Source organism: Bacillus manliponensis (assembly GCF_000712595.1).
In the GTDB taxonomy this organism is placed as follows: domain Bacteria; phylum Bacillota; class Bacilli; order Bacillales; family Bacillaceae_G; genus Bacillus_A; species Bacillus_A manliponensis.
On sequence record NZ_JOTN01000010.1, the window covers coordinates 57,672 to 115,342 of the forward strand.

The 57,671-nt window shown below is 37.3% G+C and carries 57 protein-coding genes and 4 other annotated features (2 of these 61 cut by a window edge); of the genes, 45 read left to right on the forward strand and 12 right to left on the reverse strand.

The window, feature by feature from the left end; translation table 11 throughout:
- The 7 genes from ystJ to BAMA_RS13055 all read left to right on the forward strand — a co-directional run.
- Positions 1-115: the 3' portion of an NADP-dependent malic enzyme gene (ystJ, locus tag BAMA_RS13025; RefSeq protein ID WP_162176064.1), read on the forward strand. Its footprint begins 1,094 nt before the window's first position; 115 of the gene's 1,209 nt are visible here — the last part of the coding sequence; its start codon lies beyond the left edge, outside the window; its stop codon occupies positions 113-115.
- Between the two features lie 14 nt (positions 116-129).
- Complete coding sequence (locus BAMA_RS13030; RefSeq protein WP_034639705.1) at positions 130-774, forward strand: FadR/GntR family transcriptional regulator; 645 nt, start codon at positions 130-132, stop codon at positions 772-774.
- 186 nt (positions 775-960) lie between these two features.
- Positions 961-1,830 carry an acetyl-CoA carboxylase, carboxyltransferase subunit beta gene (gene accD / locus BAMA_RS13035; protein ID WP_034639707.1) on the forward strand — a complete coding sequence of 290 codons (870 nt, stop codon included), beginning with the start codon at positions 961-963 and terminating at the stop codon, positions 1,828-1,830.
- Positions 1,818-2,792: an acetyl-CoA carboxylase carboxyl transferase subunit alpha gene (gene accA / locus BAMA_RS13040; RefSeq protein ID WP_034639710.1), complete on the forward strand. Its 975-nt coding sequence runs from the start codon at positions 1,818-1,820 to the stop codon at positions 2,790-2,792. The genes accD and accA overlap by 13 nt, the downstream gene beginning before the upstream one ends.
- A gap of 128 nt (positions 2,793-2,920) precedes the next feature.
- Positions 2,921-3,880 carry a 6-phosphofructokinase gene (pfkA, locus tag BAMA_RS13045; RefSeq protein ID WP_034639714.1) on the forward strand — a complete coding sequence of 320 codons (960 nt, stop codon included), beginning with the start codon at positions 2,921-2,923 and terminating at the stop codon, positions 3,878-3,880.
- A gap of 53 nt (positions 3,881-3,933) precedes the next feature.
- On the forward strand, positions 3,934-5,691 hold the full coding sequence (gene pyk / locus BAMA_RS13050) for a pyruvate kinase (RefSeq protein WP_034639717.1): 1,758 nt from the start codon (positions 3,934-3,936) through the stop codon (positions 5,689-5,691).
- A gap of 82 nt (positions 5,692-5,773) precedes the next feature.
- Complete coding sequence (locus BAMA_RS13055; RefSeq protein ID WP_034639720.1) at positions 5,774-6,163, forward strand: FxsA family protein; 390 nt, start codon at positions 5,774-5,776, stop codon at positions 6,161-6,163.
- A 145-nt stretch (positions 6,164-6,308) separates the two neighbouring features.
- Here BAMA_RS13055 and ytvI read toward each other — a convergent pair whose 3' ends face one another.
- Positions 6,309-7,394 carry a sporulation integral membrane protein YtvI gene (gene ytvI, locus BAMA_RS13060; RefSeq protein ID WP_415782900.1) on the reverse strand — a complete coding sequence of 362 codons (1,086 nt, stop codon included), beginning with the start codon at positions 7,392-7,394 and terminating at the stop codon, positions 6,309-6,311.
- A 474-nt stretch (positions 7,395-7,868) separates the two neighbouring features.
- Here ytvI and BAMA_RS13065 point away from each other — a divergent pair, with 474 nt between their 5' ends.
- The 21 genes from BAMA_RS13065 (at position 7,869) to rplT (ending at position 31,398) form a co-directional block, all read left to right on the forward strand.
- Positions 7,869-8,330 carry a DUF441 domain-containing protein gene (locus tag BAMA_RS13065; RefSeq protein ID WP_034639726.1) on the forward strand — a complete coding sequence of 154 codons (462 nt, stop codon included), beginning with the start codon at positions 7,869-7,871 and terminating at the stop codon, positions 8,328-8,330.
- Between the two features lie 766 nt (positions 8,331-9,096).
- The gene (citZ, locus tag BAMA_RS13070; RefSeq protein WP_034639728.1) at positions 9,097-10,215 is read left to right on the forward strand and encodes a citrate synthase; all 1,119 of its coding nucleotides are present in this window, start codon (positions 9,097-9,099) and stop codon (positions 10,213-10,215) included.
- Positions 10,216-10,428: 213 nt separating this feature from the next.
- Positions 10,429-11,721 carry an NADP-dependent isocitrate dehydrogenase gene (icd, locus tag BAMA_RS13075; protein WP_034639731.1) on the forward strand — a complete coding sequence of 431 codons (1,293 nt, stop codon included), beginning with the start codon at positions 10,429-10,431 and terminating at the stop codon, positions 11,719-11,721.
- Between the two features lie 19 nt (positions 11,722-11,740).
- Complete coding sequence (gene mdh / locus BAMA_RS13080) at positions 11,741-12,679, forward strand: malate dehydrogenase (RefSeq protein WP_034639735.1); 939 nt, start codon at positions 11,741-11,743, stop codon at positions 12,677-12,679.
- Between the two features lie 188 nt (positions 12,680-12,867).
- The gene (locus BAMA_RS13085; protein ID WP_034639737.1) at positions 12,868-13,341 is read left to right on the forward strand and encodes a MaoC/PaaZ C-terminal domain-containing protein; all 474 of its coding nucleotides are present in this window, start codon (positions 12,868-12,870) and stop codon (positions 13,339-13,341) included.
- Between the two features lie 124 nt (positions 13,342-13,465).
- Positions 13,466-14,182: a response regulator transcription factor gene (locus BAMA_RS13090; RefSeq protein WP_034639739.1), complete on the forward strand. Its 717-nt coding sequence runs from the start codon at positions 13,466-13,468 to the stop codon at positions 14,180-14,182.
- Positions 14,175-15,929 carry a two-component system histidine kinase PnpS gene (pnpS, locus tag BAMA_RS13095; RefSeq protein ID WP_034639740.1) on the forward strand — a complete coding sequence of 585 codons (1,755 nt, stop codon included), beginning with the start codon at positions 14,175-14,177 and terminating at the stop codon, positions 15,927-15,929. Before BAMA_RS13090 ends, pnpS begins: the two co-directional genes overlap by 8 nt.
- Positions 15,930-16,383: 454 nt before the next feature.
- Complete coding sequence (gene polA / locus BAMA_RS13100) at positions 16,384-19,014, forward strand: DNA polymerase I (RefSeq protein ID WP_034639742.1); 2,631 nt, start codon at positions 16,384-16,386, stop codon at positions 19,012-19,014.
- A gap of 12 nt (positions 19,015-19,026) precedes the next feature.
- Positions 19,027-19,857: a DNA-formamidopyrimidine glycosylase gene (gene mutM, locus BAMA_RS13105; RefSeq protein ID WP_034639744.1), complete on the forward strand. Its 831-nt coding sequence runs from the start codon at positions 19,027-19,029 to the stop codon at positions 19,855-19,857.
- 78 nt (positions 19,858-19,935) lie between these two features.
- Positions 19,936-20,568: a sporulation membrane protein YtaF gene (ytaF, locus tag BAMA_RS13110; protein WP_034639746.1), complete on the forward strand. Its 633-nt coding sequence runs from the start codon at positions 19,936-19,938 to the stop codon at positions 20,566-20,568.
- Between the two features lie 53 nt (positions 20,569-20,621).
- Entirely contained in the window at positions 20,622-21,224 is a 603-nt protein-coding gene (coaE, locus tag BAMA_RS13115; protein WP_034639748.1) for a dephospho-CoA kinase, read from the forward strand.
- A 109-nt stretch (positions 21,225-21,333) separates the two neighbouring features.
- Positions 21,334-22,362, forward strand: a complete 1,029-nt coding sequence (locus tag BAMA_RS13120) for a glyceraldehyde-3-phosphate dehydrogenase (protein ID WP_034639750.1) — start codon at positions 21,334-21,336, stop codon at positions 22,360-22,362.
- A 559-nt stretch (positions 22,363-22,921) separates the two neighbouring features.
- A complete protein-coding gene (speD, locus tag BAMA_RS13130; protein WP_200874688.1) occupies positions 22,922-23,305 on the forward strand; it encodes an adenosylmethionine decarboxylase in 384 nt (127 codons plus the stop codon).
- Positions 23,306-23,585: 280 nt separating this feature from the next.
- On the forward strand, positions 23,586-24,047 hold the full coding sequence (gene nrdR / locus BAMA_RS13135) for a transcriptional regulator NrdR (protein ID WP_034639757.1): 462 nt from the start codon (positions 23,586-23,588) through the stop codon (positions 24,045-24,047).
- 178 nt (positions 24,048-24,225) lie between these two features.
- A complete protein-coding gene (locus BAMA_RS13140; protein WP_034639760.1) occupies positions 24,226-25,620 on the forward strand; it encodes a replication initiation and membrane attachment family protein in 1,395 nt (464 codons plus the stop codon).
- Between the two features lie 32 nt (positions 25,621-25,652).
- Positions 25,653-26,588 carry a primosomal protein DnaI gene (dnaI, locus tag BAMA_RS13145; protein ID WP_034639762.1) on the forward strand — a complete coding sequence of 312 codons (936 nt, stop codon included), beginning with the start codon at positions 25,653-25,655 and terminating at the stop codon, positions 26,586-26,588.
- Positions 26,589-26,778: 190 nt separating this feature from the next.
- The gene (ytxC, locus tag BAMA_RS13150; protein ID WP_034639765.1) at positions 26,779-27,660 is read left to right on the forward strand and encodes a putative sporulation protein YtxC; all 882 of its coding nucleotides are present in this window, start codon (positions 26,779-26,781) and stop codon (positions 27,658-27,660) included.
- 32 nt (positions 27,661-27,692) lie between these two features.
- Positions 27,693-27,921 (forward strand) — a binding site (T-box leader).
- Between the two features lie 52 nt (positions 27,922-27,973).
- The gene (gene thrS / locus BAMA_RS13155; RefSeq protein ID WP_034639767.1) at positions 27,974-29,905 is read left to right on the forward strand and encodes a threonine--tRNA ligase; all 1,932 of its coding nucleotides are present in this window, start codon (positions 27,974-27,976) and stop codon (positions 29,903-29,905) included.
- 187 nt (positions 29,906-30,092) lie between these two features.
- Positions 30,093-30,214: a sequence feature (ribosomal protein L20 leader region), on the forward strand.
- A gap of 63 nt (positions 30,215-30,277) precedes the next feature.
- Complete coding sequence (gene infC / locus BAMA_RS13160) at positions 30,278-30,781, forward strand: translation initiation factor IF-3 (protein ID WP_200874685.1); 504 nt, start codon at positions 30,278-30,280, stop codon at positions 30,779-30,781.
- A 21-nt stretch (positions 30,782-30,802) separates the two neighbouring features.
- A complete protein-coding gene (gene rpmI / locus BAMA_RS13165) occupies positions 30,803-31,003 on the forward strand; it encodes a 50S ribosomal protein L35 (RefSeq protein WP_001125945.1) in 201 nt (66 codons plus the stop codon).
- Positions 31,004-31,041: 38 nt separating this feature from the next.
- Positions 31,042-31,398: a 50S ribosomal protein L20 gene (rplT, locus tag BAMA_RS13170; RefSeq protein ID WP_034639773.1), complete on the forward strand. Its 357-nt coding sequence runs from the start codon at positions 31,042-31,044 to the stop codon at positions 31,396-31,398.
- 223 nt (positions 31,399-31,621) lie between these two features.
- On the opposite strand, the gene BAMA_RS13175 is transcribed toward rplT, so the two are convergent.
- The 3 genes from BAMA_RS13175 to BAMA_RS24920 form a co-directional block, all read right to left on the reverse strand.
- Positions 31,622-32,239, reverse strand: coding sequence for a TetR/AcrR family transcriptional regulator (locus BAMA_RS13175; RefSeq protein ID WP_034639775.1), 618 nt, complete (start codon positions 32,237-32,239; stop codon positions 31,622-31,624).
- Positions 32,240-32,251: 12 nt separating this feature from the next.
- A complete protein-coding gene (locus tag BAMA_RS13180; RefSeq protein ID WP_034639777.1) occupies positions 32,252-32,692 on the reverse strand; it encodes a hypothetical protein in 441 nt (146 codons plus the stop codon).
- Positions 32,693-32,809: 117 nt separating this feature from the next.
- Positions 32,810-32,971, reverse strand: a complete 162-nt coding sequence (locus BAMA_RS24920) for a hypothetical protein (RefSeq protein ID WP_200874686.1) — start codon at positions 32,969-32,971, stop codon at positions 32,810-32,812.
- 250 nt (positions 32,972-33,221) lie between these two features.
- Between BAMA_RS24920 and adhP the strand changes: the two genes are divergently transcribed.
- The 4 genes from adhP (at position 33,222) to BAMA_RS24055 (ending at position 39,140) form a co-directional block, all read left to right on the forward strand.
- Complete coding sequence (gene adhP, locus BAMA_RS13185) at positions 33,222-34,238, forward strand: alcohol dehydrogenase AdhP (protein ID WP_034639779.1); 1,017 nt, start codon at positions 33,222-33,224, stop codon at positions 34,236-34,238.
- A gap of 236 nt (positions 34,239-34,474) precedes the next feature.
- Positions 34,475-34,966 (forward strand): dUTP diphosphatase, encoded by a 492-nt coding sequence (locus BAMA_RS13190; protein WP_034639781.1) that lies wholly within the window; start codon positions 34,475-34,477, stop codon positions 34,964-34,966.
- Positions 34,967-35,031: 65 nt separating this feature from the next.
- Positions 35,032-36,117, forward strand: coding sequence for a M42 family metallopeptidase (locus tag BAMA_RS13195; protein WP_034639783.1), 1,086 nt, complete (start codon positions 35,032-35,034; stop codon positions 36,115-36,117).
- Positions 36,118-36,464: 347 nt separating this feature from the next.
- Positions 36,465-39,140, forward strand: a complete 2,676-nt coding sequence (locus tag BAMA_RS24055) for a leucine-rich repeat domain-containing protein (RefSeq protein ID WP_084157991.1) — start codon at positions 36,465-36,467, stop codon at positions 39,138-39,140.
- 140 nt (positions 39,141-39,280) lie between these two features.
- On the opposite strand, the gene BAMA_RS13205 is transcribed toward BAMA_RS24055, so the two are convergent.
- A complete protein-coding gene (locus tag BAMA_RS13205; RefSeq protein ID WP_051758946.1) occupies positions 39,281-39,643 on the reverse strand; it encodes a hypothetical protein in 363 nt (120 codons plus the stop codon).
- 144 nt (positions 39,644-39,787) lie between these two features.
- Between BAMA_RS13205 and BAMA_RS13210 the strand changes: the two genes are divergently transcribed.
- From BAMA_RS13210 to BAMA_RS13220, 3 genes are read left to right on the forward strand one after another with little or no spacing between them, the layout of a single operon-like run.
- Entirely contained in the window at positions 39,788-40,321 is a 534-nt protein-coding gene (locus tag BAMA_RS13210) for a sigma-70 family RNA polymerase sigma factor (protein WP_034639785.1), read from the forward strand.
- Positions 40,322-40,342: 21 nt separating this feature from the next.
- Positions 40,343-41,359, forward strand: coding sequence for a DUF4179 domain-containing protein (locus tag BAMA_RS13215; protein ID WP_034639787.1), 1,017 nt, complete (start codon positions 40,343-40,345; stop codon positions 41,357-41,359).
- 13 nt (positions 41,360-41,372) lie between these two features.
- On the forward strand, positions 41,373-42,299 hold the full coding sequence (locus tag BAMA_RS13220) for a tetratricopeptide repeat protein (protein WP_034639896.1): 927 nt from the start codon (positions 41,373-41,375) through the stop codon (positions 42,297-42,299).
- Between the two features lie 14 nt (positions 42,300-42,313).
- On the opposite strand, the gene BAMA_RS13225 is transcribed toward BAMA_RS13220, so the two are convergent.
- The 3 genes from BAMA_RS13225 to sspI all read right to left on the reverse strand — a co-directional run bounded on the left by BAMA_RS13225 (position 42,314) and on the right by sspI (position 44,120).
- Positions 42,314-43,030 (reverse strand): CPBP family intramembrane glutamic endopeptidase, encoded by a 717-nt coding sequence (locus BAMA_RS13225; protein WP_034639789.1) that lies wholly within the window; start codon positions 43,028-43,030, stop codon positions 42,314-42,316.
- A 55-nt stretch (positions 43,031-43,085) separates the two neighbouring features.
- Entirely contained in the window at positions 43,086-43,787 is a 702-nt protein-coding gene (locus BAMA_RS13230; RefSeq protein ID WP_034639791.1) for a CPBP family intramembrane glutamic endopeptidase, read from the reverse strand.
- 123 nt (positions 43,788-43,910) lie between these two features.
- Positions 43,911-44,120, reverse strand: a complete 210-nt coding sequence (gene sspI / locus BAMA_RS13235; protein WP_034639897.1) for a small acid-soluble spore protein SspI — start codon at positions 44,118-44,120, stop codon at positions 43,911-43,913.
- A 79-nt stretch (positions 44,121-44,199) separates the two neighbouring features.
- Between sspI and BAMA_RS13240 the strand changes: the two genes are divergently transcribed.
- The 3 genes from BAMA_RS13240 to pheT all read left to right on the forward strand — a co-directional run bounded on the left by BAMA_RS13240 (position 44,200) and on the right by pheT (position 48,775).
- Positions 44,200-44,997, forward strand: coding sequence for a TrmH family RNA methyltransferase (locus BAMA_RS13240; RefSeq protein ID WP_034639793.1), 798 nt, complete (start codon positions 44,200-44,202; stop codon positions 44,995-44,997).
- 31 nt (positions 44,998-45,028) lie between these two features.
- Positions 45,029-45,257: a binding site (T-box leader), on the forward strand.
- Between the two features lie 44 nt (positions 45,258-45,301).
- Entirely contained in the window at positions 45,302-46,336 is a 1,035-nt protein-coding gene (pheS, locus tag BAMA_RS13245; RefSeq protein WP_034639795.1) for a phenylalanine--tRNA ligase subunit alpha, read from the forward strand.
- An 18-nt stretch (positions 46,337-46,354) separates the two neighbouring features.
- A complete protein-coding gene (pheT, locus tag BAMA_RS13250) occupies positions 46,355-48,775 on the forward strand; it encodes a phenylalanine--tRNA ligase subunit beta (RefSeq protein ID WP_034639797.1) in 2,421 nt (806 codons plus the stop codon).
- 92 nt (positions 48,776-48,867) lie between these two features.
- Here the strand turns inward: pheT and BAMA_RS13255 are convergent, their stop codons facing one another.
- Positions 48,868-49,587 (reverse strand): hypothetical protein, encoded by a 720-nt coding sequence (locus BAMA_RS13255; RefSeq protein ID WP_034639799.1) that lies wholly within the window; start codon positions 49,585-49,587, stop codon positions 48,868-48,870.
- Positions 49,588-49,874: 287 nt separating this feature from the next.
- A complete protein-coding gene (locus BAMA_RS13260; protein WP_034639801.1) occupies positions 49,875-50,438 on the reverse strand; it encodes a hypothetical protein in 564 nt (187 codons plus the stop codon).
- Positions 50,439-50,666: 228 nt separating this feature from the next.
- Here BAMA_RS13260 and BAMA_RS13265 point away from each other — a divergent pair, with 228 nt between their 5' ends.
- From BAMA_RS13265 to BAMA_RS24060, 7 genes are all read left to right on the forward strand, one after another.
- Positions 50,667-51,098 carry a VOC family protein gene (locus BAMA_RS13265; protein WP_034639803.1) on the forward strand — a complete coding sequence of 144 codons (432 nt, stop codon included), beginning with the start codon at positions 50,667-50,669 and terminating at the stop codon, positions 51,096-51,098.
- A gap of 254 nt (positions 51,099-51,352) precedes the next feature.
- Positions 51,353-51,883 (forward strand): sigma-70 family RNA polymerase sigma factor, encoded by a 531-nt coding sequence (locus BAMA_RS13270; protein ID WP_034639805.1) that lies wholly within the window; start codon positions 51,353-51,355, stop codon positions 51,881-51,883.
- Entirely contained in the window at positions 51,873-52,916 is a 1,044-nt protein-coding gene (locus tag BAMA_RS13275; protein ID WP_034639807.1) for a DUF4179 domain-containing protein, read from the forward strand. The genes BAMA_RS13270 and BAMA_RS13275 overlap by 11 nt, the downstream gene beginning before the upstream one ends.
- A gap of 87 nt (positions 52,917-53,003) precedes the next feature.
- Complete coding sequence (locus BAMA_RS13280; protein WP_034639809.1) at positions 53,004-54,398, forward strand: YcdB/YcdC domain-containing protein; 1,395 nt, start codon at positions 53,004-53,006, stop codon at positions 54,396-54,398.
- A 112-nt stretch (positions 54,399-54,510) separates the two neighbouring features.
- Positions 54,511-54,798, forward strand: coding sequence for a hypothetical protein (locus tag BAMA_RS13285; RefSeq protein ID WP_157406002.1), 288 nt, complete (start codon positions 54,511-54,513; stop codon positions 54,796-54,798).
- Between the two features lie 64 nt (positions 54,799-54,862).
- Positions 54,863-55,113, forward strand: a binding site (T-box leader).
- A 50-nt stretch (positions 55,114-55,163) separates the two neighbouring features.
- Entirely contained in the window at positions 55,164-56,555 is a 1,392-nt protein-coding gene (gene asnS / locus BAMA_RS13290) for an asparagine--tRNA ligase (protein ID WP_034639811.1), read from the forward strand.
- An 88-nt stretch (positions 56,556-56,643) separates the two neighbouring features.
- Positions 56,644-56,778 carry a YuzL family protein gene (locus tag BAMA_RS24060; RefSeq protein WP_084157994.1) on the forward strand — a complete coding sequence of 45 codons (135 nt, stop codon included), beginning with the start codon at positions 56,644-56,646 and terminating at the stop codon, positions 56,776-56,778.
- A gap of 50 nt (positions 56,779-56,828) precedes the next feature.
- On the opposite strand, the gene BAMA_RS13295 is transcribed toward BAMA_RS24060, so the two are convergent.
- Positions 56,829-57,074: a hypothetical protein gene (locus BAMA_RS13295; RefSeq protein ID WP_034639813.1), complete on the reverse strand. Its 246-nt coding sequence runs from the start codon at positions 57,072-57,074 to the stop codon at positions 56,829-56,831.
- Between the two features lie 143 nt (positions 57,075-57,217).
- Positions 57,218-57,671 carry the end of a ribonuclease HIII gene (rnhC, locus tag BAMA_RS13300; protein ID WP_034639814.1) on the reverse strand. It continues 485 nt past the right edge of the window, so 454 of the gene's 939 nt are visible here — the last part of the coding sequence; the start codon falls outside the window, past its right edge — the gene reads right to left on this strand; the stop codon is at positions 57,218-57,220.

Here is a 57,671-nt window from a genome sequence, read left to right on the forward strand (position 1 = left end):
AGTAGCAGCATACGTAGCGAAAGCTGCGATGGAAACAGGGGTAGCTCGCCGCCAAGTGAATCCGAGTGAAGTTGCTGAAAAAACAAAGCAACTGGCGATTATTGGTAAAGAATAAGCGAGGAATGTCCATTGACATCATCACAACCGAAAGTATATTTAGAAATTGTTAAAAAAATTCGTTCTATCATAGAAGAAGACGGATTAGGAGCAGGTGATCGTCTGCCGTCTGAGCGAGAGTTAAGTGCTCGCCTAAATGTAGGACGTTCATCTGTTCGCGAAGCATTGCGCGCGTTAGAACTTGTAGGTTTGATTGAAACGCGGCGCGGTGAAGGTACATTTATTCGGAATTTTTATGAGAATGGTCTTGTGCAGTTAATTGCACCGTTCCTACTGCAAGATGAGAAAACAGTTCGTGATTTACTGCAAACAAAGCGCCTTCTTGAAAAAGATATGTTGCGAGTTGTTTGTAATATGGATGAGCAAACATTTTCTCAAGTGCTTGGAGCGTTAGAGCATGTATTAAAAGAACAAGAACAATCGATTATTGCATTTCATCAAACGTTTTTCAAAGTGCTTGTTGAACAAGCGGATAACTATTTATTATATCGCATCTGGATGATTGTAAATGATTACGTCGCAACGCTTTCTTCTGAGTGTTCAATTGAAACAACAGAAATGTATGAACAACTGTTTGTGGCATTAAAAAATAAGAAAGAAGACGAAGCATTACAGATTTATGATGCGTTAATACAAAAATTACAGTTTCACTCGTAGTGTTATAAAATTTGTCGAAATGACCATGACACGTTATGACAAACATTCTACCGCATAGCGGTTAAAGTTAAACGTAAAGAGAGAGGTTATTAGACAGATTAAGAAAACAGGCTAACATTCAACTTGAATGTTAGCCACGTTTTCTTCTAACCCTAACCTTAGCTCTCACCTAAAGGGGGTCAAATTGTGCTAAGAGATTTATTCTTAAAAAAGAAAAAGTATGCTGCAATTCCTTCAGAACAAGTACGAAAAGATGTGCCGGATGGCGTTATGACAAAATGTCCGAAATGTAAAAAGATTATGTATACGAAAGAGCTATTGAAAAATTTAAAAGTATGTGTAAACTGTGGATATCATCATCCGATGAACGCATGGGAGCGTCTTGATAGTCTGTTAGATGAAGGTTCGTTCCGTGAGTATGATCAGGAGATGGTTTCTTCTAATCCACTTCAGTTTCCGGGTTATGAGGACAAGTTAGAGAGTGATCGCGAGAAAACGGAATTAAACGAAGCTGTTGTGACAGGTGAAGGAACGATTGACGAAATGCTCGTAGTCGTTGCGGTTATGGATTCTCGATTTCGAATGGGAAGCATGGGCTCAGTTGTAGGTGAAAAAATTGCACGTGCGATTGCAAAAGCAACGGAACTGCAAGTGCCATTTCTTATTTTCACTGCATCGGGCGGTGCTCGTATGCAAGAAGGTATTTTAAGTTTAATGCAGATGGCAAAAACGAGCGTTGCTTTAAAGAGGCACAGCAATGCAGGTGGCTTAATTATTTCTATTATGACGCACCCAACAACAGGTGGTGTATCAGCGAGTTTCGCTTCGCTTGGTGACTACAACTTAGCAGAGCCAGGAGCATTAATCGGCTTTGCAGGTAGACGTGTTATCGAACAAACAGTGCGCGAAAAACTGCCAGAAGACTTCCAAACGGCAGAGTTTTTATTAGCGCATGGTCAGCTTGATGCGGTTGTGCACCGAGATGACATGAAAGAGACACTTCGTAAGATTTTAGAAGTTCATCAAGGAGGGGAAGCGGCTGTATGGCAGGATTAGAATTTGAAAAACCAGTTGTAGAGCTAAGAGATAAAATTCGTGAACTGAAAGAATATACGAAAAACAGCCAGATGGATTTCAGCGAGGAGATTCGTATTTTGGAAGGAAAGTTAGAGAGTTTAGAGAAAGAAATTTACGGCAACCTGAAAGTATGGGACCGCGTTCAAATTGCTCGTCACGCAGAGAGACCAACAACGCTTGATTATATTGAGCACTTATTTACTGATTTTTTTGAATGTCATGGAGATCGCCTATTTGGCGACGATGCAGCGATTGTTGGTGGGATTGCGAAATATAATGGTATGCCAGTGACGGTAATAGGACATCAGCGCGGGAAAGATACGAAAGAGAATATTCGCCGTAATTTCGGAATGCCTCATCCAGAAGGATATCGAAAAGCACTTCGTCTTATGAAGCAAGCGGAGAAATTCAATCGCCCAATCATTTGTTTCATCGATACGAAAGGTGCATATCCCGGGAAAGCTGCAGAAGAGCGTGGTCAAAGTGAGGCAATTGCTCGTAATTTATTTGAGATGGCTGGCCTTACTGTACCGGTGATTTGTATTGTGATTGGTGAAGGAGGTAGCGGAGGGGCGTTAGGTCTTGGTGTTGGTGATTATGTTCACATGCTTGAGAATTCTACGTACTCTGTCATTTCTCCAGAAGGTGCCGCAACGATTCTTTGGAAAGATGCAAGTAAAGCAAAGGATGCTGCAGAAGCGTTAAAGATTACTGCAACGGATTTAAAAGCTTTAGGAGTCATTGATGAAATTATTCCGGAAACAAGAGGCGGAGCACACCGTGATATCCCAAAACAAGCTGAGATTATGGGTTTTGTTTTACAAAAAACATTTGATCAATTAAAAGGGATTTCAAAAGAGGAATTGCTGGAAAAGCGTTATGAAAAATATATGAAAATTGGGCAAGTTTCGTTTTTAAACGCTTCCATTTGGATAAAATAGTAAAAGCGTGCGTTCCACTTCGCGAATGCACGTTTTTCCTGTTAAAAGACACATCTTCTCCATTGTGTTTTGTTGTTTTTTCATGTTATTTTATTATAAGGTAAATAATCTTATGAGGTGAGTACTAAATGAAACGTATTGGTGTTTTGACAAGTGGTGGAGATTCACCTGGTATGAACGCTGCAATTCGTGCAGTAGTTCGTAAAGCGATCTACCATGATCTAGAAGTGTATGGTATCTATCATGGATATGCAGGATTAATTTCAGGTCATATTGAAAAATTAGAGCTTGGATCTGTAGGAGATATTATCCACCGCGGTGGAACAAAATTATATACAGCTCGTTGCCCAGAATTCAAAACAGTAGAAGGACAATTAAAGGGTATTGAGCAATTAAAGAAATTCGATATCGAAGGACTTGTTGTAATTGGTGGAGATGGCTCTTACCAAGGTGCAAAAAAATTAACAGAACATGGCTTCCCATGTGTTGGTGTTCCAGGTACAATTGACAATGATATTCCTGGTACAGATTTCACAATTGGGTTTGATACAGCGTTAAATACTGTTATTGATGCAATTGATAAAATTCGTGATACAGCTACGTCTCATGAGCGTACATATGTAATTGAAGTAATGGGTCGTCACGCTGGTGATATCGCATTATGGGCTGGTTTAGCTGATGGTGCTGAAACAATCTTAATTCCAGAAGCAGATTACGATATGAATGATGTAATTAACCGTTTGAAGCGCGGTAGCGATCGTGGTAAAAAGCATAGTATTATCGTTGTAGCTGAAGGTGTAGGAAGTGCGATTGACATCGGTAAGCAAATTGAAGAGGCAACAGATTTTGATACACGTGTTACAGTGTTAGGTCACGTACAACGCGGTGGATCACCGAGTGCACAAGACCGTGTATTAGCAAGTCGCCTTGGTGCAAAAGCAGTTGAACTGTTACTTGAAGGAAAAGGCGGACGTTGCGTAGGTATTCAAAATAATCAACTTGTTGATCATGATATTATCGAAGCGTTAGCGCAAAAACACACAATTGATTTAGATATGTATCAATTGTCAAAAGAATTATCCATCTAATTGACAGAATGTCAGATATTTGGGAACGGTTTCATAATTTTCGGAGGTGCAATATGCGTAAAACTAAAATTGTATGTACTATCGGTCCTGCAAGTGAAAGTATCGATAAATTAGAGCAGCTGATGGAAGCGGGTATGAACGTTACTCGTTTAAACTTCTCTCATGGTAGCCATGAAGAGCATGCAGCTCGTATTAAAACAATCCGTGAAGCGGCGAAAAAAACTGGTAAAACAGTAGCAATCCTTTTAGATACAAAAGGTCCAGAAATTCGCACGCACGACTTTGTAGACGGACAAGCTGAACTGAAAATGGGTGCAGAAGTTGTCATTTCTACAGAGCAAGTGATGGGAACAGCTGAGAAGTTTTCTGTGAGTTACGCAGGTCTTTATGATGATGTTAATCCAGGCTCTCGTATTCTAATCGATGACGGCTTAATTGAGTTAGAAGTAATCGAAAAAGCGAACGGCGATATTCGCACAAAAGTATTAAACAGCGGTATGGTAAAAAATAAAAAAGGTGTAAACGTACCAAACGTAAGCATCAAACTTCCAGGAATTACAGAAAAAGACGTTCAAGATATCATCTTCGGTATCGAACAAGATGTTGATTTCATCGCGGCATCTTTCGTTCGTAAAGCAGCGGACGTATTAGAAATCCGTGAATTATTAGAAGCGCACGGTGCACAGCACATTCAAATCATTCCGAAAATCGAAAACCAAGAAGGTATCGACAACATCGATTCTATCTTAGAAGTTTCTGACGGTTTAATGGTAGCTCGTGGTGACATGGGTGTAGAAATTCCACCAGAAGAAGTACCATTAGTGCAAAAGCGTCTAATTAAAAAATGTAACGTATTAGGTAAGCCGGTTATTACGGCTACACAAATGCTAGATTCTATGCAACGTAATCCTCGTCCGACACGTGCAGAAGCAAGTGACGTAGCGAACGCTATTTTTGATGGTACAGATGCAATTATGCTTTCTGGTGAAACAGCAGCGGGTCTATATCCGTTAGAATCAGTGTCTATGATGGCGAGCATCGCAATGCGTGTTGAAAAATCTTTACAATACGAAGATATGTTCAAAAAGCGTATTAAAGAGCAAACGGTAACAATCACTGATGCAATCAGTCAATCTGTTGCGCATACAGCACTTGCTCTTGGTGTAGCAGCAATCGTTGCTCCGACAGAAAGTGGCTATACTGCGAAAATGATTTCGAAATATCGCCCAAAATCTCCGATCGTAGCTGTAACATCTAACGAGCGTGTAAGTCGTCGTCTTGCTCTTGTTTGGGGTGTACAAGCGTTCACGACAGGAGAAAAAGCGAAGTCTACTGACGAAATGCTTGAAACAGCAATTCAAACAGCTACAGATGCTGAAGTAATTGGTCTTGGTGATACAGTTGTTATTACTGCTGGTGTACCTCTTGCTGAAGCTGGCACAACAAACTTAATGAAAATCCATGTTGTTGGTGAACAAATCACAAAAGGACAAGGAATTGGCCGTAAAGCAGCAAAAGGTAAAGTAGTTGTTGCGAAAACAGCTGAAGAAGCATTAGAGAATGTAACAGAAGGTTCTATCTTTGTTACAACAAGTACGGATAAAGATATGGTTCCTGCGATTGAAAAAGCAGCAGCTTTAGTTGTTGAAGAAGGTGGCTTAACAAGTCATGCAGCAGTTGTAGGTGTATCAATTGGTATTCCGGTTATCGTTGGTGTTGCTGGTGCAACAAACACTTTAAAAAATGGCCAAGAAGTAACAGTTGATGCGGCGCGTGGAATTGTTTATAATGGACATGCGGAAGTGCTATAAGAAGTAATATGAAGAGAAGGGTGGGAATCCTTCTCTTTTTTTCTATTTGAAAATAAAAGTATTATAAAAAGAAGGTGGCTGTATGAAGTGGTTTTTACTTTTGTTAATTGTTGTCCCGGCTTTAGAGATTACGTTGCTTGTTGGATCTAGTCAGTTGATTGGTTTATGGCCGACATTTATAGTCATTATATGTACAGGTGTTCTAGGGGCGTATTTGGCGAAGCGACAAGGATTAATCGTTTTGCAGGAAATTCGTGAACGTATGAGCTATGGGGAGCTTCCTGGTGATGCTTTATTGGATGGGATATGTATTTTGATTGGTGGAGTACTATTGTTAACTCCTGGATATGTAACGGATTTTATTGGATTTATGTTGCTAGTTTCTATAACGAGAAAGCCGTTAAAATATATGATATATAAGTGGATGGAGAAGAAAATTAGTAAAAAATCGACCATTATTGTACAAAAATAACACTTTGAGGTGAAAAACTCAAAGTGTTATTTTTTTGTCGAAAGGAAGGTGTATAATTATTCATTTGTAGAAAAAGGAAGAAAGTTAATGAATTATTATTCGTTTTTGGGAATAAAAAAACAAGAAGTTGGAACTTCTTGTTTTTCTACCCTTTTATAAATTTCCAAAGATCGTGGAAGACGCGTGCTTTATGTAATGTGTTTAATAAAACGAGTGTAACAGGTCCGATAATTAATCCTAAAAAACCGTATAATTTAAAGCCCACAAATAGAGCGATTAATGTGGCAAGTGGATCTAGACCGATATTAGATGATAATACTTTCGGCTCCATTAATTGTCTTTGGATAATAACGACAACGTACAAAATAAGGAGGCCAAGTGCAAACGCCGTATCACCTGTAATAAATACATAAATAATCCATGGGACAAAAACAGCACCGGTTCCTAGATAAGGTAGCAAATCGACGAAACCAGTAATAATTGCAATGGTGATTGCGTAAGGTACTCGTAAAATTAATAGGCCAATTAAAACGATGAGCGTCGTCATTGATACGAGTGTTAATTGTGCTTTTGCAAATCCAAGCAAAGCTCTTCGTAAGTCGATAAAAATCGTTTTTCCATAACCATGAACTCGTTTTGGGAGCATATTAGTTAACTTTTGAGCGAGGCGATGCCAATCAAAGCTAATAAAGAATGTCGCTAATAGTATAAAAACGAGAACAGTTAATGTTTTTGGTAGAGCACTAATGAAGTTAGTGAGTCCGCTTATAATTGCAGTTAGCAATTCTTTCATTTGCTCTGTTGCATCTGATCCTAAGTTTTGAATATTTGACGTAATGGTTGTTTGTTGAGATTCTCCAAGGTGATTAAACTTAGAGATTAAATCTTCGTACAGTGGAACGATATGATTGAGTGCGAATTGCTCTGCGTATTCAATCATAGCTGGGAATTTCTCCGTCACGATTTGAAGCAAATATGCTGTTGCAGAAATTACTTCTTTTACTAAATATGTTGCAAAACCAACGATTGCTCCAAATACAAGAACTAAGCTAATAAAGACAGCTAATGCACGGGGGAATCGAAGTTTTTGATCGAGAAAGTTCACAACAGGATTAATACAATAAGCTAATGCAAACGCAATAATAAACGGATATAGAAGACCTGCGGCATAAAAAAGAATATAAATACTCGCTATCCCGACTAAGAAGACAAAAATAAAACGTAATACAATATGAAGAAAACTCCAATTCAAAGTTGCATCCCTCCCATTCCGAATGGTGTTATGTTATAGTGGAATGATGGTCTTTTCCTTTTTATTCCGCATTAACGGGCTGTAAGACTCCCACTTCGAAACTTAAGAAAGACAAAGAAGTTTAGATGGAGATAGACAGTCTATAAAGCCTGATTTGTTCAACTAATACTCAGTGGGATGAAGAAAACCCAATTGAGTGAAGTTTCACTTTATCCCGCATTAACGGGCTGTAAGACTCCCACCTCAAAACTTGAGAGAAAACGAAGAAGTTTAGGTGGGAGATTAACAGCCCGTAAAAGCCCGATTCGTTCAACTAACACTCAGTGGGGGATGAAGAACCCCCCACTGAGTGAAGTTTCACTTTATTTTACCTGTTTCTTGTAAGAAAAGGAAGCAAGGCAACGGTATCTCACTAAAACTGACCTGTATTGCTTTTAGAAAGGGTGTACAATGATGATTAGTCAATCAACACTATTTTTGCTCATATTACTTATTATAGGGATCGTTGCGAAAAACCAATCGTTAACGGTAGCGGTCGGGATCCTTTTTCTATTGAAAATAACATTTCTGGGGGACAAAGTATTTCCGTATTTACAAACGAAAGGCATCAATCTTGGAGTTACTATTATTACAATTGCTGTTCTTGTTCCAATCGCAACTGGTGAAATTGGATTTAAACAGTTAGGAGAAGCAGCGAAATCTGCTTATGCTTGGGTTGCGCTTGCATCTGGAATTGCCGTTGCCTTACTTGCAAAAGGTGGTATACATTTATTGACAGATGATCCGCATATTACAACGGCGCTTGTTTTCGGTACGATTATCGCTGTAGCTCTATTTAATGGAATTGCAGTTGGACCGTTAGTTGGAGCGGGGATTGCTTATGTTGTGATGAGTTTGATTCAATTCTTTAAATAGTTTACAGGCTGTAGAGATGTTGTTCTCTACAGTTTTTTATTTTTCTTGTAGATTTCATTATTTTCTCATGAAATTTTCATCATCTTCTTCCTAGTTTCTCACCTTGTGATTTTATTATAAAAAAGTAATCGTTGTTGTAGGACCTGTCTGATGAATGGTGTGGATGTTTGCATAATATATTCGTTATAAAAAAGATAAAATATCGACAGGGTATGTCAGATTCACCTAGGAAAAGTAGATTTTAAAAATTTATTTGTCTTCTAAATTAAGGTGAGAGAGTACGTGCTAAGTGCATATGAATGCACAAATTGTGGGAAATCATGTGAAGCTGATGACCTGTATTTTGAATATAAAAATTCATAAAATTTATAGCGATATAAATTTTATGAATTCTTTTGATTCACAAAAGTCAGATAATTGTTTATAATAGATTTAGATAATATATAGCAACGTAGACTGACATCCAATAAAAACAACATAAAATAATTTTCATTTAATGTTGTTTTATGTTGTTTTTATAAAAAGCTCTCCGAGTAAATGTATCCTCACTTCCCGTCGATTTAACGTGGGGATTCGGAGAGAAACTCACGTTTTAACTTTTTCGAATCTTTAGAATGGCATTAGGGATATGGCAAAGTTGTCATAGATGTTTTTGCTCGCCCAAAAGATGAGCGGCCGTTCATAATTGAATCAAAAAAGTGAGAACAGTATACTGTTAGATGGGGCACAAGGTTGGGAGAAATTTAGAGGAAAAGGGGAGAATGGAATGACTATTATTCGAGGATTAGAAGGTGTAGTTGCAACAACATCATCTGTGAGCTCTATTATTGATGATACGTTAACGTATGTTGGATATGATATCGATGATTTAGCAGAACATGCAACGTTTGAAGAAGTTGTATACTTACTATGGCATCGTAAACTTCCTAATGAAGCGGAACTATTGGAGTTAACAAAACAGTTATCGGAAAACTCTAAAGTGCCAGAAGAAATTATTCAATATTTACAAGGAACAAACTTGGAAGTCGCACATCCGATGTCTGTATTACGTACAGCGATTTCTATGTTAGCATTATATGATAAAGAAGCAGAAGTTATGGATGAGAAAGCAAATTATTTGAAAGCGGTTAAATTGCAGGCTCGTGTAGCGACAATTACTGCAGCATACGCACGAATTCGCAAAGGTTTGAATGTTGTAGAGCCTCATAAAGATTTATCATTTGCTGCTAATTTCTTATATATGTTAAACGATCGTGAACCAAATGAAGTAGAGGTAGAAGCTTTTGATAAAGCGCTTGTACTTCATGCGGACCATGAATTAAATGCTTCTACATTTACGGCACGTGTATGTGTTGCAACACTTTCTGATGTGTACTCCGGTATTACGGCGGCAATTGGTGCTTTAAAAGGACCACTTCATGGCGGGGCGAATGAAAATGTTATGAAGATGTTAACGGAAATCGGAGAAGAAGAAAATGTAGAGTCATATGTTCATAATGCATTACAAAATAAAGTGAAAATTATGGGATTCGGACACCGTGTTTATAAAGATGGAGACCCACGTGCGAAACATTTACGTGAAATGTCTAAAAGATTATGCGTGCTATTAGGGGAAGAAAAATGGTACAATATGTCTGAGAAGATTGAAAATATTGTGACAAAAGAAAAAGGTCTTCCTCCAAATGTAGATTTCTATTCTGCATCTGTATACCATTGTTTAGGTGTTGACCATGATCTATTCACACCAATTTTTGCAATTAGCCGTATGTCAGGTTGGCTAGCTCATATTTTAGAGCAATATGAAAACAATCGTTTAATCCGCCCTCGTGCAGATTATAATGGTCCAACTCACCAAAAGTATGTACCGTTATTACAAAGAGGTTAATCCGATTGTAAAAATCTGACTTTTCAGCGAAAAGGAATGATCTGAAAATTTTATAGGATTTTCATTTACGTGTGACGAAGTGTTGCCTGTAAGTGAAATTATTTAACCAGTAGAGACTTCGGTCTCTGCTGGTTAATAATCATTATTGGTTTGAACTGAAGTTTTTCTATTCAGTATCATACATATGAAATTTCAAACATGGGGGTAATCACAATGACTGCAGGACAAAAAATTACTGTAACAAATGGTGTTATGAATGTACCTAATAATCCAATCGTTCCTTTTATTGAAGGAGATGGAACAGGACCAGATATTTGGGCAGCGGCATCTCGCGTATTAGATGCGGCTGTTGAAAAAGCATATAACGGTGAAAAGCAAATTGTTTGGAAAGAAGTACTTGCTGGGGAAAAAGCATTTAATCAAAATGGAAGTTGGTTACCAGAAGAAACATTAACAGATATTCGTGAATATTTAATTGCAATTAAAGGACCTCTTACAACTCCAGTTGGCGGCGGGATTCGTTCTTTAAACGTAGCACTTCGTCAAGAGTTAGATTTATACACATGCTTACGTCCAGTTCGTTACTTTGAAGGAGTTCCTTCTCCTGTAAAACGTCCGGAAGATACAGATATGGTTATTTTCCGTGAAAACACAGAGGACATTTATGCGGGTATTGAGTATGCAAAAGGTTCTGAAGAAGTTGAGAAATTACTAACATTTTTACAAAATGAAATGGGTGTGAAGAAAGTTCGCTTCCCTGAAACGTCTGGTATTGGTATTAAACCGATTTCAGAAGAAGGTACAAAGCGCCTTGTTCGCGCTGCGATTCAATATGCAATCAATGAAAAGCGTACATCTGTTACATTGGTTCATAAAGGTAACATTATGAAGTACACAGAAGGTGCTTTCAAAAATTGGGGTTATGAAGTAGCGGAGCAAGAATTTGGTGCACAAGTATTTACTTGGGCTGAATATGACCGCATCGTTGAAAAAGAAGGAAAAGATGCTGCAAATAAAGCGATGGCAGATGCAGAAGTAGCTGGCAAAATCATCGTAAAAGATTCAATCGCAGACATTTTCTTACAACAAATTTTAACACGTCCTCGTGAGTTTGATGTTGTTGCAACAATGAACTTAAACGGAGACTATATTTCCGATGCACTAGCAGCACAAGTTGGCGGCATTGGTATCGCACCTGGTGCAAACATTAACTATGTAACTGGACATGCTATTTTTGAAGCGACGCATGGAACAGCTCCAAAATATGCAGGACTAGATAAAGTAAATCCGTCTTCAGTTCTTCTTTCAGGTGTGTTAATGTTAGAGCATATGGGATGGAATGAAGCGGCGAAATTAATTATGGATTCTATAGAGAAAACGATTGCTTCTAAAGTAGTAACATATGATTTCGCACGTCTCATGGAAGGTGCAACGGAAGTGAAGTGTTCTGAATTTGCGAATGCACTTATTAACAATATGGATGAAGCGATCATTAAAAACGCATAATTGAAAGTGGGGAGAAATGATGACAATCAAACGCAAAAAAGTTTCAGTCATCGGAGCAGGATTTACAGGAGCGACAACAGCGTTCTTATTAGCTCAAAAAGAGTTAGCTGATGTTGTGTTAGTGGACATTCCACAGCTGGAAAATCCAACAAAGGGGAAAGCGTTAGATATGTTGGAAGCAAGCCCAGTACAAGGTTTTGATGCAAATATTATCGGTACATCTAATTACGAAGATACAGCTGATTCTGATGTTGTTGTCATTACAGCGGGTATCGCGCGTAAGCCTGGGATGAGTCGTGATGATTTAGTTGCAACAAACTCTAAAATTATGAAAAGCGTTACGAAAGAGATTGCAAAGTACTCTCCAAACAGCATTATTGTTGTATTAACAAATCCAGTTGACGCAATGACGTATTCTGTATTTAAAGAAGCAGGATTTCCGAAAGAACGCGTAATTGGTCAATCTGGCGTATTAGATACAGCTCGTTTCCGTACATTTATCGCCCAGGAATTGAATCTATCTGTAAAAGATATTACAGGGTTTGTTCTTGGTGGGCATGGTGATGAGATGGTTCCACTTGTTCGTTACTCGTATGCAGGTGGTATTCCACTTGAAACATTGATTCCTGCAGAACGCTTAGAAGCAATTGTTGAGCGTACACGTAAAGGTGGCGGCGAAATTGTAAACCTATTAGGGAATGGTAGTGCATACTATGCACCAGCGGCTTCTTTAGTAGAAATGACAGAAGCGATTTTAAAAGATCAACGCCGCGTGTTACCGGCAATTGCATATCTTGAGGGTGAGTATGGATACAGTGATTTATACTTAGGTGTTCCAGTTATTCTTGGTGGTAACGGTATTGAAAAGATTATTGAATTAGAATTGCTGCCGGAAGAAAAAGAAGCGTTAAATCGCTCTGTAGAATCTGTGCGCAGTGTTATGAAAGTTCTTGCATAATGAGAGATAGAAAAAGATTCGGGATACCCCGAGTCTTTTTCCTCTATATATCGCATTATTTTTTTGAAATAATTTGAAAGCGTTATCAAAGAAACTATACAACTCTTCATTCTAGCAATTTATGTCGTATGTGATTGGAAGGAAGCGAGAAGAATAAAAGTGAAAATGATGATCGGAGGGATTGTATCATGTTAAAGAAAAAGGCGAAGTTAGGTCGTAAAATGGATGAGATTACTGTAGGAGAAAAATTATCTGTTACAGAGAAGATTGAAGATAAAGATTTATTGTTATATTTAGGGTTAACAAATGACTCGAATCCGTTATATATTCAACATGATTACGCATCCCAAACTCCGTATGAAAAACCGGTTGTCCCAACAATTATGGTAACGGGCATTGTCACAACTGCAGTGACAAAATATTTACCGGGTCCTGGCAGTCATGTCGTGAGGCAAGAACTTGAGTTTGTGAAGCCAGTCCATCATTATGCTACGCTCCAGATTCACTTTGAGGTAGTTGCTGTGTATCAAGAAGAACATAGTATTGATATGCGTGTACTTGCTTACAATGAAAATGAAGAAGAAGTCGTAAAAGGTTTGTTAACTGTAGCTCCACCGCATCATTTATCAACAGTGTTTGAGAGAGCACTTGATAATTTTTAATAAAACAGGTGAGAAAATCACCTGTTTTTTATATTGAGGGGATATTTGTTTTCTAGTATGATGGAAATGAAAGGGAAGATACTAGGATGAAGAAGGTTTATAGTCTATAACCTGGAGGAAAAGAATGAACAATCGAATTTTAGTTGTCGACGATGAAGAGTCGATTTTAACGCTAATTGAATTTAATTTACAGCAAGCAGGATTTGAAGTAATCACAGCGATGGATGGTGAAACAGGACTTCATAAAGCACGTGTAGAAAATCCGGATTTGATTATATTAGATTTAATGCTGCCACAAATGGATGGTATGGAAGTTTGTAAAGAACTTCGCTTGCAACGTATGATGACACCGATTTTAATGTTAACTGCAAAAGATGATGAGTTTGATAAAGTGTTAGGACTTGAACTTGGTGCGGATGATTATATGACGAAGCCGTTTAGTCCAAGAGAAGTTGTGGCACGTGTGAAGGCGATTTTACGCCGTTCAAAAATGCAAGAGGAACATGTGAAAGAAGTAGAAGATGAGGGTAGTATTTCTATTTCTGGATTGAAAATTTTACCTGATTCTTATGAAGCATATTTTGAAGGAAAGAAACTTGAACTCACACCAAAAGAATTTGAATTGCTTGTATATTTAGTGAAGAATAAAGGTCGTGTATTAACGCGTGATCAATTATTAAGTGCGGTTTGGAATTATGATTTTGCAGGAGATACACGTATCGTTGACGTTCATATTAGTCATTTAAGAGATAAGATTGAAAAGAATACGAAAAAGCCAGAGTATATTAAAACAATTCGTGGACTAGGTTACAAATTGGAGGAGCCAAAGGGAGATGAATAAATTTCGCTCGAGGCTTCTTTTTACATTTGTATCTCTTATTGTTGTAATTTTAGTTGGACTAGGGTTATTACTTGAGAGAGTATTTGAAAGCTATTATGTTGATCATTTTCAGGAGAGAATGGCGAAAGAGACACAATATGTTGCTTCTGTTGTAGAAGCGGATGGTATTGAGTATGTCGTTGGAAAGCCTGATGTATTTGAAAGGTTAGAAGAACATTTTTTAGTACGTGTTACTTTTTTAAATGAGGAAAAACAAGTTCTTTATGAAACGAAAGGTATGCATGAGAAACTTACGAATGAAATGTTAGAAGACATAACTTCTGAGACGAAGCGGCAACCTAATCGTGTTAACATAAAAGAGACGACTGGTGATTATCCGTATTATTATGCTACGTTTGTTGAAGATAAGACGGGGGTTAAAGGGTATTTAATTATAAATAGCTCGATGGATTCTTTAGGAAACGTTCACCAAAAGACGTGGGGACTCTTAATTATTGGCTTTGTTATTTCGTGTCTCATTTTTGTGTTTCTTGGGCTTAAAATTACAGGACAGTATATTAAGCCAATTGAATCTGTTACAAAAGTAGCGATTGAGCTTGCAAAAGGAAATTATAAGGCGAGAGCCTATGAAAATCATGCTGATGAAACAGGAATGCTTAGTAAAGCTGTGAATATTTTAGCGCGTAATTTACAAGATATGACGCTTGAGCAAGAAATGCAGCAAGATAGGCTTCATACCCTTATTGAAAATATGGGGAGTGGCATGATTTTAATTGATAGTCGTGGTTATATAAGTCTTGTGAACCGCTCGTATAAAGAGATTTTTCATGTGACAGATGAGCAATATATGCATCAGCTGTATTATGAAGCATTTACGCATCAAGAAATCATTGAACAAGTCGAAGAAATTTTCATGACAGAAGTAAAAGTACGAAAGCAACTGCATTTGCCGCTTGAAATTGAACGAAAACACTTTGAAGTCTACGGCGCACCGATTATTGGTACAAATCATGAGTGGAAAGGCATTGTACTTGTATTCCATGATATTACAGAGCTGAAAAAACTAGAGCAAATGCGTAAAGATTTCTTAGCAAATGTTTCGCATGAATTAAAAACACCAATTACATCGATTAAAGGTTTCTCAGAAACGTTATTAGATGGTGCCATGGAAAATCAGCAGTTTCGTGAAAAGTTTTTAAATATCATTTTAAAAGAAAGTGATCGTATGCAGGGATTAATTGAAGACTTGCTTGATTTATCAAAGATTGAACAGCAAGGATTTCAGTTAAATATGGCGCCTGTTGATATGAAAGAAATGTTAGAAGAAATTCGTGTGATGCTTGAAAAGAAAGTAGCGGCGAAAGAGATGACATTAAATGTACTGACAGGGGAACGAGTTTCTGTTATTGGTGATGTAGCAAGATTAAAGCAAGTGTTTATTAATTTAATTAACAATGCAATTTTATATACACCAGCTGGAGGAGCGGTCTCTGTAGAGCTTTTTGATGACGCTGATCATGTGTATGTGAAAGTATCTGATACTGGAATTGGTATCAGAAAAGAAGAAATTCCACGTATTTTTGAAAGATTTTATCGTGTTGATAAAGCAAGGAGTCGTAATACAGGCGGAACGGGCCTTGGACTTTCAATCGTAAAACACTTAGTTGAAGCGCACGAAGGAACGATTACGGTGGAGAGTGAGATCGGGAAGGGAACGACATTTACAGTTACACTGCGAAAACAATAAAGTGAAACTTCACTCAGTGGGGGTTTTCTTCATCCCCCACTGAGTGTCAGCCCGCAAATAGCGGGATAAATGTACTAGTAGATTAAGTGGTAAGACGTTTTAGCAGCGAAGGGGTTTTGGGTTTTATATTTAACTTTACATTATATTAACAATTGCTTTATGTTAGCTTAATAAACTGTTGTTAATATAATAATTGAAAAACCCCTTCATCCAAGGAGTAGTTTTGGACGAGGATAGGTAATCTATCCTCGTCACTTCCCTTTATGAACATAAAAACCTTTGTTTGTGAAAATATAGGTAACAAAAAATTCCCTTATGTGCGCTTAAATATACCGAAGAAAGAGCCGTTATTTTTCTTCTCTCTGACAGTCATGTTAATATAGAGAGAGGAAGAAGAACGGCTTTTTCTGTATGAGAAAAAGTCAGTTCGAATTTTTACGGGGAGGTTATGATTTTGGAAAAAAAGGTCGTTTTAGTCGATGGAAATAATATCGCATATCGTGCGTTTTTTGCTTTGCCGCTTTTAAATAACGACAAAGGGATACATACAAATGCAATTTACGGTTTTACGATGATGCTTATGCGAATTTTAGAAGAGGAAAAGCCAACGCATATGCTTGTAGCATTTGATGCAGGTAAAACAACGTTTCGTCATCAAACATTTAGTGAATATAAAGGTGGTCGTCAAAAGACACCACCGGAACTTTCTGAACAATTCCCGTTTATTCGTGAACTACTTGATGTGTTTCATGTGCCACGCTACGAGTTAGAGAATTATGAAGCGGATGATATTATGGGAACGTTAGCGAAAGAAGCGAGTGAGCAAGGTTTTCAAGTGAAGGTCATTTCAGGAGATAAAGATTTACTTCAGCTTGTATCAGAGAATACGCTTGTTTCTATTCCGCGTAAAGGCATTACAGAGATGGATGATTATACACCAGAAGCATTATTTGAAAAGTATAGTTTATCACCAAAGCAAATTATTGATATGAAAGGCCTCATGGGCGATCAATCTGATAATATTCCAGGTGTCCCAGGAGTTGGAGAAAAAACAGCGATTAAATTGTTAACACAGTTTGGGACTGTAGAGAACGTATATGAAAATTTAGAAGAAGTAAGTGGGAAGAAATTAAAAGAAAAACTAGAAGCCAATAAAGAGCAGGCGCTTATGAGCAAGGAATTAGCGACCATTATTACAGAGGCGCCAATTGCTGTTCACGTTGATGATATCGAATATAAAGGATATGAAAATGAAGATATTATCCCGTTCTTTGAAAACTTCGGATTCCATTCGTTATTAAGTAAATTAGGGCATACAACTGAAGAACCAGCAGCAGAGTTAAATGATATTTCATTTGATATTGTTGAAAGTGTAACGGATGAAATGCTTCAGCAGCATAGTGCTCTTATTATCGAAGTACAAGAGGACAACTATCACGGGGCAGATATTCAAGGTTTCGGCATTCATAATGAAAATGGTTCCTATTTTATACCAACTGACGTTGCGCTTGCGTCAGAAGCATTTGTAAATTGGCTTTCCGATGAGGAAATGAAGAAGTACACGTTTGATGCAAAGGGGGCAATTGTCGCCTTAAAATGGAAAGGATATGAAGTAAATGGAATCGAATTCGATTTGCTAATTGCTGCATACTTACTTGATCCAGCTGAAACGGATAAGGATTTCCGTGCTGTGGCGAAGATGAAAGATTCGCACGTTGTGAAATCGGATGAAGAAGTATATGGAAAAGGAGCAAAACGTGCTGTTCCAGAGCAAAGTATTGTTGCAGAGCATGTTGCGAGAAAGGCACATGTTTTATATGACGTACAAGCAACGTTTACAGAAGAGTTAAAGAAAAATGAGCAGTATGAACTGTTTACTGAGCTCGAAATGCCGCTTTGCCGTGTGTTAGCTGAGATGGAGTATAAAGGCGTTATGATTGATACGGACCGTCTTCGTAGTATGGGGGATGAACTTGTAGGTCAGCTAAAGGAAATGGAAAAAGAAATTTATGAATTAGCTGGAACAGAGTTTAATATTAACTCTCCGAAGCAGCTTGGTGTTGTATTATTTGAAACGCTGAATTTACCAGTAATGAAAAAGACGAAAACGGGTTATTCAACATCTGCTGATGTACTGGACAAGTTAATGGATCAGCATGAAATTATTCCGAAAATCCTCCATTATCGTCAAATCGGAAAGTTAAATTCGACATATATTGAAGGGTTGTTAAAAGTTGTTCATGCTGATTCTTCCAAGATTCATACACGTTTCAATCAAGTGTTGACACAAACAGGTCGTTTAAGCTCTGTGGAGCCTAACTTACAAAACATTCCAATTCGTTTAGAGGAAGGAAGAAAAATTCGTCAAGCATTTGTACCTTATGAAAAAGATTGGGTTATGTTTGCAGCCGATTATTCTCAAATTGAACTTCGTGTACTTGCACATATTGCAAATGACGATGGTTTAATTGAGGCGTTCCGCAATGATATGGATATTCATACGAAAACAGCGATGGATGTATTTGGGATTGCAGAGGAAGATGTGACGTCAAATATGAGGCGCCAAGCAAAAGCGGTTAACTTTGGAATTGTATACGGTATTAGTGATTACGGATTATCGCAAAATCTAGGGATTACAAGAAAAGCAGCGGCGGAATTTATTGAAAAGTATTTAGAAAGTTTCCCAGGTGTAAAGGAATATATGGATGATATTGTGAGGGAAGGGAAACAACAAGGGTATGTTGCAACGTTGTTAAAACGTCGCCGCTACATTCCGGAAATTACGAGCCGAAACTTTAATTTACGGGGCTTTGCGGAGCGGACTGCAATGAACACGCCGATTCAAGGAAGTGCCGCAGACATTATTAAGCAAGCGATGATTATTATGGCTGATCGTTTACAGGAAGAAGGTTTACGAGCACGCCTTTTACTACAGGTGCATGATGAATTGATTTTTGAAGCGCCAAAAGATGAAATTGAAAAGTTAGAAAAACTTGTACCAGAAGTGATGGAGCATGCGATTGAGCTTTCTGTTCCGTTAAAGGTCGACTATTCTTACGGCCCAACTTGGTATGATGCAAAATAAGGAAGTGAAAGTATGCCGGAGCTACCAGAAGTTGAAAATGTTAGAAGGACGCTTGAAGATCTCATAACAGGGAAAATGATTGAAGATGTCATTGTGACTTATCCGAAAATCGTAAAGCAACCAGACGATGTAGAGCAGTTTAAAGAAATGTTACAAGGAGAAACGGTTGAAGGCATCGGGCGTCGTGGTAAGTTTCTTCTTATATATATAACAAACTATACAATAGTTTCACATTTGCGTATGGAAGGGAAATATATGTTAGAGTCAGCGGACAATCCGGTAGACAAACATACGCATGTTCGTTTTCGATTTACTGATGAAACAGAACTTCGTTACAAGGATGTGCGAAAGTTTGGAACGATGCATTTGTTTCGTAAAGGTGAAGAACTTGAAAAAATGCCGCTTGCTGATCTAGGGCCAGAGCCGTTTTCAGAGTTGTTAACACCAACGTACTTGCAAGAAAAACTACAAAAAACAAGTCGGAAAATTAAAGTTGTTCTTCTTGATCAGCGGGTGTTAGTTGGACTTGGGAATATATATGTTGATGAAGTGTTATTTCGCTCGGGAATACACCCGGAACGAGAAGCGTCCTCATTAACGAAAGAAGAGTTCCAAAAGCTCCATACAGAAATTGTTGCAACGCTTGAAGATGCAGTGGAGCAAGGAGGAAGTACAATTCGTACGTATATGAACTCACAAGGACAGCTTGGCACATATCAAGAGAGCCTTTATGTGTATGGTAAAAAAGGTGAACCGTGTCCCGCATGTAAAACAACAATTGAAAAAACAGTTGTTGGTGGGCGTGGTACGCATTATTGTCACGTATGTCAACCGCGTAAATAGGTAAATAGAAATGATAACATCGGATAGGCTTTTGTCATATATATACAGCAAAGCTATGTATAGGGAAGGAGCTTACCGATGTATCATTATTTCTCAATTATTTTATTAGCTTTTACGTTAAGTTTAGATAGTTGTAGTGTAGGTCTCACATATGGACTTCGTAATGTTCGTATCCCGCTAAAATCCATTGTTGTTATCGGAATATGCTCAGCTATGATTATGCTAATATCGATGGGAATTGGTCATATGATCTCGCAAGTCTTCTCACCTGTTTTTGCTACGCGTATTGGTGGCGTTGTACTTGTTGGGATTGGTGTATGGGTATTGTATCAATTTTTTCAAGGTGATAAAAAAGAAGTGCCGAAACATAAGGAGAAGGTATGGAATTTTGAAATTGCATCTCTTGGATTAGTCATTCAAATTTTACGAAAACCAACAGTCGCCGACTTTGATAAATCAGGAACGATTTCTGGGATGGAAGCATTTATGCTTGGGATGGCCCTTTCACTCGACTCATTTGGAGCTGGAATTGGTGCGTCTTTACTCGGCTTTTCACCGATTGTAATGGCTGGATTAGTTGCGGTGATGAGTACGTTATTTTTGTTTGTGGGCATGAAGCTTGGTGCGATTTTATCAAATATGCGATGGTTGCAAAAATTTACATTCGTCCCAGGTATATTACTTATTATTATTGGGATTTGGAAAATGTAACAAGATGACGTGAAACGATTGTTTCACGTCTCTATTTTTAGGGAGGAAGAGAAATGACAGTTGTAATTGGATTAACAGGGGGCATTGCGAGCGGGAAAAGTACAGTTTCAAACATGTTTGGTGAATTGCACATTCCGGTAATTGATGCAGATGTGATTGCTCGTGAAGTGGTTGAGCCTGGAAAAGAAGCATATAACAAGATTGTTGAAGTATTTGGGAATGAAATATTGGAGAAGAATGGAGAGCTAGACCGTGCGAAGCTTGGTGGTATCATTTTTCATGATGAAGAAAAAAGAATGCAATTAAATCATATTGTACATCCTGCTGTAAGAAAAGAAATGCAAAAGCAGAAAGAAGCTTACATACGCGAAGGTAGAGAAGTTGTGGTTCTAGATATTCCGCTTTTGTTTGAAAGTAAATTAACGGAGCTTGTTGATTATACCGTCGTTGTATATGTAGATGGAAACACGCAACTTGCTCGTTTAATGAATCGTAATGGATTTACAGAAGAAGAAGCAAAAGCGAGGATTGCATCTCAAATGCAACTAGAAGAAAAAGTGGCATTGGCAGATTACGTTATAAATAATAATGGCACAATTGAAGAAACGAGAGCACAATTGCGTGAAACGCTAGTGAAATGGTGCATTATTAAGTAAAAAATTTCGAAAATAATAAAAAAGCTTAGTGACATATCTCTTTTTTGTGTTATACTATTAATGGGATTGGAGATAAATAGTATAACGCAATCAAGGGGGATAACATATTATGATTCGTGTGGCAATTAATGGTTTTGGACGTATTGGAAGAATGGTATTTCGTCAAGCAGTAAAAGAAAGCGCATTCGAAATTGTAGCAATTAATGCAAGCTATCCATCAGAAACATTAGCACACTTAATTAAGTATGACACAATTCATGGGAAATTTGACGGAACGGTAGAAGCATTTGAAGATCATTTATTAGTAGATGGTAAAATGATTCGTCTTCTAAATAATCGCGATCCAAAGGAATTGCCTTGGAAAGACTTACAAGTAGACGTTGTAATTGAAGCAACAGGTAAGTTTAATGAAAAAGAAAAAGCGATGCTTCATGTAGAAGCTGGTGCGAAGAAAGTGATTTTAACGGCACCTGGTAAAAATGAAGATGTAACAATCGTTGTAGGGGTAAACGATGAAACGCTTGATATTACAAATCATACTGTCATTTCAAACGCGTCTTGTACAACAAACTGCTTAGCGCCTGTTGTAAAGGTGTTAGATGAAGAGTTTGGAATTGAAAACGGTTTAATGACAACAGTTCATGCATATACAAATGATCAAAAGAATATTGATAATCCACATAAAGATTTACGTCGCGCACGCGCTTGCGGACAATCAATCATTCCAACAACAACTGGTGCAGCAAAAGCACTTGCAAAAGTTCTTCCGCACTTAAACGGAAAGCTTCATGGTATGGCGCTTCGCGTTCCAACACCAAACGTATCATTAGTTGACTTAGTTGTTGATGTGAAACGTGATGTAACAGTGGAAGAAATTAATGAAGCGTTTATGAAGGCTGCAAACGGTAGCTTAAAAGGCATTGTTGCATTTAGCGATGAGCCATTAGTTTCTATCGACTTTAACACAAATACACATTCTGCAATTGTTGACGGCTTATCTACAATGGTAATGGGTGAGCGCAAAGTAAAGGTACTTGCTTGGTATGACAACGAGTGGGGTTATTCTCGCCGCGTTGTAGATCTTGTGAAGATGGTTGGTCACAAATTAGTAGAACAAGAAAATGTACAACACATTTAAGTTATATAGAGAAAAAGGCAAGCTACGGCTTGCTTTTTTTCGTGGTTAAAACTTTTTTGATCTTGTAACACTAAACCGCAAGTCACGGAGAACAAAAGGCTGCGAACTCACTTCCTACTTCTGTTTGAAACGCGAATGGTGGAAGGAAAGGGACCTGATCGTTACAAAACATGGCCAGCGCCTCCGTTCACCCAAAAAAGAGCGCTTTTAAATCTTTTTCTTTTTTTGAAAAAGAAAAATATTACATATACTTTTCTGTTTAACACACCTGAAAGCGTTGTAATTTCAACGTTTTTACATCTTTTCTCTAAATTAGGGGAAAGTAAAGTAGAAAAACATCACGAAAAAATGATAAAACTGTTGTTGCAAAATGGAAATAAACAAAGTATACTAACATTCGTAAACTTAAGAGCTGAGGTGGTAGTCACTACTTAAAGGGTTAGGACCTCTCTGGACTAACTTTCCCCCGTGGTAGTGGAGCAAGCCAAATTGCAAATTAGTTTTCAATTCGAACAGTTAAATTAAATTTCTTGTAAGGGGGAACTGTAGAATGGATACTATGGATACTATGGGTCGTCACGTAATCGCTGAACTTTGGGATTGCGATTTCGACAAGCTTAATGATATGCCATTTATTGAACAGTTATTCGTTGATGCAGCACTAAAATCTGGTGCAGAAGTACGTGAGGTTGCGTTCCATAAATTTGCACCTCAAGGTGTAAGTGGAGTTGTAATTATTTCAGAATCTCACTTAACAATTCACAGCTTTCCAGAGCATGGTTATGCAAGTATTGATGTTTATACTTGTGGTGACCGCATTGATCCAAATGTAGCTGCTGAATATATTGCTGAAGGTTTAGGTGCGAAAACTCGCGAGAGTATCGAACTACCACGTGGTACAGGTAGCTTCGAAATTAAGCATAGAGAAACAAAAGCTCTTTAAAAAAGAAGATAATTGATTTAAAATGTAAAGAGGTGTAGATGATGCACCTCTTTTTAATTTGGCTAAAAATTGAAAAGCTTTCTCTTTTAACTGGAAGAGAGTTTTGTGTTGTTAAAATAAAAAGAACAAGCGAGTAGAAGTCTTTTCTTACGCTGCATAGTAGCTCGAGAAACGAGCATTACATACTGTATGAAGGAAAGCGTTGCACATATAATAGGAAATAGATACTTATATAAAAATGTGATACGAAGAAACTAAAATGTAGGGGAGTGTGGCTAGAATGCGTTGTCCATCTTGTTTTCATAATGGCACAAGAGTGCTGGATTCACGTCCAGCTGATGAAAGTCGCTCAATTCGTAGAAGAAGAGAGTGCGAAAGTTGTTTAAGTCGTTTTACGACATTTGAGCGTGTGGAAGAGTCGCCTCTCATTGTTGTAAAAAAAGAAGGAATGCGAGAAGAGTTTAATAAAGAGAAGATCTTACGTGGCTTAATTAAAGCGTGTGAGAAAAGACCAGTAGCTTTAAAACAGCTAGAAGAAGTTACACAAAATGTTGAACGTGAATTGCGAAATTTAGGGATGTCTGAAGTGAATAGTGATATGATCGGTGAGATGGTAATGGAAGCATTACGCAATATCGATGATGTGGCTTATGTTCGTTTTGCATCTGTATACCGTCAATTTAAAGACTTGAATGTATTTATTGAAGAGCTGAAAGATATACTGCAGAGGGAAAGAAAATAAAAGAGCTATAAGCGTAAGCTATTAGCTCTTTTTTTCACTCATTCTATATTATATTACTTTATGTGGGCTACACTACACCCCGAGCTTAAAACTTGAGGGAAGCGAAGAAGTTTAGATGGGAGATGAAGCCCCCACTAAATGAAGGTTCACTTTATAAAGGAAGAAAGGAATTGCTACGATGGAAAGACAGTCATGGATGGAGTTATTACCGATTGACCGGTACAAAGTAAGTACAAATGGTTTGCTGCATAACTATGACCGTAAAGTGTTAACGATGTTATATCAACCGTTAATCGGCAGCAAAGCCTTTAGTTTATATATGACTCTTTGGGGAGAGTTAGAGCAAGAGCGTTTATTTGGGAAAGAGAATACGCATCATTCATTAATGGTAACGATGCATATGCAGCTTCCTGAAATTTATGAAGAGCGTGTGAAGTTAGAAGCAATTGGGTTGTTGCAAGTATATATAAAGAAAGAAAAAGACATTCGTATGTTTGTGTATGAATTGCAACCGCCACTTTCGCCAAAGCAGTTTTTTGATGATATTGTACTCAGTATCTTTTTATATAACCGCCTAAGTCGTACAAAATATAATCAAGTAAAGCAGTATTTTTTAGAAGAAGGATTTGATATGTCTTCATATGAAAAGATTACGCGTTCTTTCAATGATGTATTTGGCTCGTTTAATCATGGGCAAGTCGAACAGGCGAAAGATGATTTACGTTTGCCAGAAGATATGGTGATGCCAAGTAAGGAAGCAGGAAGTGCTCCAAAGCTATGGAATGAATTCTTTAATTTCTCTTTATTTGTCGAAGGGTTATCGGCACTTGTACCACGAAAAGCAATTACAGAGCCAGTGCGCGAGTGTATTGTAACGCTTGCTTATGTATATGGAATAGATGAAATAGCGATGCAAAATATTGTTCTTGGTACAATTACAGATCAACATACGATTGATATTGAAAGGTTAAGAAAAGGAGCGCGAGATTGGTATCAGTTTGAAAATGGACAAGCGCTACCAGTTTTTCATGAACGGAAACAGCCGCTTCAAGCAAGAACAATGAATGAAAAAGAACCAACAACGCAAGAAGAAGTGCTTATTAAGCAGCTTGAAGAAATTTCACCAAAGCAGCTTTTAAAAGAAATTTCAGGCGGGGCAGAACCGACGAAAGCAGACTTACAAATTGTTGAAGATGTAATGATAAAGCAAAAATTAGCACCAGGAGTTGTGAACGTACTAATTTATTATGTTATGCTGCGTTCTGATATGAAACTTTCCAAGTCGTATGTTGAGAAAATTGCGGGGCATTGGGCACGAAAAAAAGTGAATACTGTTCCAGAGGCGATGGCACTTGCGAAAGCAGAAAATCGTCAATATCAAGAGTGGGCAGAGACGAAGAAAAAAGGAAGAACGGCGAAAAAGACTGTGCGAAAAGAGATGGTACCAGATTGGTTGAAAGAGCAGGAAAAGAAAGAAGAGAAACAGGAAGAAGTAATAACCGAAAATGAGAGTGCGTTAGAAGATGAAAGAAAACGATTAGAAGAAGAGTTGAAAAAGTATAAACGGAATTAATGATGGAGAAAGAAATCCTCCGAGGTGAGAGAATGGAACCTATTCAAAATGCATTTGCAAATTTAATGAACAAGGAAAGTTTTAAGAAACGATATGAAGGCTTACGACAAGAAGTAATGGCGCATCCGCGTGTTCAAGCTTTTTTAGAAGAGCATAAAGGTGAAGTGACAACTTCGATGATTGATCGTAGTCTTATTAAATTGTATGAATATATTGGACAAAGTGTAGGTTGTAAAGATTGTCCAAGTTTAGAAAACTGTAAAAATATGCTTCAAGGGTACGAGCCAAAACTAATCATTCAAGGAAAAATGATTGATATTCAATATGATCGCTGTGTTCGTAAAGTAGCATATGATGAGAGAAAGAAGCATGAGAAGCTTATTCAAAGTGTGTATATGCCAAGTGATATTTTACAAGCATCGATGGACAGTTTGGATTTGTCGGATTTAGATCGGATTGAGGCAATTCGTGCAGCAAACGAATTTTTAAAAACGTATGAACAAGGAAAGAAAATGCAGGCGTTATATTTTTATGGGTCATTTGGTGTTGGAAAAACGTACTTGCTCGGTGCGATTGCAAACGAGCTTGCACAGCGAAAAATTAGTTCAATGATTGTCTACTTACCAGAGTTTTTACGAGAAATTAAAAGTTCCATTCAAAATAATACGATCAACGAAAAGATTGACGCAGTGAAACGTGTGCCGGTATTAATGCTAGATGATATTGGAGCAGAGGCCATGTCGAGTTTCGTCCGTGATGATGTCCTTGGTGCAATTTTGCAATTCCGCATGTTAGAAAATTTACCAACATTCTTTACGTCGAACTTCGATTTCAAACAGTTAGAGTATCATTTAACATATACGCAGCGTGGTGAAGAGGAAGAAATGAAAGCTGCTCGTATTATGGAACGTATTAAATATTTAGCAAAACCAATTCAAATTGGTGGGAAAAATCGTCGTCATATGTAAAAGGTAAGCGTTATGCTTACCTTTTTTATTTGAATGACTAAGAAATGAGAAATTTCATGTATGCTTGTATCATTTTTTATGCTTCCCCTTAATATATATGAAACTAGCAGGATGGATGACGTGAAGCTGTACTCAGTGAGTAATAGTGAAACGAATCAGACTTTTTCTAGGGATAAAAGGGGGGGCAAAAGTGATTGAAATCTGTTTCGAAGAAGAAAATGAAGCTGTACACGTATATAAAGCGCTGAAAAAGCGCGCTGCATATAAATATGAAGAAATTAGTGTGTATTTACATGAAAAAATGGTTGTTGTGCACATGCCGGTGTATGGGGCAAGGTATATGGAGAAAGTATTTATTCCTGTACTTGTCCAATTTATCATAAATAAAAAACAACATGAATGGTGTACATCTGTTTTGCAAGATGCGTTTTTTTATAAGGAGCGGGAAGAACAGAATCAAATTTTACATATGGCTCATTCTATTTTAAGTGAAAAGCGAAAAGGATTGAAAGGGAATCTTTCTTTTCGAGCAGCTGAGGAGCTTGTCACAGCGTCTTTTAAAGGATGGCTTTCTGACCCTTTGTCATTTTCTTTTTTGTCTTATACAAAGTTTCGTCTTCGGAAGTATCGTCAATTTTTATATCGCTTAATGGAACTTGCGATTGATGAATATAAGATGGAGCAGGAATATCAAATGTTTATTGAAGCGTTGCGCCAAAAAGTGAGTGACAGAAAACCACGCCTATCTTCTCTTCATCTTGTGTTTCATGATAGTTTCATTTTTTACAATGAAAAAGGAATTCGTTTAAAACAAGAACAACTTGTCTATTATATAGATAAAGAAGCGTTTCCGGATAAAGATATATATATTGATACGAATGTCATTGCGCCACTTTTATCTATTGCACCAGAAGTAATCCATATCTATACGAAAGAGCAAGATCATAACATGATTATTACGATTCAAAATGTATTTGAGGAACGAGTAAAGGTGCATAGGTTAGATGAGTTTGAAGCGAGTATGAAAAGTTTAAAAAATAAAAGGAACGCCCTTGATTTTCTAGGATTTTGAGCATATAATTACGTACATACATGAAAATACATTTAAATGTTACGATGAGGACATGAGTAATTTTCTACGATTCTCAGAGAGGGGAGCCTTAGGCTGTGAGCTTCCTAATACGGGTTCATTACTTACCACCTCTGAACTTCAGCAGTGAACGGAATATCTAGTAATTGCTGACGGCAACAGCCGTTATGATGAACTTGAGCAGCTAACCTGATAGTTAGCTGAAACAAGGGTGGAACCACGAATTCAACACTCGTCCCTTTTTATCGGGGATGGGTGTTTTTTATTTTGTACAAAGGAAAAGGAGTGACCAGTGATGGCAGAAGTAGTTAAAATTACGTTTCCAGACGGAGCTGTAAAAGAGTTTCCAAAAGGAACAACAACTGAAGATATTGCAGCTTCTATTAGCCCAGGCTTAAAGAAAAAAGCTGTTGCAGGAAAATTAAACGATGAGATGATTGATCTTCGTACACCAATCGAAGAAGATGGTGCAATTGCAATCGTAACATTAGATTCTGAAGATGGTTTATATATTTTACGCCATTCAACAGCTCACCTTTTAGCACAAGCGCTAAAACGTTTATATAAAGATGTAAAACTTGGAATTGGTCCTGTAATCGAAAATGGTTTCTACTATGATATCGATATGGAAGAAGCTATTACAGTAGAGGACTTCCCAAAAATTGAAAAAGAAATGCAAAAAATTGTGAATGAGAACTTAGAAATTGTTCGCCAAGAGGTTCCACGTGAGGATGCTCTTCGTCGTTATGAAGAAATCGGTGATGAGTTAAAATTAGAGCTTATTAACGATCTTCCAGAGGACTCTGTTATTTCAATTTATGAGCAAGGTGAATTCTTCGACCTTTGCCGCGGTGTTCACCTTCCATCTACAGGGAAGATTAAAGTGTTCAAATTACTAAGTGTTGCAGGTGCTTACTGGCGCGGCGACAGCAACAACAAAATGTTGCAACGTATTTATGGTACTGGATTCGTAAAGAAAGCAGAATTAGATGAGCACTTACGTCTTCTTGAAGAAGCGAAAGAGCGTGATCACCGTAAATTAGGAAAAGAATTAAAATTATTTACTAATAGTCAAAAAGTAGGACAAGGTTTACCACTTTGGTTACCAAAAGGTGCAACGATTCGTCGTATTATCGAGCGTTACATTGTTGATAAAGAAGCAAGCTTAGGATATAACCATGTATATACGCCGGTATTAGGAAGTCGAGAGCTTTATGAAACATCTGGTCACTGGGATCACTATCAAGATGGCATGTTCCCAGTGATGGAAATGGATAATGAACAATTAGTTCTTCGTCCAATGAACTGCCCGCACCACATGATGGTGTACAAGCACGATATTCATAGTTACCGTCAATTACCAATTCGTATTGCGGAACTTGGAACGATGCACCGCTACGAAATGTCTGGTGCGCTATCAGGTCTTCAGCGTGTACGCGGTATGACTTTAAATGATGCACATATTTTCGTTCGTCCAGACCAAATTAAAGAAGAGTTAAAGCGTGTTGTAAACTTAACGCTAGAAGTATATAAAGACTTCGGCTTAGAAGATTACTCATTCCGCTTATCTTACCGTGACCCAGCTGATACTGAAAAGTATTACAACGACGATAATATGTGGGAAAAAGCACAAAGCATGTTAAAGGAAGCAATGGATGAATTAGGTCTTGATTACTACGAAGCAGAAGGTGAAGCGGCATTCTACGGTCCGAAGCTTGATGTTCAAGTTCGTACTGCACTTGGAAAAGACGAAACACTTTCAACTGTACAATTAGACTTCTTACTTCCAGAGCGCTTTGAATTAACATACATCGGTGAAGATGGTAAGCATCATCGTCCTGTTGTTATTCACCGCGGTGTTGTATCAACAATGGAACGTTTCGTTGCTTTCTTAATTGAAGAGTATAAAGGTGCATTCCCAACTTGGTTAGCACCAGTTCAAGTACAAGTAATTCCAGTTTCTCCGAACGTACACTTAGACTATGCGAAGAAAGTACAAGAAGAATTACAACGTGTTGGCATCCGTGTTGAAGTGGATACACGCGAAGAGAAAATTGGTTATAAAATTCGTGAAGCACAAATGGAGAAAATTCCATACATGCTTGTTGTTGGTGACAACGAAGTTGCTGAAAACGGCGTAAACGTGCGTAAATACGGTGAACAAAAATCAGAAACAGTTGCACTAGATGCATTTGTTGACATGATTAAAGTAGAAGGAAAACGCTAATTAAAAAGCCGCGGGAAGTCCGCGGCTTTTTTTGGTGATAATAACCAACATACACTTCTTGTAAAAAACTATTGCAAGTATGCACGTTGTTTGTTACAATATTTCTTGTTGTTAGGAAAACAGAGCGTCTTCTTGACAGACACTATGTCCTATGATAAACTCATCAAGGATAACAGAATATTGATTGTAGAACAAGTAGAAGCACCCGCTTCTCACCTGATTGACGCCTTTGCAGTTGACAGGTAAATGTATTTCTTTCTTAAAGATATTACAAGTGTGGGTGTCGTACGCCCGCACTTTTTTTGTTCGGGTTCTGCGGGCTACAAACAATTTCTGATAAAACCTTGGAGGTGGCTTACTATTAGCAAGGATATGATGATCAACGAGCAAATTCGTGCTCGTGAGGTACGTTTAGTTGGTGCAAATGGCGATCAGCTTGGTATTAAGTCTCGTAACGACGCGTTAGATATGGCTGCAAATCTTAATCTTGATTTAGTATTGGTTGCTCCAAATGCGAAACCACCAGTATGCCGCATTATGGACTACGGTAAATTCCGCTTTGAGCAACAAAAGAAAGAAAAAGAGCAGCGTAAAAATCAAAAAATTATCAGCATGAAAGAAGTTCGTTTAAGTCCAACAATTGATGAACATGACTTTAACACAAAACTTCGTAATGCTATCAAGTTTTTGGAGAAAGGCGACAAGGTTAAAGCGTCAATTCGCTTTAAAGGACGTGCCATTACTCATAAAGAAATCGGTCAACGTGTCTTAGATCGTTTCGCTGAAGCTTGTGCAGAAGTTGGAACAATTGAATCTAAGCCTAAAATGGAAGGACGTAGTATGTTCTTAGTTTTAGCACCGAAAAACGATAAGTAATAGATAGAGGAGGAAATACCTATGCCTAAACAAAAAACTCATCGCGGCGCTGCAAAGCGTTTCAAAAAGACTGGATCTGGTAAACTTAAGCGTTCTCACGCTTACACAAGCCACTTATTCGCTAACAAATCTACAAAAGCTAAACGTAAATTACGTAAAGCTGGTGTAGTAAGCGCTGGTGACTTCAAACGTATCCGTCAAATGCTTGACAACTTAAAATAAGTTCGGTTCAGATATAGAACACACTAGGAGGTAATATTATGCCAAGAGTAAAAGGTGGTACAGTTACTCGTAAACGTCGTAAAAAAATGATTAAATTAGCGAAAGGTTACTACGGTTCTAAAAACACGCTATTTAAAGTTGCTAACCAACAGGTTATGAAATCTTTAATGTATGCATTCCGTGACCGTCGTCAAAAGAAACGTGACTTCCGTAAATTATGGATCACACGTATCAACGCTGCTGCTCGTATGAACGGTCTTTCTTACAGCCGTTTAATGCACGGTTTAAAAGAAGCTGGTATCGAAGTAAACCGCAAAATGCTAGCTGACTTAGCTGTTCACGATGCAAAAGCTTTCGCTGAATTAGCAACAGTTGCAAAAAACAACTTAAAATAATTGATTAAAAACCTCGGGAGATTTTCTTCTGAGGTTTTTTTGTTTTAAGTATGTGAAATTTCAGTTACTGAGTGGAATCGCCGATAAACTTGGAAAAATCGCCGAAAGAGTGCGCAAAATAGCTGATAAATCCGGAAAACAGCCGATAAAGTGTATAAAACAGCCGATAACCATAGAAGAATAGCCGATAAAGTATTTACACAAAAAAGCATGACGTTATTCGTCATGCTTTCACTGTGCGATCAATAATTGTAACAAGTTCATTGCTATATGTTTCAAGGTCTACTTCTTGTACAATTGCTGTATTTAGCATATATTCGCCAATTGCTCCTTGAATCATGTTTGCCATAACACTTACATGGAATGTGCCAAATTCTCCGTTTTCTTGACCGGTGCGTAGTATATTCTTCAGTTCACTTATTAGCGGCTCTTCTTCCTCATCACCTAATTTATAGTACGGTACGTTTTCTGGTGTGCGCGCGTTAAATACAATTTCGACAAGCGCTGTGTTTCGCATTGGGTGAGTACTTTGATATGCTAGGCTTGCTGTAATAAACGCATGTAATTGTTCACGAGCAGTTGTTTGCTGAGCAGTTTTTTCTAAAATATAAGAAGTTGAATTCTCAACAAGGTGCATTAATAAGTGGTTCATTAAATCGTTCTTATCTGCAAAATGATAAGAGATTAGTGCTGTACTAATGCCTGCTCGTTTTGCGATTTGGGCAAGGCTTGCTTTTACATATCCAATTTCATCAAGTGTTTGAATCGCGGCCTCAATAATTTGTTGACGTCTTGCTTCGGCGATAAACGATTGTTTACCGTCTGTCTTTTTTTCATTCATCAATATATCCCCTTAACTCTGTTTTTGTTTTCTTATAAACTTATCTACAAGATTAAGTGAAATGAAAATGATTACAATTGTAAGAATCGCTTTATCTAATGGGCTTTCATATAGGCGCTCAAAGAATAGAGTTGCCTTCTCTGTATCAAAATTTAGTATAACTTTTACGATTAGTAAAAGTAAATTTGCAAACAAGGTAAATTGGGCCATAATGAAGCTGCCTTTAAACATCGCCCATCCACCAGATTTATTAAAGAAAAGAACAATCGCTGCGATCAAAAATGAAATACCAACTCCACCCATTAAAATGAGCGTTGTCCAATTGTACCAAGGAATTTCAATTCCGTTTTGAACTCTCTCACTATATCTAAACCAAGTATACCAGATTGCGGCGCCTCCAAGCACGATGCTCATAAGAGAAAGTAGCCAAGTTGGTGTTGCTTTATTGTTCATATATGTTCCCCCTGAAAATTGATTGAACAAACAATTATTTATTTGATTGATTAATCAAAATATAACATAGAACGATTTAACCGTCAATATAAAAAGCGAACCAATTCGGTTCGCTTTTTATAATTTGTAAAAGTCTTCTTCTCTTAAAATTTCTTTTTTAATTGCTTCTTTTTTGTTTTCAATAGCAGGCAGCTTTTTGAAAGTTAGCAGCGAAACTCCGCGTAGCAATGCATAATACAATTCAAGTGTATTTTGATTAGAAGAAATAATATGTTCCATATGTAAACTCCTTTTACATGTATGTTTCCAATTTAGTTTACAATGTTTCACTAATTTGTGAAAGAAATAACAACCTTTCGACACAACTAACCCTATTATTGTAGTGTTTCTTCCCTTAATATGAAGTTGAAAAGAGAAGGTTTCGTAGATTAAAAATTGAAAAAAATTATAATATGGTAGATTTAGTATTTTTTCTGTACTAATATAATTATGAAAACCTTTTCAAAAAGCGAGTGAAGGAGGAGTTCATTTGAAAGCAGCTGTTGTAAGCCAATTTAAAGAGCGTTTAGAGGTAAAGGATGTTCCAAAACCAAAGGCAGGGCCAAATGAAGTGCTTGTACATATTCAGGCGTGCGGTGTTTGCCATACAGATTTGCATGCGGCGCATGGTGACTGGCCGGTAAAGCCAAAGCTTCCGCTCATTCCAGGGCATGAAGGAGTTGGGATAGTTGAATCTGTTGGAGAAGGTGTGAAGCATTTAAAAATTGGTGATCGCGTGGGGATTCCGTGGTTATACTCAGCGTGCGGCCATTGTGAATACTGTTTATCAGGACGTGAAACACTTTGCTTAGACCAACAAAATGCTGGATATTCTGTTGATGGTGGTTATGCGGAATATTGCATTGCGGCAGCAGATTATGTTGTAAAGGTTCCAGAAAACTTAAATTTCGTAGAGGCAGCTCCGCTATTTTGCGCTGGTGTAACAACTTACAAAGCGTTAAAAGTATCAGAAGCAAAACCTGGGGAATGGGTAGCAATCTTTGGTATTGGTGGACTTGGACATTTAGCTTTGCAATATGCAAAGACAATGGGATTAAACGTTGTAGCAGTTGATACAGTTGATGAAAAGCTTGAACTCGCAAAAGAACTTGGTGCAGATTATGTTGTGAACCCTCTAAAAGAAGATGCTGCACTTTGGATTCATGAAAAGGTAGGCGGCGTACATGCTTCTATCTGTACGGCCGTATCAAAACCGGCATTTGATGCAGCGTATCGTGCAGTGCGCCGCGGTGGGTCTTGTGTAGCGGTTGGTTTACCGCCAGAAATGATGGAAGTACCAATTTTTGATACAGTATTAAATGCAGTTAAAATTGTTGGTTCCATTGTTGGTACACGTAAAGATTTGACAGAGGCGTTGCAATTTGCGGCAAAAGGAAAAGTAAAAGCAATGATTGAAACACGTCACCTCCATGAAATTAATGATGTGTTTACAGAAATGGAAGAAGGAAAAATTAACGGACGTGTCGTACTAGATATGACAAAATAAGCATAAAACATAAAATAAAATGAAATAATAAACATACAAAGTCGGAGGGAAAGACCTCTGACTTTTTTCTTTCACATATGATGCTCATGGTTATGCATGTAAAGGTGTCTTTTCTAGCGGAAGGGACACTGCTATAATGTAAGAATAAAACTTTTCATATTGTTATGATTTAACATTTACCATGAGGTGGAAGCAACGTTGTATATAATATGCAATGTTGAAGGAGGAATAGATACATGGATTTATTACAACTGTTTAAATTACAAAAAGAATTAGATGACCGTATCATACAAGAACATGGGGTACAGCCAAAAAAATTATTAAAAGAAAAAATGTTAGCTCTTCTTGTAGAAATCGGTGAACTTGCAAATGAAACACGCTGTTTTAAATATTGGAGCAATAAGCCAGCTTCAGAGCGTAGAGTTGTACTTGAAGAATATGTAGATGGCTTACACTTTATCTTATCGATTGGAATTGATCTAGGGATTGATAAAAACTTCTTATTTTATAAATGCGCACAAACAAGCAAAACAGAAGTGGAAATTTTCTTAGACACATATGCAAAAGCAATTCGCTTCAGTGAACAACCATCCATTACAAACTACATTGAACTATTTACAAGTTATCTTCGTTTAGGACAAACTCTCGAATTCGATCAAGAGGAAATTGAAAAGGCATATTTAAGCAAAAATGAAGTAAATCACGCACGCCAAACACAAGGATATTAATATTTTTTGAACATTTCAATTTGTTTATGTATAATGAATTGAATGAAGAAAAAGGAGGCACTGCAATGAAACAATTAGATGCTACATTGACAATGCTAAAAGAACTAACAGATGCACGTGGTATCCCTGGGAACGAACGTGAACCGCGTGAAGTAATGAAGAAATATATTGAACCATTTGCGAGTGAAATTTCAACAGATAACTTAGGAAGTCTAGTTGCGAAAAAAATCGGCGATGAAAACGGTCCGAAAATTATGGTAGCTGGTCATCTAGATGAAGTTGGCTTCATGATTACGCAAATTGATGATAAAGGATTCCTTCGTTTTCAAACGGTTGGTGGCTGGTGGTCACAAGTTATGCTTGCGCAGCGCGTTACGATCGTAACAAATAAAGGTGATGTAACTGGTGTTATCGGCTCGAAACCACCGCACATCTTACCTCCAGAAGCACGTAAAAAACCAGTTGATATTAAAGACATGTTTATTGATATCGGCGCTTCTAGTAGAGAAGAAGCGATGGAGTGGGGCGTACGTCCAGGAGATCAAGTTGTACCTTACTTTGAATTCCAAGTAATGAACAATGAAAAAATGTTACTTGCGAAAGCTTGGGATAACCGTATTGGTTGTGCAATCGCAATTGATGTATTAAAAGGATTAAAAGATGAAAAGCATCCAAACATCGTATATGGTGTTGGAACGGTACAAGAAGAAGTAGGTCTTCGCGGTGCGAAAACATCTGCGAACTACATTCAGCCGGACATCGCATTTGCGGTAGATGTTGGTATCGCTGGTGACACGCCGGGTATATCAGAAAAAGAAGCGCAAGGTAAAATGGGTGATGGTCCGCAAATCATTCTATATGATGCTTCTGTCGTTGGACATAAAGGTCTTCGTGACTTCGTTGTTGGCGTAGCAGATGAGCTAAACATTCCGTATCAATACGATTCTTTAGCTGGCGGTGGTACAGACGCAGGTGCAATTCACGTTTCGTTAAACGGTGTTCCGTCTATGTCGATTACAATTGCAACGCGTTACATTCACTCTCACGCAGCAATGTTACATCGCGATGATTACGAGAATGCAGTGAAATTAATTACAGAAGTAATTAAGCGTCTTGATGCAAACACTGTACATAATATTACATTTGATTGATAAGAAAAGCGAAAGGATAATTCCTTTCGCTTTTTTCATTATGTATCAAACAACTAAAATGCTGAGTGAAGTTTCACTTTATATCATGACCGTCAAGTAAGCTTCTCGTTGATCTATTGCCATATACATAATGTCATCAATAATAACTAAATCAAAGTTTAAAATTCGTTTAACTATTGTTTGTGATTTTGTGTGCAAAATATTGACTCAAATCCAGTGAGCAAGTGGGTGGTTTGATCACACAAAAATCATAAAAATAGTTTTAGAAAGTTTTATCATTGACAACGATAATGAAAATCATTATCATCTAATTGATAAACGAATTATATTATAAAGGGGATATAGCTTTGAAAAAAAATAACATTAGAGCATTATTAGTGGCTACAACATTAGTTGTTCCTTTCGCTGTTTATCCTAGCGCAGCGCAAGCAGCAGTAACAATTGAAGCAAATAAAACGGAAGCACTAGCACCAGATCGTATATATGATGCTGAGATAAAAGTATATAAAGATCAAAAAAATGAACCATCTATGGTTTCTCAATACTTAAAAGATCCTAAGTTGAAAATTGAGAATGGAAAGAAGTTTGTTATTGTAACTGTACAAGATAGCGATTATTTTCAATATCTTAGAGTAGAAGATATGGATCAACCAGGTGTATTTCATGATGTAGAAGTATTGTCAGAGGATAAGAGAAAAAATGGAACGAAAGTAGTTCAATTTGAAATAGGAGAGTTATCGAAGAAGTATAATATGCAAATGCATATTCTTATTCCAGCAATTGGATACAATAATAAATATCAAGTTCAATTTGAAATTATAAATCCTAATGCAAATGATAACGGAACTGAAAATCCAGGTGATGGTTCTAATCCAGGTGATAACGGAACTGAAAATCCAGTTGATAGTAAAAATGTGATAACAGATAAGAAATTAAGACAACTTGTTAATCAAAAAGTATTTAATAGAGAAGACTTAGATACACCAATTACGCAAGAAGAGTTACTACAAGTAAAAGAGTTATTTTTAAATACGAATGAGATTCTTGACTATAGCGCACTACAATATATGCCAAACTTAGAGTTTTTAACAATAACTCGTGCGAATATAAAAGATTTGACGTTCTTTTCGAATTTAAAACAAGTGAAAAAGTTAGCTATACGTAGCAGTGGAATTGAAGATGTAACGCCGCTTACTAAAATGGACAATTTAGAGTACCTTGATTTAAGCAGTAATAAAATTTCTAACGTTGCCCCGCTAAGTGAAATGAAAAATGTGAAAAGCTTGTTTTTATCGGGTAACCAAATTGAAGATATTACTGCGTTAAGTAAAATGGAACAGTTAGAAACTTTAAATATAGCTAATAATAAAGTTTCCAATGTTGCTCCGTTAAGTGGATTGAAAAACCTAACATATCTATCTTTATCGGGTAATCAAATTGAAGATATAACGCCATTATACACATTACCATTAACAGACTTAATAGCAACGCGTAATAAAATTAAAGACATTTCGGGAATTCATCAGTTGAATCAATTAGAAGATTTATCGTTAGGGAAAAATCAAATTGAAGATGTAACGCCGATTAGTCAAATGAGTCATCTTAAAGTATTAGAGTTAGATAATAACGAAATAAAAGATATTGCTTCGTTATCAAAACTAGCAAACTTAGAAAAAATTAATTTAGAAGCGAATTACATTTCGGATCTATCACCAATTAGTAAGTTGGAAAAATTAATATATGTAAACTTTGTAGCAAATGAAATTCGTGATGTTAGACCGGTTGTGGAATTAAGTAAGCAAGCTTATATTAATGTTCAAAATCAAAAAGTCTTTTTAGAAGAAACAGAAGTAAATAAAGAAGTGAAAATACCAATATATGAAAAGGATGGTAAAATCTCTACGAAAATTCGTTTGAAGAGTGAAGGCGGTGAATATAATAATGATGCGGTAAAATGGAGTACGCCAGGTGAGAAAGTATATGAATTTGGAGTAAAAGATCCATTTGCAGATACAGGGATTTTTTACACTGGTACAGTAATACAAAATGTTGTAGCTGAAGGAACAGAAACACCAGGCGGGGGAGACATAACGGCTCCAAGCAAACCAGAGGTACATGCTGTTACAGACAAAACAACAGAAGTAACCGGGAAAACAGAACCAAATGCAGTGGTAAGTGTTTTTGTGGATACAACAAAAATTGGATCAGCAGTTGCGGACAAAGACGGAAACTTTACCGTACAAATTCCAGCGCAAAAAGGCGAAACAGAGCTTACTGTTATCGCAGCGGACAAAGCGGGGAACAAAAGCGAGCCTGCTAAAGTAACTGTAAAGCAAAGTTATTCCGGATGGACAAAAATCGACAACAAGTGGTATTACTACAACACAGAAACACCGCAAACAAATTGGAGTTTCATCGATAACCAATGGTACTTCTTTAATAAAGAAGGCATCATGCAAACGAACTGGCAACAAATCAATGGAACATGGTACTACTTAAATGAAAATGGTGCTATGCAAACAGGATGGCAGCAAATCAATGGAATATGGTACTACTTAAATGAAAATGGTACAATGCAAACAGGATGGCAGCAAATCAATGGAACATGGTACTACTTAAACGAAAATGGTACAATGCAAACAGGATGGAAACAAATTGGTGGAATATGGTACTGCTTAAACGAAAACGGTGCTATGCAAACAGGATGGAAACAAATTGGTGGAACATGGTACTTCTTTAATGCAAGCGGTACAATGCAAACGGGATGGAAACAAATTGGTGGAACATGGTACTTCTTAAACGAAAACGGTGCTATGCAAACAGGATGGAAACAAATTGGTGGAACATGGTACTTCTTTAATACAAGCGGTACAATGCAAACGGGATGGAAACAAATTGGTGGAACATGGTACTACTTAAACAAAAACGGTGCTATGCAAACAGGGTGGCAGCAAATCAATAGTACATGGTACTATTTCTACAATGACGGACATATGGCTGCAAACACAACAATTGAAGGCTAAAAACTTGGTGCAAATGGTGCATTAATCTAATAAACTACGAGAAACCCGCCCTTTTGGGCGGGTTTTGCTTTTTACCCCGATTGTTCGGGCTAACACTCAGTGGGGGATGAAGAAAACCCCTACTGAGTGTTAGTTTCACTTTATATCCCGCTCATTGCAGCTAGTGCTGTACCAATGCCCCCAACTATGCATATGATAGCGCCTGTAATAGAAATAGGTAAAAGACGATTATATATGCCAAGGATACAAGCAACAAGACCAGTAGTAGCGAAAATGCCCCAATAAACAGGAGTTGGAATGTTTGGCAATATCTCTCCGAACCCCCAGGCAGCAAACGGTAATATGATTTGTGTACAAGAGATAATTCCAAGCATACCAATTACTAGTTTCTTATATTTTACACCTTGTATGATTAGGAAAATGCCCCCGGCGATTCCTGTTAGTGCTAGTATTGGTACAAATGATACCCATAGCATAATGGGAAGTGCTTCCATGTTTGTCAATATAACTCCTCCTTGTTGTATTCTTTAGTTTACAATAAGAGGAGTATTTTGGATATTTGAAAATGAAAATCTAAATTTTTTGATAGAAATACATAAATGGAAAACGAATTAAAAGATGAGAAGAGTTAGAGAGGAGGGGAGTATGTGAAAATCACAGATGAAAACGTTGTGAAAGAGTTGCGAAGCCGTAATGAAAAAGCGTTACACTTTATTATTGATATTTACGGTGGACTTATTACAAGTATTGTGCGAAAGCATTTGTTTTCACTAGAAGATATGCAGGAAGAATGCATCGATGATATATTGCTAGCGGTTTGGAATCATATCAAAAAGTTTGATGAAGAGAAAAATAGTTTGAAAAATTGGATTGCAGCTGTTTCAAAATATAAAGCCATTGATACGTGTAGGAAATATATGAAGCAAGCGGAGAGAGATAGCCTAAATGAAGGGGTATACGTAACAATGACGGACCATGATGTAGTAAGTCTTGAAATGGAAAGAATGCTAGATCATTTAAAGAAAGAAGATAAAGAAATTTTTATGAAGCGGTACGTAGAAGAAGAGAGTGTAGAAGAAATTGCAGAGAGTATGGGGATGAAAAGTGGAGTTATTTATAATCGGTTATCGCGAGGGCGTCAAAAACTTCGTTCATTATTTTTACATAGCCGCGCGAAATAAATGAAAAGTGAGGTGGCAAGAATGAAAGACCCATTTGAAATGTTAAATGATGTTGAGGTAGATGTGAGCGATTATGAAGAAGTGTGTTTGAGTGATGTGGAGAAGAAGAGGATGAAAAGAAGGGTTAATAAAAAGTTAACAAAAAGACGTCATACAAAACGAAATATAACGGTGCTAGCAACAGCAGCGGTAGCATTTTTCTGTATAATGACAGTGGATATGCGTAGCATGATTGCAGATATTCCGTTGATTGGTAGTAAAACGGAGGAATATGTGAATAGTAAAGAAGATTTAAAAGAGTATACAACAACAGTAGGTCAAACTGTTTATGATAATAATGTAGAAGTACGTCTGGATGAAGTGCTGCTAGATGAGGGGAAAATTATTGTAAATAGTACATTTAAATCAAGTAGTACAGACTTGAAAGAAGCATTTGCGTGGCCAGATATTTATATTAATGGACAAAGAATTAATGGAGGCGGAAGTGGTGATACGAAAAAAGTAAATGATTACACGTATACTTTCTTTTCTGCTATTGATTTGAGAGATGAAGAATTAAAGTGGATGGATGTGACGGGGGAGTTAAACATACAAGTTGTATATCGAGATATTGAGTTTTCAAATACAGAGGATTCTATAAAAGGAGACTGGGGTTTTTCGTTTACTGCATCTGGTGATAAGTTAAAAGCTGATACAAAGATTATACCAATTGGTAAAAAATTCACACTAGAGAATGGACAAAAAATTGAAGTAGAGGATTTGCGAATTTCTCCTGTATTAGTAAAATTGAATTATAAAATGTTAAATGGAAAAGAATTAGATGTAAAGTTTTTAGCGGAAGATCAAGATGGGAATGCGTTACAAGCTGTATCAGGGCTAACATTAGCGAAGGAGAGCTACTGGCGTTTTGGAAAGTTAGATGAAAGTGTGACTTCGATTACGTTTACTCCAGAGTTAACATCTGGTGAAGAAGGAAATCAGAAAACAGATTATTATAAAGTGTTAAGTGAGGAGTCATTTGAAGTTCAAGTTAATTAAAGGGGAGAAATCTTTGAATACAAATGAAAAAGCAATTGCATTATTAGAACAAAATGAATATCAAGAAGCATTTACACTGTTTAAGCAAGCAGTAGAAGAATCAAGAGATGTGCAGTCATTAACAAATCTTGCTCATATATACATGTATGAAGAAGAAGATGTGGACGAAGTGATCCATCTGTTAAAAGAAGTACTTCGTTTTCAGCCACACTCTCACTTTCCTTATAGTCTTTTAGGTGAGGGATATGTGAGAACTGGGCAATGGAGCAAGGCGAGAGAAGTTTTACGAAAGGCACTTGCGATTCAACCAACTTTGGAGGCAACTTTTAATCTTGCGACTGCGGAGTATTGTCTTGGTAATTTAGAAGAGGCAGTGAATTATTTTCTAGAGGTCTCTAATGGTCATAAGTATGCGATATATGACTATATACAATGTTTGATTGAGTTAGGGAGAAGAGAAGAAGCAAAGCGTCGGTTAGAAGATTTTTTACAAACTGCTGAAGAAATAGAAACTGTACAAGTGGCGGAATTATATACTGAACTCGGTTGTTTTCAAGAAGCGATTCTCTTTTTTGAAAAAGGGTGGAACGAGTACGGGAAAATGGAAGATTGGGTAAGTAAATATATGTATGTATTACTTCGAAACGGTCAACATACTCGTGCACATGAATTACTGCAGGAAGTGATACAAGAAGTAGAAGAAATAATGGATAGTGTGCATGAAGAGGAGTGCTGTGAAGTGTGGACAGAGAAAGATAAAGCAGAGCGTATACAAGAGTTAATAATAGAAAAAGAAGAATGGAAAAGTTTAATGGAAAGAATTTCAGCTAATTATACGCCAAAGTTAACTTTTGAAACAGACTTTTTGACAGCGTGCTATTTGTTTGGATGTAAACGACATAATAATCCGGAATATAAAATGGAAAAGGGACTCAGCTGAGTCCCTTTTTACACTTATTGTAACGTTGCAAGCATATTGTTCATCATATGAAGCAATATAGCTGGAACGATGGAATTTGTTTTTTTACATAAGATTGCCATAAGCATTCCGAGAATAAAGGTAACGACCATCACACCTACTGCGTACGTATGAGCAATTCCAAAAATGAAGCTCGATCCAAGTGCGGCAATCCAAAATGAGAAACGTGTTTGGAAGAAACGTAGAACCATACCGCGGAAAATAAGTTCTTCAAAAATCGGAACAAGTATAGCAATGTTAATAATTAATAGAAATTTATATTGTCCTAACACTTCTAAATTTAAAGCATTATCTTGCTCTGTTGTTGCTTCTGGGAATATATAAGTTAAGATAATTGAGCTTAGTATAATGTTTAAGACAAAGAAAAGAAGTAAGTATCCATATGTGCTTCCTTTCTTTAAAGCTTGAAAGTTGAAAATTGGTTGTAACAATTGTTTCAGTACTTTATGCTTATAGATAAAAACTAACAAAAGAATGATTTGTAACGTTACAGCCCCTATGCCCGCAAGTGATTCATAAAAAGCAAGTTTCTTTGCATCTGTCATACCTTCACTATAAATGGCTAGTGGAAGATAAGTAAATAAGCCCGAGATAATGCTTGTTCCGAAAAAAGCAAACAAAACAGAGCCGACAAAATTCGACCATGACATTAGGCGGTGCTGTTCTTGTATTATATTTGTTTCTGGTTGCATGTTTTATGTCCACCTATCGTTTTTAATATTTCAATTATAGAGTTGATGAAAAGGTTTAAGCAAATGTATTAATTAATATATGTAGCAAAATAGCTGGAATAATAGAGTTCGTTTTTTTACATAAGATTGCCATAAACATGCCACTGATAAAGGCACTTATCATAACTCCGACTGAATAGATATGAGCAATACCAAAAATGAAGCTTGATCCGACAGCTGCAAGCCAAAATGGGAAACGTTCTTGTAAAAAGCGTAAAATCATGCCGCGGAATATAAGTTCTTCATGAATTGGAACAAAGATGGCAGTACCTAGGAACAAAAGAATAGGGTGTTTCTCTAGTATTTCAAAATCTAAAGCGATATATTGTTCTTCTCCTGCATGAGGAAATAGTGGTGCAAGAACATATGAACATATTATCCAATCCAATGCAAAGAAAAGAAGTACATATACATACACATTTATTTGTTTCAATACTTTGAAATTCAAACTTGGCACGATTAATTTTTTTATAGGTTCACATGTATAAATGAATAAAAGTAATATAGTACATTGGGCAAAATTAAAAGCTACATCCTCGAATGAGACGTGAAGTGAAGTAGGTTCTTGCATCAGAATAAATTCTGTATAGATGTTGGATGGAATGAAAGTGAATAGTCCAGCAATAATTCCAACTCCAAAAGTCGCAAATAGTAAAGAAAAAACAAACCCCCACCAGGATATAGAATACACGTTACTATTTGTAAGTTCTTGTTGCATAAAAAGTCCCCTATCGAATTTATTAAAATTTAATATATAGATTATATGATCAAATGTGAAGGAAGTCACCTTAATTTTCACTTAACCAAAAATCACCTCAGCAATTGCCAAGGTGATTTCACTTCATTTCTTCAATCCTTGCTCTAACGTTTGTAACATCTCTTGCTTTTCGCCTTCATCAGCGTTTTTCCAAATGACTTCAAATAGTACGCCAAGGCCAGGAAGCATTTTTTCTTCGCCGCTTTGAATAGCATCGACAATTGTTTCTTGTAATTGTCCTTGTGTATTACCAGATACGTTTGCTAATACAGCACCTCGTAAGTTAAAACTCACCATACTCACCTCTTTTTGCAAATTAATGACGTTAGTTTTTGTTGTTTTTTATGTAAATATGTATGAAAAATAGGCTATAATGGGAAGACAAGAAGAGAGGGAATTACATATTATGAAAAACATTGATTCAGTAAAAAATCCACGCGTGAAACAGTGGAAGAAACTGCAAACGAAGAAAGAGCGCGATAAAGCAGGTTTATTTTTTGTAGAAGGATTTCATTTAGTTGAAGAAGCCCTAAAGGCGAAAATTGCGACAGAAATTATCGTTTCGGATCAAACAGATCTTCCAAAAGATTGGGAAGTCAATGATGTTGAACTGTATATTGTTCCAGAAGCAATTGTAAAAGTATTAGCAGAAACAGAGACAACACAAGGTGTGTTTGCTGTCTGTGAGAAACAAGAAAAAGATGTAGAGCTTACGAACGGAAAATTTCTACTGTTAGATGGCATTCAAGACCCAGGTAATTTAGGGACAATTATTCGTACAGCAGATGCTGCTGGTATTGATGCGGTTGTACTTGGTGAAGGCTCTGTTGATGCATATAATAGTAAAGTGCTTCGTTCTACACAAGGATCTATTTTCCATTTACCAGTTGTAAAAGGAAACTTAGAAGAGTGGATTGATCGTTTGCAAGAGAACAATGTTTCTGTTTACGGAACAGCACTTGAAAATGGTGTGCCTTATGGTGAGATAACGCCATCTGGAAGTTTCGCGCTAATTGTAGGAAACGAAGGGAATGGTGTGCGTAAAGAATTGCTTGCAAAATGTAATCAAAACTTATACATTCCGATTTATGGCGGAGCAGAGTCGTTAAATGTTGCCGTTGCAGCAGGGATTTTAACGTATTATTTACAAACGCCAGTTGCGAATCGTTAAAAAACTTCTTATAATGTGGAGTATATAATAATAAAAAACGTTGATAGAGAAGAGTAGCTTACATAATCGCTATGTAGGGAGAGAGTGCCATAGACTGCAAGCATTCTTATAGTAGACGTAAGTGAATTCACCTCTTGAGTTGACGCCAGGACCATATCATATGTAAAGGCGTTCCGGTTAAAAACCGTTATTCATGAATGAAGTGGACAGACTTGTTCTGTCAATTTAGGGTGGTACCGCGAATTTACCTCGTCCCTTTTTAGGGGGCGAGGTTTTTTATTTTTTAACATTAGGAGGGTTCCAAATGGAAGCACGTTTAAAAGAGCTACAGCAAGAAGCGTTAAAGCTTGTTGAAGAAGCGAAAGAGCTAAAGAGCTTAAATGATGTACGCGTTGCGTATTTAGGGAAAAAAGGCCCGATTACAGAAGTACTTCGTGGCATGGGGAAATTATCTCCAGAAGAGCGCCCACGCATGGGTGCACTTGTGAATGAGGTGCGTGAAGCAATTCAAACGCGTTTAGAAGAGAAAATTAACATGTTAGAAAAAGCAGCGATTGAAGAGCAACTAGCGGCTGAAACAATCGATGTAACATTACCAGGTCGCCCTGTAACGACAGGTTGTCACCATCCGTTAACAGCGGTTGTTGAGCAAATTGAAGATGTATTCATCGGTATGGGTTATGAAGTAGCAGAAGGTACGGAAGTAGAGAAAGACTACTACAACTTTGAAGCATTAAACTTACCGAAAGATCACCCAGCTCGTGATATGCAAGATTCTTTCTACATTACAGAAGAAACATTGCTTCGTACGCATACATCATCTGTGCAAGCGCGCATGATGGAAAAGAATACAGCGAAAGGTCCAATTAAAATCATTTGCCCAGGTAAAGTATACCGCCGCGATGATGACGATGCGACGCACTCTCACCAATTCATGCAAATTGAAGGTTTAGTAATCGATAAAAACATTCGTATGAGTGACTTAAAAGGTACATTACAAGTATTTGTGAAGAAGATGTTCGGTGAAGATCGTGAAATTCGCCTTCGTCCAAGTTTCTTCCCATTCACAGAGCCATCTGTTGAAATGGACATTTCTTGTATGATGTGTCACGGAAAAGGTTGCGGCACTTGTAAGAAAACAGGTTGGATTGAAATTTTAGGTGCGGGTATGGTTCATCCAAACGTACTTGAAATGGCTGGTTATGACTCAAAAGAATATCAAGGCTTCGCATTCGGTATGGGTGCAGAGCGTATTGCAATGTTAAAGTACGGCATTGATGACATTCGTCATTTCTATACAAACGATGTACGTTTCTTACAACAATTTAAACGAGCGTAAGGAAAGGAGAGGAAAAAAATGTTCGTATCATATCGTTGGTTACAAGAGTATGTAGATTTAAACGGTGTAACAGCACAAGAATTAGCAGATAAAATTACGAAAAGCGGTATTGAAGTTGAAGGTGTAGAAGTATTAAACAAAGGTGTAAAGGGTGTCGTTGTTGGTCACGTATTAGAGTGTGAAAAACATCCGGAAGCTGATAAATTAAGCAAATGCTTAATCGATATCGGTGAAGAAGAGCCAGTTCAAATTATTTGTGGTGCTTCTAATATCGCAAAAGGCTTAAAAGTACCAGTTGCAAAAGTTGGTGCTGTTCTTCCTGGTAACTTCAAAATTAAAAAGGCGAAGCTGCGCGGCGAAGCTTCTCACGGTATGGTTTGTGCCCTTGATGAGCTTGGTATTGACAGCAGGTTAGTGGCAAAAGATTATGCAGAAGGAATTTTCATTTTCCCAAGTGATGCAGAAGTTGGTGCAGATGCGCTTGAGCTTTTAAATTTACATGATGAAGTTCTTGAGCTTGGCTTAACACCAAACCGTGCGGACTGCTTAAATATGTTAGGTGTGGCATACGAAGTAGCAGCTATTTATGGCCGTGAAGTAAAACTGCCAGCTATTAATTTACAAGAAAGCACAGAGAAAACATCAAACTATATTTCTGTAAATGTAGAAGCAAAAGAAGAAAACCCATTATATATCGCAAAAATGGTGAAAAACGTAAAGGTTGGTCCATCACCAATTTGGATGCAAACACGCCTTATGGCAGCTGGAATTCGTCCAATTAGTAACGTAGTTGATATTACAAACTACATTTTAATTGAGTATGGTCAGCCGTTACATGCGTTTGATTACGATAAATTAGGCTCAAAAGAAATCGTTGTACGTCTTGCGAAAGAAGGCGAAAAGATTACAACGTTAGATGATCAAGAACGTACGCTTAAAGCGCACCACCTTGTTATTACAAACGGCACGAAAGCATTAGCGGTTGCTGGTGTAATGGGTGGAGCAGATTCTGAAGTAGATAACGATACAGTGAACGTATTAATTGAGTCTGCATATTTTGCAGGTCAAACAGTACGCCGCACATCGAAAGATTTAGGTCTTCGCAGTGAATCTAGTGCTCGTTTTGAAAAAGGAATCGACCCAACGCGTACATTTGAAGCGATTCAACATGCTGCCGCATTAATGGCGAAATATGCTGGTGGCGAAGCATTAGAAGGTGTTGTAGAAGCAGATAACTTAAAGCGTGAAGAGCGTACAGTATCTGTAACAGTTGAGAAAATCAACCGTGTATTAGGTACAAATATTTCAGCAAATGAAGTAGGAAAAATCTTCACAAACTTAAAGTTCCCATTCTCAGAAGTAGAAGGAACATTCCATGTAAACGTACCAGCACGTCGCCCTGATATTACAATTTCAGAAGACTTAGTGGAAGAAGTAGGCCGTCTATACGGATATGACCACATCCCAGTAACACTTCCAGAAGGCACAATGACACGCGGTATGTTAAATACGGTACAAACAAAACGTCGTAAAGTACGTCGTTACTTAGAAGGTGCTGGTTTATATGAAGCGATTACGTATTCATTAACAAGTGCTGAAAAAGCAAAGCAATATATGGTAACGCCAAACGAAAAGGCTCCTGTAAACCTTGCGCTTCCAATGAGTGAGGAACGCAGTCAATTACGTTTAAGCTTAGTGCCACAATTACTAGAAGCGGTTTCTTACAATAACGCTCGTAAAAATGACAACGTTGCGTTATACGAAGTAGGTTCCATCTTCGCGCCAACTGTAGAAGGAGAACTTCCGAAAGAGCGTCAACATCTTGCTGGTGTTATGACAGGCCTTGCTTTAAATCATCAATGGCAAGGAGAAAAGAAGGTTGTTGATTTCTTTGTAGTAAAAGGCATTTTAGAAGGTCTATTTGACGTATTAGGTGTTGCAAGTAACGTAACGTATGCACAAACGAAACGCGATGGCATGCATCCAGGACGTACAGCTGATATTTTACTTGATGGTGAAGTAATTGGTTACATCGGTCAATTACACCCAGAAGCACAAAAACAATTAGACTTGAAAGAGACGTACGTATTTGAATTATCTCTTGCGAAGCTATTTGCAGCAGATGCAGAAGAAACGTACTATACAACAATCCCACGTTTCCCATCAATGACACGTGACATCGCTGTTGTTGTAAATAAAGATGTAAAAGCTGGTGAAATGAAGCGCACAATTGCTGAGGCAGGTGGAGAGCTTCTAAAAGACGTAACGTTATTCGACTTATACGAAGGTGAAAAAATGGAAGAAGACAAAAAATCACTTGCATTCTCTATGAACTACTTCGATCCAGAGCGTACATTAACAGATGAAGAGGTAACAGAAGCACATAGCCGTGTATTAGCAGCGGTAGAAGAAACATTTGGTGCAGAGTTACGTAAATAATATAACGAAAAAGCTGGTTGCTGGAAGCAACCAGCTTTTTTTATTGAACCAAAAAGCGTTCTAACAGTTTGTTATATGAAGAGATCTCTTCCTTATACACAAGGTGAAAGGACGGTTACTTCTCCAAAGAAAGGAGCCCCGCTTACTGTACCGAAAGCTGTAAGGGTTATATTGCCAGGTCCAATAGCGGTAACAGTAGTATTGAAGAAGCCACCTTCTTCTGTAAACACTGTAGTTGGAGAAACGGTTGCGGCACCTTGTACTGTGAAAGAAACTGGTATTCCTGCAAATCCAATGCCGTTCACTAACAAACGCCCTGGTGCAACAACAGGAACGTTGCAATCTTCGCTTGTAAAGCCTAGTCCAATATCTACTTCAGTACTAGTTACCACTAATCTTCTAACGCAGACTTTGATGACCTCTTTTTCTTTAAATTTAAAAGCCACTCGTAAGTCATCTATAAATCCAAAGTTTTGTTCTTGGGCAGTAACTTGTCCAAGAATTGCTACGCCTGTAACCTCGAAAAGATCTCCTTCATTAGCATCTTCGCGATCAATCGCACATTGAAAAGGGATATCGTCGAAAACTTGAAAATCTGGTATTATAGCACCGTTTTCTAAAACAGCAGTATAAGTGAGTGTTTTACGAACTACACCACAGACGATGACTTTTTCCGGAATTACATTTTCAATATCAGCTTCAACCGTTTGTGTAAAGGTAACAGTACCTGCAAGTGCTGGTGGGACAAGCTGTGTTAGGTGTTCGACCACAACTTGGCAACAAGTTGTAGGGTTAGTTAAGGGACAAACCATTGATTATTCCTCCTTAGTTTTAATTAGATGTACTCTCTTCGCATATTTCGAAGGTTTTTCTTCTACAAGTAGTTATCTAGATAGAGTGCTATTTGCAGTTAGTATAGATTATGAAAAGTATACGAAGCTTGTATAGGAGGTTGCCTTGGACAAGGTTCCTATTTTCAATGGTCTTTAATTAACTACTAAATAAGTTCTTCGTTTTAGAAAGCTTGTCATTGAAAATTCAGTAGATCTAAGGTTTTAAAATTCTATTTGTGATAATCAAATATGGATATATTCCTCTTTTATTTGATAGAGATTTTTATAATGTCTTTTCCTATAAAATTGAAAGCAAGGGTATGCTTATACAATAGAGGATCATTTGATCTTCCAAAGTTAATTTCATGGGCGAAAACTTCACTTAGTATTTTTTGCTCGATGATGCTAAATGGGTAGTTTTCTTTAATCTCTGTGGATTCTATAAGACATTGGAAAGGAACGTCATCTTGTATGGTGTAATTTGGGATTTCTTTATTATCAATTACAGCTGTATAGGTAATGGTTTTACGGATGAATCCAAGAATAATAACTACTTCTGGACATACCTTTTCAATTGTAGAGAATATTTGCTTATCAACTTTGGTAGTTCCTTTCTTTGCTGGGGGAACTAACTCGATTTTATGCTCTATAATTTGTCTGCAGCACATAGTCTTTTCGTTGGGAGTGTTTAATGTTTTTGTTGTTTTTTTGTGTTCGGGATGTTTTGGTGATTCTGCGGGATTTCGAACTTCAGGAAGTTCTGATAAACCGATATAAGGAAAAAAAGGCGTGCTTGTAACGGGAATTTTCTTATAGTATGGATAATCCATTTGCTTGCCTCCCTTTTTCAATAATGTATAGTTTAGAGTATGTTTTCTAAATTATAGGTGTTTGTTTTTGAAAGTGAATTTTAAAAAATAAGCGGTTGGCATATGTAGAATAAAAACCCTCTTTCATAAATATGTACGATTTGTCTTGAGATGAAGGTTGTTATAGAAGGAAGATTTAAATCTGTTGTTGAAACTATAAGAATATAAAGTTATGGAGGTCATATTCTTATGGTATTACAAAGAGTGAGTCTTATTACAATTGGTGCATATCATTTGCCAACTCTTAGAGCGTTTTATAAAGGGTTAGGATGGGAAGAAACAGAGTTTAGTTCTGATAATTACACTGCTTTTAAAACAGCGGGTGTATTCTTGACTATCTTTCCGATTGAGGAGTTAGCAAAAGATGCCGGAGTTCCAATTAAGAAAGATGTAGAAAATTTCCGCGGTGTAACATTTGCGATTAATGTAGACAAGCAAGAACAAGTGGATACAACAATCGAGGCAATCCGAAATGCAGGCGGGAAAATTTTGAGAGAGCCAAGCGATGCGTTTTGGGGAGGTCGAACAGCTTACTTTGCTGACCCTGAAAACAATCTATGGGAAGTCGCATGGAACCCAGATTCTGTATTCGATGAACGAGGAGCTATGATCGCTTTTTAATATATAATTGGAAAAGGACTCTTTGTAGTCCTTTTTTTATTTGGTTCATCATCGTAATATGGGGTTGATTTCTTGAAAATGACCCATTTTTCATACACGGAACGGAAAGAAGCGCCCACTCGGAGTGGAGTGTACTCCTCTCTATGTATTTTCTAAAAATGAATGCAACTAAATCACAAGTCTGGTTATCTAATAGAATGTAAAGAACATAAGGATACGTATATATTAAAATTTCTTAGTAAGGAGGCTTTTACATGAACAATCGGATAGCCTTAGTAAAAAAGGCGAAACAGGGAGACGGTGATGCTTTTGTGTCCCTTGTACAGCAATATGAAGATGTGTTGTATAAAGTAGCAAAAAGATTGCTAGAAAATGATGAAGATGTAGCAGATGCGATGCAAGAAGCAATTATGACAGCGTATGAAAAAGTACATACGCTTAAAAGTGAGGAGTACTTCAATACGTGGATTTGTAAAATTTTAATCAATATATGCAATCGCATATTAAATAAAAAGGGAAAGGTTACAATCATTGCTTCGGATGATGAGCGAGCAGGGAGTGGAAATGAATTTTTAAAAGTAGAATTAGAGGATGCTTTAAATAGTCTAAATAAAGATTATAAAGTTGCTCTGGTTTTATATTATATCGTTGGGCTTAGCGTTAAAGAAATTAGCTTATTCGTAAAAGAACCAGAAGGAACAATTAAATCGAGATTGTCGAGGGCAAAGTCCATATTACGTAATCATTATTACTGTGGTGAAGGAGTGAGTGTCAATGAACGATAAATTCGAAAGAGAACTAGAACAGTTATTCAACGAAAAGCAAGAGATGCCCGATGTTGTAAGGGAGTCTGTAAATCGTTCATATGATATGATACGGGCGAATACAAAGAAAAATAAGCGAAACAAAGTATGGAAACAAGTAGCGGTAGCAGCGTGCTCGGTTATTGTGGCGGGTGGACTGTTTACGAACGAACAAGTGAGAGCAAGTATTATCGAACTCTTTCGTTTTAACGATAAAGGTATTGAACGAGCAGTTGAGGAGGGATTTACGGAAAGGAGCAATAGTATGACGGTGGATCAAGGGGTTACTGTTGCCCTGAATCAATACTTTGCTGATGAACATAAAATGGGATTTCGCTTCAGCATTGCATTTAACGATACGAGTATACTACAAAAGCCAGTAAGACAAATATCATTTGATTATCGTTTAAAGAATGGTGATGGTGAGTACATTTTAGAAAATATTCCTGATACAAAACCTCTAAAGGGAACGCCCGGTAAATATTACATATCAAGAGGGGATGATCAGCTTGTATCTTTAGATGAGAAATCAGGCAATGTACAATACGAAGAGATATATGAATCTGAGGCGGGGAACATACCGATACTGCAAGGTGCTATGTTAGAAATAGAAAGTGTAAATATTTTTTATGAAGATGGTGAAATGAAAACAATTGATGGAACCTGGAATTTGCCGGTTGAGAATAGTGTGAAACAAGAAAAGGGTGAACAAATCGAGTATGAAGCGATAAAAACCTCTCCACATTTGAAACTCAGTTCAGCAAAAGCGAGTCCAACATCTTTTAATATTGTTTTCTCAGTAGATGAAATTGTAGAAGATGAAAATGAGTTTATTGATATGAAAGTGATTGATAATAAAGGGAATGAATACAAATCTTCAGATGGGTATAGCACAGATGTAAAAGGTGGAAAGACTATTATTTATGCCAATTTCCCAATCACTTCCTATGAAAAACTAGGAAGTATCACATTAAAGACAAAGAATTTTGGAGAAATAAAATTAAAAAGGAAATAAAAAGAAAACCTTTCATTCTCCCATAGATGAAAGGTTTTCTTTTATTTATAATAAGAGTTATAAGAGAAGGGTGTGTGAGGATTTCTAATGAAGGATATACTTGAACAAGTAAAATTATTTTTAAAGATTAATGAGGACATACAATTGTATGCTGTTACTTCAGAAGAGAGTGAGCAGGAGTTTAATGTGTTTGAGAAGCGAACAGGGGAACTTGTAGCTTGTTATGAAATGGATGGAAAAGGTGGATTAAAGCATTTTGAAACGTGCCGAGATTTAGAGAAAGTACGTTGTATAGGATTATCACATGAGGCAGTTCATGAGATTGCCCAATCATTTTTACAAGTATTTGCTTCTAATATCGTTAAATTTATTTATTCATCGGAAATGATTGAAGAGGATTACGTATTTCAATTTTCCTATGAATTGCGAGATGAACGTTACGGTCTGACTTTTCCGCAACCTCCTGTCGTACTTGAGATTGCAAAGGATGGACGGATTCAGTATTTCTTTTCTGAAGGAGCAGATCGTGAAGTGCATTATCCGGCGAAGCTGATTACAAAGGAAGAAGCGAGAGAAAAATATATTGAAGCGCTTCAATTTGAATTGTTGTTTGCACAGGCGGATAAGGAGATATATGAAAATGGTGATGATTCCTATCACCTCGTTTATGCGCCAAAAGAACATGTTATGGACATAGGAGCAAACGGAGAACTACATACATTGGAGGATTATAACGGTTTCGTTCATCAATTTTATAATATAGAAAAACGTACTGTACAAGAAGAAGAGGTTATAAAGTTAATTGGACTAGATGATACATATATAAAGATTCATACAAACGAAATAGACGAGGAAGTAACGGAACTTTGGACAAAGAGAGATTATGTTGATGATGTGGAAGTGGAAGAAGGAACGCCGTTTCACACTATTCAAGTACGTTTTCATAAAGAAACATTTCAGTGTATCAGCGTAATCAATAATGAACGAAAAGATGAAATGAAAGAAGTGATAACAGAAGAGGAAGCAAGAGAAAGTGCGCTCCAATTTTTATTTGCATGTTATCCGAAGGCTGATGAACAATTTTTGATAGAGAGAAGCCATCCGTTGCATCATTGCATATGGGAAGATGAAAACTGCGAATCACAATATGGCTTTTGGTTCCATCCTCTTTACAAAGGTAAAAGGGTAGGTACATACAGCTTAGTCATTCAAATTGGTCAGCAGTCTGGGAAGATTTTAGAGTTTCAGGCAGTTACTGATGTTGCCGAGGAGTTACATACATTAAATGCTGAACCAACACTTTCTGAAGAAGCAGCAAAGTCAATTTATGTTCGGGACTTAGAGATGGAACTTGTGTGGGTAAAGGAGCAGAATCCAGTGCGTTATGAGCTTTGTTACGCACCATCATTCCCAAAAACAGATGGACATATTCGTATGATTGAGGCACATACAGGCATGGCATTTCATGTGAAAGTGGATTAGAAATTGTATCCTCTGGGAAAATGGTATAAAATAAGAACAAACGTTTGTTTTCTTGGAGGTACATATGAAATTAGAACAGTTATTGAAACCAACACTTACTTAGAAAAGTCGGATGAGTGATGGAGATGATATATTTACAGAAGAGAATATTGAAGCTACGGAAAAAGTGTTGCATACGTATGTAACACTTTTACAACGCCTGGATGAGCGTGAGAAAGAGCAGACAATTATGGACTGTGTGGAACAAGTCGTTGTTGCTTTGAATGAGTTAAACGAAAGATATGATTGTTTCATTGAAACGGAAGAACGAGAAGAGTTATATGAATTTATTACAGAATCAGCAGCAATAGCTGGCTTGAAAGTAGAAGAGGATATAACAGAAGAGTGGCGAGAGTGGTAAGTCCTCTAAACACAACTTGCATCTTTCTCATGAATGTAGTACATTATTTTTAGTTTAACATTTAGAAAAGACGATGATAAGGAAAAGTAGTATATACTATAATCCAAAGCGAGTCAGGGACGGTGCGAGCCTGATGAGGCGGTATATATGAAGAACACCTTGGAGTTGCTAACCGAAATTGAAAAGTATTTCAAGAGTAGACTTAGACGGGAATCCGGCCTGTTACAAACCGGGAAAGTATGTAATACATACGAGTAGAGTTGGTCTTTATGACAAATTGGGTGGTACCGCGAAGTTTAACCTTTCGTCCCTTTATGGATGAAAGGTTTTTTTATATTTCAATATAAGTAAAGGAGCAATACACAATGGAAAACACATTAGTAAAAAGCTTGTATAGAGAAACTGACAAGTATGTAGATCAAAAAGTACAAGTATCTGGTTGGATTCGTAACTTACGCGATTCAAAAGTATTTGGTTTTATTGAATTAAACGATGGAAGCTTTTTTAAAGGCGTACAAATCGTTTTCGATACAGAGCTTGAAAACTTTAAAGAAATCGCAAAGCTTCCGCTAAGCTCTTCTGTTAAAGTAGAAGGTACGTTAATTGCAACACCAAGTGCAAAGCAGCCGTTTGAAATTAAAGCGGAGAAAATTGAGATTGAGGGCTTATCACATTCTGATTACCCACTGCAAAAGAAGCGTCATACGTTTGAGTACTTACGTACAATTGCGCACTTACGTCCAAGAACGAATGCATTTTCTGCAACGTTCCGTGTGCGTTCTATCGCAGCGTTTGCAATTCATCAGTTCTTCCAAGAACGTGGATTTGTACACGTTCATACGCCAATCATCACAGGTAGCGATACAGAAGGTGCAGGCGAAATGTTCCGTGTTACAACGCAAGATTTAAACAACGTACCAAAAGGTGAAGATGGAAAAGTTGATGAGTCCCAAGACTTCTTTGGTAAAGAAACAAACTTAACGGTAAGTGGTCAGCTAAATGCAGAAGCATACGCGTTAGCATTCCGTGATGTGTATACATTTGGTCCAACGTTCCGTGCTGAAAACTCAAACACAACTCGTCATGCTGCTGAGTTTTGGATGGTTGAGCCGGAGATTGCATTCGCTGAGCTTGAAGATGTAATGAACTTAACAGAAGATATGCTGAAATATGCAATGAAATACGTATTAGAACATGCACCAGAAGAAATGGAATTCTTCAACAGCTTCGTTGACAAAACAGTTCTTGAGCGTATGAACAACGTAATCAATTCTGATTTTGGACGCATCACATATACAGAGGCAATTGAAGTACTGAAAAAATCAGGTGAAGACTTCAAATACCCAGTAGAGTGGGGCATTGACCTACAAACAGAGCATGAAAGATACTTATCTGAACAAGTATTTAAACGTCCTGTATTCGTAACAGACTATCCAAAAGATATTAAAGCATTCTACATGCGCTTAAACGATGACGGCAAAACAGTAGCGGCAACAGACCTACTTGTTCCTGGCATCGGTGAGTTAATCGGCGGAAGTCAACGTGAAGAACGAGAAGACGTATTAGTAGATAGAATTAAAGAACTAGGTATGAATGAAGAAGATTACTGGTGGTACTTAGAGCTAAGAAAATATGGCGGTACAAAACATGCTGGATTTGGTCTTGGTTTCGAGCGCTTCTTAATGTACATTACTGGCATGGCAAACATTCGTGATGTAATTCCGTTCCCAAGAACACCAGGCTCTTCAGATTTTTAAGATGAAAAAAGCGAGAGATCTTATCTCTCGCTTTTTCTATTACATAGTTTTACTCTCGTAAGGAGAAAGTAACGATGGAGGTGAAACTATGGGCCGTAAAACGAAAAAAGATCCATCAAGAGTAGGTCTTGGTTCTTCACAAGTAGAAGGACAAGGTACAACGACAGAGGAGACAGGCTCTTTTGCAGTGTCTTCTTCACATAAGAAACAAAAGCGTAGTTAATAAAAAAACAGTCCGAAGTTTTCCGGTAGGTACCTTTTCGGACTGTTTTTTTATTCGTCTCTAACTTCTTGTACGATAGCCTCTACATTTTTTTGCAAACGATTAAAGTAAAAGAACCAAGCGATGCTCGCGAGTACATAATAAATTGCCATAATGCAGAGGTTGTCTACTATGTTTGTGCTAATCGATTTTGCTGAGAAGAAAACACCCCAAATCGTGGAGAGAGCAAAAAGTGTAACTGGGAAGATGAAATGTACAAATAAGTAGATTGTTTTGTTTACTTTTGAATGACTCATTCATGTTCCTCCCATTCTGTTATGTTTTCTAATATAATCATAACATAGAAAATACTGGATAGTTATGTTTCCAATTAAAAAAGAGACTTCATGAAGTCTCTTTACGTTTAAGCGCATTATATCCTGCCCATACTGAAACAAAGCTATCGTTTTAACAAACGCATTGCTTTTTCTGTATTTGCAAAATGTATCTTTACAAACTCATGTAATCGTTCTTTTCCTAGTTTTTGTATTAATTTTGCCGCTGCGATGTCCACTTGACTGCCCGCTCCTTTTGGTAGTGGCATACCTGCTTTTTTGCTGAGGTCGTCAAACTTTTTAACGAAGGAATAACGAGCTAAAATAGAGGCGGCTGCAACAGCGATATGTACGCTTTCTCCTTTCGTTGCAAAATAAACATTTTCACGCTGTACGTTCTTTTGTTTCGCTAAATATTTGTAATATGTCGTTGGTTGTGTGAATTGATCAATTAAAATTCCTTCTGGCTTTGTGGGGCCAAGTTTTTCAAGTAAATTCATAATCGCTTTATTATGAAGCATCGCTTTTAATTGCCCTTGATTGTAGCCTTTTTCAAATAGCTCATTATATTTCTCGTTA

Bases quoted from the DNA above. Each gene is read 5' to 3' on its own strand.
- accA (WP_034639710.1), top strand. From the start codon at position 1,818: ATGGCAGGATTAGAATTTGAAAAACCAGTTGTAGAGCTAAGAGATAAA.
- pfkA (WP_034639714.1), top strand. From the start codon at position 2,921: ATGAAACGTATTGGTGTTTTGACAAGTGGTGGAGATTCACCTGGTATG.
- pyk (WP_034639717.1), top strand. From the start codon at position 3,934: ATGCGTAAAACTAAAATTGTATGTACTATCGGTCCTGCAAGTGAAAGT.
- BAMA_RS13055 (WP_034639720.1), top strand. From the start codon at position 5,774: ATGAAGTGGTTTTTACTTTTGTTAATTGTTGTCCCGGCTTTAGAGATT.
- BAMA_RS13065 (WP_034639726.1), top strand. From the start codon at position 7,869: ATGATTAGTCAATCAACACTATTTTTGCTCATATTACTTATTATAGGG.
- citZ (WP_034639728.1), top strand. From the start codon at position 9,097: ATGACTATTATTCGAGGATTAGAAGGTGTAGTTGCAACAACATCATCT.
- icd (WP_034639731.1), top strand. From the start codon at position 10,429: ATGACTGCAGGACAAAAAATTACTGTAACAAATGGTGTTATGAATGTA.
- mdh (WP_034639735.1), top strand. From the start codon at position 11,741: ATGACAATCAAACGCAAAAAAGTTTCAGTCATCGGAGCAGGATTTACA.
- BAMA_RS13085 (WP_034639737.1), top strand. From the start codon at position 12,868: ATGTTAAAGAAAAAGGCGAAGTTAGGTCGTAAAATGGATGAGATTACT.
- BAMA_RS13090 (WP_034639739.1), top strand. From the start codon at position 13,466: ATGAACAATCGAATTTTAGTTGTCGACGATGAAGAGTCGATTTTAACG.
- pnpS (WP_034639740.1), top strand. From the start codon at position 14,175: ATGAATAAATTTCGCTCGAGGCTTCTTTTTACATTTGTATCTCTTATT.
- mutM (WP_034639744.1), top strand. From the start codon at position 19,027: ATGCCGGAGCTACCAGAAGTTGAAAATGTTAGAAGGACGCTTGAAGAT.
- ytaF (WP_034639746.1), top strand. From the start codon at position 19,936: ATGTATCATTATTTCTCAATTATTTTATTAGCTTTTACGTTAAGTTTA.
- coaE (WP_034639748.1), top strand. From the start codon at position 20,622: ATGACAGTTGTAATTGGATTAACAGGGGGCATTGCGAGCGGGAAAAGT.
- BAMA_RS13120 (WP_034639750.1), top strand. From the start codon at position 21,334: ATGATTCGTGTGGCAATTAATGGTTTTGGACGTATTGGAAGAATGGTA.
- speD (WP_200874688.1), top strand. From the start codon at position 22,922: ATGGATACTATGGGTCGTCACGTAATCGCTGAACTTTGGGATTGCGAT.
- nrdR (WP_034639757.1), top strand. From the start codon at position 23,586: ATGCGTTGTCCATCTTGTTTTCATAATGGCACAAGAGTGCTGGATTCA.
- BAMA_RS13140 (WP_034639760.1), top strand. From the start codon at position 24,226: ATGGAAAGACAGTCATGGATGGAGTTATTACCGATTGACCGGTACAAA.
- dnaI (WP_034639762.1), top strand. From the start codon at position 25,653: ATGGAACCTATTCAAAATGCATTTGCAAATTTAATGAACAAGGAAAGT.
- thrS (WP_034639767.1), top strand. From the start codon at position 27,974: ATGGCAGAAGTAGTTAAAATTACGTTTCCAGACGGAGCTGTAAAAGAG.
- infC (WP_200874685.1), top strand. From the start codon at position 30,278: ATGATGATCAACGAGCAAATTCGTGCTCGTGAGGTACGTTTAGTTGGT.
- rpmI (WP_001125945.1), top strand. From the start codon at position 30,803: ATGCCTAAACAAAAAACTCATCGCGGCGCTGCAAAGCGTTTCAAAAAG.
- rplT (WP_034639773.1), top strand. From the start codon at position 31,042: ATGCCAAGAGTAAAAGGTGGTACAGTTACTCGTAAACGTCGTAAAAAA.
- BAMA_RS13175 (WP_034639775.1), bottom strand. From the start codon at position 32,239: ATGAATGAAAAAAAGACAGACGGTAAACAATCGTTTATCGCCGAAGCA.
- BAMA_RS13180 (WP_034639777.1), bottom strand. From the start codon at position 32,692: ATGAACAATAAAGCAACACCAACTTGGCTACTTTCTCTTATGAGCATC.
- BAMA_RS24920 (WP_200874686.1), bottom strand. From the start codon at position 32,971: ATGGAACATATTATTTCTTCTAATCAAAATACACTTGAATTGTATTAT.
- BAMA_RS13190 (WP_034639781.1), top strand. From the start codon at position 34,475: ATGGATTTATTACAACTGTTTAAATTACAAAAAGAATTAGATGACCGT.
- BAMA_RS13195 (WP_034639783.1), top strand. From the start codon at position 35,032: ATGAAACAATTAGATGCTACATTGACAATGCTAAAAGAACTAACAGAT.
- BAMA_RS13215 (WP_034639787.1), top strand. From the start codon at position 40,343: ATGAAAGACCCATTTGAAATGTTAAATGATGTTGAGGTAGATGTGAGC.
- BAMA_RS13225 (WP_034639789.1), bottom strand. From the start codon at position 43,030: ATGCAACCAGAAACAAATATAATACAAGAACAGCACCGCCTAATGTCA.
- BAMA_RS13230 (WP_034639791.1), bottom strand. From the start codon at position 43,787: ATGCAACAAGAACTTACAAATAGTAACGTGTATTCTATATCCTGGTGG.
- BAMA_RS13240 (WP_034639793.1), top strand. From the start codon at position 44,200: ATGGGAAGACAAGAAGAGAGGGAATTACATATTATGAAAAACATTGAT.
- pheS (WP_034639795.1), top strand. From the start codon at position 45,302: ATGGAAGCACGTTTAAAAGAGCTACAGCAAGAAGCGTTAAAGCTTGTT.
- pheT (WP_034639797.1), top strand. From the start codon at position 46,355: ATGTTCGTATCATATCGTTGGTTACAAGAGTATGTAGATTTAAACGGT.
- BAMA_RS13255 (WP_034639799.1), bottom strand. From the start codon at position 49,587: ATGGTTTGTCCCTTAACTAACCCTACAACTTGTTGCCAAGTTGTGGTC.
- BAMA_RS13260 (WP_034639801.1), bottom strand. From the start codon at position 50,438: ATGGATTATCCATACTATAAGAAAATTCCCGTTACAAGCACGCCTTTT.
- BAMA_RS13265 (WP_034639803.1), top strand. From the start codon at position 50,667: ATGGTATTACAAAGAGTGAGTCTTATTACAATTGGTGCATATCATTTG.
- BAMA_RS13270 (WP_034639805.1), top strand. From the start codon at position 51,353: ATGAACAATCGGATAGCCTTAGTAAAAAAGGCGAAACAGGGAGACGGT.
- BAMA_RS13275 (WP_034639807.1), top strand. From the start codon at position 51,873: ATGAACGATAAATTCGAAAGAGAACTAGAACAGTTATTCAACGAAAAG.
- BAMA_RS13280 (WP_034639809.1), top strand. From the start codon at position 53,004: ATGAAGGATATACTTGAACAAGTAAAATTATTTTTAAAGATTAATGAG.
- BAMA_RS13285 (WP_157406002.1), top strand. From the start codon at position 54,511: ATGAGTGATGGAGATGATATATTTACAGAAGAGAATATTGAAGCTACG.
- asnS (WP_034639811.1), top strand. From the start codon at position 55,164: ATGGAAAACACATTAGTAAAAAGCTTGTATAGAGAAACTGACAAGTAT.
- BAMA_RS24060 (WP_084157994.1), top strand. From the start codon at position 56,644: ATGGGCCGTAAAACGAAAAAAGATCCATCAAGAGTAGGTCTTGGTTCT.
- BAMA_RS13295 (WP_034639813.1), bottom strand. From the start codon at position 57,074: ATGAGTCATTCAAAAGTAAACAAAACAATCTACTTATTTGTACATTTC.